55 protein-coding genes (2 of these 55 only partly in view) are annotated in these 57,671 nt (G+C 62.3%); 32 read left to right on the top strand and 23 right to left on the bottom strand.

All coding sequences use genetic code 11. The features are described 5' to 3' along the window. Positions 1-3, top strand: the 3' end of a protein-coding gene (locus QM596_RS17260; RefSeq protein WP_073512010.1) for a DUF4333 domain-containing protein. Its footprint begins 315 nt before the window's first position; the window shows 3 of its 318 coding nt (coding positions 316-318); the start codon falls outside the window, past its left edge; the stop codon is at positions 1-3. Between the two features lie 54 nt (positions 4-57). Here QM596_RS17260 and QM596_RS17265 read toward each other — a convergent pair whose 3' ends face one another. The 4 genes from QM596_RS17265 to QM596_RS17280 form a co-directional block, all read right to left on the bottom strand. Continuing rightward, positions 58-1,206, bottom strand: coding sequence for an acetyl-CoA C-acetyltransferase (locus QM596_RS17265; protein ID WP_003945727.1), 1,149 nt, complete (start codon positions 1,204-1,206; stop codon positions 58-60). A gap of 11 nt (positions 1,207-1,217) precedes the next feature. Further along, positions 1,218-1,889 (bottom strand): TetR/AcrR family transcriptional regulator, encoded by a 672-nt coding sequence (locus QM596_RS17270; RefSeq protein WP_020968472.1) that lies wholly within the window; start codon positions 1,887-1,889, stop codon positions 1,218-1,220. Positions 1,890-1,965: 76 nt separating this feature from the next. After that, positions 1,966-2,778 carry an SDR family oxidoreductase gene (locus QM596_RS17275; RefSeq protein ID WP_003945582.1) on the bottom strand — a complete coding sequence of 271 codons (813 nt, stop codon included), beginning with the start codon at positions 2,776-2,778 and terminating at the stop codon, positions 1,966-1,968. After that, positions 2,778-4,007 carry an acyl-CoA dehydrogenase family protein gene (locus tag QM596_RS17280; protein ID WP_019746947.1) on the bottom strand — a complete coding sequence of 410 codons (1,230 nt, stop codon included), beginning with the start codon at positions 4,005-4,007 and terminating at the stop codon, positions 2,778-2,780. Before QM596_RS17280 ends, QM596_RS17275 begins: the two co-directional genes overlap by 1 nt. 55 nt (positions 4,008-4,062) lie before the next feature. Between QM596_RS17280 and QM596_RS17285 the strand changes: the two genes are divergently transcribed. The 8 genes from QM596_RS17285 (at position 4,063) to QM596_RS17320 (ending at position 12,456) form a co-directional block, all read left to right on the top strand. Then, the gene (locus QM596_RS17285) at positions 4,063-5,604 is read left to right on the top strand and encodes a FadD3 family acyl-CoA ligase (protein ID WP_019746946.1); all 1,542 of its coding nucleotides are present in this window, start codon (positions 4,063-4,065) and stop codon (positions 5,602-5,604) included. After that, entirely contained in the window at positions 5,601-6,473 is an 873-nt protein-coding gene (locus QM596_RS17290) for an enoyl-CoA hydratase (RefSeq protein ID WP_283309546.1), read from the top strand. Before QM596_RS17285 ends, QM596_RS17290 begins: the two co-directional genes overlap by 4 nt. Further along, a complete protein-coding gene (locus QM596_RS17295) occupies positions 6,473-7,633 on the top strand; it encodes an acyl-CoA dehydrogenase family protein (RefSeq protein WP_007734181.1) in 1,161 nt (386 codons plus the stop codon). Before QM596_RS17290 ends, QM596_RS17295 begins: the two co-directional genes overlap by 1 nt. After that, entirely contained in the window at positions 7,630-8,595 is a 966-nt protein-coding gene (locus QM596_RS17300; RefSeq protein WP_020906274.1) for an acyl-CoA dehydrogenase family protein, read from the top strand. The genes QM596_RS17295 and QM596_RS17300 overlap by 4 nt, the downstream gene beginning before the upstream one ends. Next, complete coding sequence (locus QM596_RS17305) at positions 8,592-9,644, top strand: acyl-CoA dehydrogenase family protein (protein ID WP_003945931.1); 1,053 nt, start codon at positions 8,592-8,594, stop codon at positions 9,642-9,644. The genes QM596_RS17300 and QM596_RS17305 overlap by 4 nt, the downstream gene beginning before the upstream one ends. A 146-nt stretch (positions 9,645-9,790) precedes the next feature. After that, positions 9,791-10,555, top strand: coding sequence for an SDR family NAD(P)-dependent oxidoreductase (locus tag QM596_RS17310; RefSeq protein WP_003945543.1), 765 nt, complete (start codon positions 9,791-9,793; stop codon positions 10,553-10,555). 122 nt (positions 10,556-10,677) lie between these two features. Continuing rightward, entirely contained in the window at positions 10,678-11,343 is a 666-nt protein-coding gene (locus QM596_RS17315) for a hypothetical protein (protein ID WP_283309547.1), read from the top strand. Positions 11,344-11,568: 225 nt separating this feature from the next. Continuing rightward, complete coding sequence (locus QM596_RS17320; RefSeq protein WP_003945464.1) at positions 11,569-12,456, top strand: alpha/beta fold hydrolase; 888 nt, start codon at positions 11,569-11,571, stop codon at positions 12,454-12,456. Position 12,457: 1 nt separating this feature from the next. On the opposite strand, the gene QM596_RS17325 is transcribed toward QM596_RS17320, so the two are convergent. Continuing rightward, positions 12,458-13,276 carry a Cof-type HAD-IIB family hydrolase gene (locus QM596_RS17325; protein ID WP_141487766.1) on the bottom strand — a complete coding sequence of 273 codons (819 nt, stop codon included), beginning with the start codon at positions 13,274-13,276 and terminating at the stop codon, positions 12,458-12,460. Positions 13,277-13,338: 62 nt separating this feature from the next. Then, positions 13,339-13,809: a MarR family winged helix-turn-helix transcriptional regulator gene (locus QM596_RS17330; protein ID WP_097387861.1), complete on the bottom strand. Its 471-nt coding sequence runs from the start codon at positions 13,807-13,809 to the stop codon at positions 13,339-13,341. Positions 13,810-13,920: 111 nt separating this feature from the next. Between QM596_RS17330 and QM596_RS17335 the strand changes: the two genes are divergently transcribed. The 3 genes from QM596_RS17335 to QM596_RS17345 are packed head-to-tail and all read left to right on the top strand — an operon-like array spanning position 13,921 to position 16,328. Further along, a complete protein-coding gene (locus tag QM596_RS17335) occupies positions 13,921-14,436 on the top strand; it encodes a VOC family protein (RefSeq protein WP_020906268.1) in 516 nt (171 codons plus the stop codon). A 37-nt stretch (positions 14,437-14,473) separates the two neighbouring features. Next, on the top strand, positions 14,474-15,262 hold the full coding sequence (locus tag QM596_RS17340) for a pirin family protein (protein WP_283309548.1): 789 nt from the start codon (positions 14,474-14,476) through the stop codon (positions 15,260-15,262). Between the two features lies 1 nt (position 15,263). Next, on the top strand, positions 15,264-16,328 hold the full coding sequence (locus QM596_RS17345) for a maleylacetate reductase (RefSeq protein ID WP_283309549.1): 1,065 nt from the start codon (positions 15,264-15,266) through the stop codon (positions 16,326-16,328). 7 nt (positions 16,329-16,335) lie between these two features. Here the strand turns inward: QM596_RS17345 and QM596_RS17350 are convergent, their stop codons facing one another. Beyond that, positions 16,336-16,857, bottom strand: a complete 522-nt coding sequence (locus QM596_RS17350; protein ID WP_019746936.1) for an Lrp/AsnC family transcriptional regulator — start codon at positions 16,855-16,857, stop codon at positions 16,336-16,338. Between the two features lie 109 nt (positions 16,858-16,966). Here QM596_RS17350 and ald point away from each other — a divergent pair, with 109 nt between their 5' ends. Next, positions 16,967-18,067: an alanine dehydrogenase gene (ald, locus tag QM596_RS17355; protein ID WP_283309550.1), complete on the top strand. Its 1,101-nt coding sequence runs from the start codon at positions 16,967-16,969 to the stop codon at positions 18,065-18,067. Between the two features lie 53 nt (positions 18,068-18,120). After that, complete coding sequence (locus QM596_RS17360) at positions 18,121-18,996, top strand: aldo/keto reductase (RefSeq protein WP_019746934.1); 876 nt, start codon at positions 18,121-18,123, stop codon at positions 18,994-18,996. Here the strand turns inward: QM596_RS17360 and QM596_RS17365 are convergent, their stop codons facing one another. From QM596_RS17365 to QM596_RS17375, 3 genes are all read right to left on the bottom strand, one after another. After that, positions 18,997-20,247 (bottom strand): NADH:flavin oxidoreductase/NADH oxidase family protein, encoded by a 1,251-nt coding sequence (locus QM596_RS17365; protein ID WP_046377948.1) that lies wholly within the window; start codon positions 20,245-20,247, stop codon positions 18,997-18,999. Between the two features lie 28 nt (positions 20,248-20,275). Beyond that, a complete protein-coding gene (locus QM596_RS17370; RefSeq protein WP_283309551.1) occupies positions 20,276-20,779 on the bottom strand; it encodes an SRPBCC family protein in 504 nt (167 codons plus the stop codon). Positions 20,780-20,851: 72 nt separating this feature from the next. After that, the gene (locus QM596_RS17375; protein WP_007734151.1) at positions 20,852-21,427 is read right to left on the bottom strand and encodes a TetR/AcrR family transcriptional regulator; all 576 of its coding nucleotides are present in this window, start codon (positions 21,425-21,427) and stop codon (positions 20,852-20,854) included. Positions 21,428-21,512: 85 nt separating this feature from the next. On the opposite strand from QM596_RS17375, the gene QM596_RS17380 reads away from it, so the two are divergent. Both QM596_RS17380 and QM596_RS17385 read left to right on the top strand, forming a co-directional pair. Then, positions 21,513-21,971: a PaaI family thioesterase gene (locus QM596_RS17380; protein ID WP_003945940.1), complete on the top strand. Its 459-nt coding sequence runs from the start codon at positions 21,513-21,515 to the stop codon at positions 21,969-21,971. Between the two features lie 258 nt (positions 21,972-22,229). Then, the gene (locus tag QM596_RS17385; RefSeq protein ID WP_283309552.1) at positions 22,230-23,531 is read left to right on the top strand and encodes a TrpB-like pyridoxal phosphate-dependent enzyme; all 1,302 of its coding nucleotides are present in this window, start codon (positions 22,230-22,232) and stop codon (positions 23,529-23,531) included. A 64-nt stretch (positions 23,532-23,595) separates the two neighbouring features. On the opposite strand, the gene QM596_RS17390 is transcribed toward QM596_RS17385, so the two are convergent. After that, complete coding sequence (locus QM596_RS17390; RefSeq protein ID WP_283309553.1) at positions 23,596-24,717, bottom strand: CU044_5270 family protein; 1,122 nt, start codon at positions 24,715-24,717, stop codon at positions 23,596-23,598. Continuing rightward, complete coding sequence (locus QM596_RS17395) at positions 24,717-25,316, bottom strand: RNA polymerase sigma factor (protein ID WP_019746930.1); 600 nt, start codon at positions 25,314-25,316, stop codon at positions 24,717-24,719. Before QM596_RS17395 ends, QM596_RS17390 begins: the two co-directional genes overlap by 1 nt. 246 nt (positions 25,317-25,562) lie before the next feature. Between QM596_RS17395 and QM596_RS17400 the strand changes: the two genes are divergently transcribed. Together QM596_RS17400 and QM596_RS17405 are read left to right on the top strand one after the other, a co-directional pair. Continuing rightward, positions 25,563-26,987: an outer membrane protein assembly factor BamB family protein gene (locus QM596_RS17400; RefSeq protein ID WP_283309554.1), complete on the top strand. Its 1,425-nt coding sequence runs from the start codon at positions 25,563-25,565 to the stop codon at positions 26,985-26,987. 256 nt (positions 26,988-27,243) lie between these two features. Then, positions 27,244-27,561: a hypothetical protein gene (locus tag QM596_RS17405; protein ID WP_127159966.1), complete on the top strand. Its 318-nt coding sequence runs from the start codon at positions 27,244-27,246 to the stop codon at positions 27,559-27,561. A 66-nt stretch (positions 27,562-27,627) separates the two neighbouring features. Here QM596_RS17405 and QM596_RS17410 read toward each other — a convergent pair whose 3' ends face one another. Then, complete coding sequence (locus QM596_RS17410; RefSeq protein ID WP_257237343.1) at positions 27,628-28,947, bottom strand: PucR family transcriptional regulator; 1,320 nt, start codon at positions 28,945-28,947, stop codon at positions 27,628-27,630. Positions 28,948-29,262: 315 nt separating this feature from the next. On the opposite strand from QM596_RS17410, the gene QM596_RS17415 reads away from it, so the two are divergent. Together QM596_RS17415 and QM596_RS17420 are read left to right on the top strand one after the other, a co-directional pair. Further along, positions 29,263-30,603 carry an MFS transporter gene (locus QM596_RS17415; RefSeq protein WP_133727699.1) on the top strand — a complete coding sequence of 447 codons (1,341 nt, stop codon included), beginning with the start codon at positions 29,263-29,265 and terminating at the stop codon, positions 30,601-30,603. A gap of 257 nt (positions 30,604-30,860) precedes the next feature. After that, positions 30,861-32,171, top strand: a complete 1,311-nt coding sequence (locus tag QM596_RS17420) for an NAD(P)/FAD-dependent oxidoreductase (RefSeq protein WP_283309555.1) — start codon at positions 30,861-30,863, stop codon at positions 32,169-32,171. Positions 32,172-32,334: 163 nt separating this feature from the next. Here QM596_RS17420 and QM596_RS17425 read toward each other — a convergent pair whose 3' ends face one another. Together QM596_RS17425 and QM596_RS17430 are read right to left on the bottom strand one after the other, a co-directional pair. Then, positions 32,335-33,207 carry an alpha/beta hydrolase gene (locus QM596_RS17425; RefSeq protein WP_283309556.1) on the bottom strand — a complete coding sequence of 291 codons (873 nt, stop codon included), beginning with the start codon at positions 33,205-33,207 and terminating at the stop codon, positions 32,335-32,337. After that, positions 33,204-34,430 (bottom strand): metal-dependent hydrolase family protein, encoded by a 1,227-nt coding sequence (locus QM596_RS17430; protein WP_283309557.1) that lies wholly within the window; start codon positions 34,428-34,430, stop codon positions 33,204-33,206. The genes QM596_RS17425 and QM596_RS17430 overlap by 4 nt, the downstream gene beginning before the upstream one ends. Before the next feature lie 98 nt (positions 34,431-34,528). Between QM596_RS17430 and QM596_RS17435 the strand changes: the two genes are divergently transcribed. Then, positions 34,529-35,092, top strand: coding sequence for a TetR/AcrR family transcriptional regulator (locus tag QM596_RS17435; protein WP_133727702.1), 564 nt, complete (start codon positions 34,529-34,531; stop codon positions 35,090-35,092). A gap of 245 nt (positions 35,093-35,337) precedes the next feature. Next, complete coding sequence (locus QM596_RS17440) at positions 35,338-35,706, top strand: cupin domain-containing protein (protein WP_007734139.1); 369 nt, start codon at positions 35,338-35,340, stop codon at positions 35,704-35,706. Positions 35,707-35,732: 26 nt separating this feature from the next. Here the strand turns inward: QM596_RS17440 and recD are convergent, their stop codons facing one another. The 3 genes from recD to recC are packed head-to-tail and all read right to left on the bottom strand — an operon-like array spanning position 35,733 to position 44,200. Then, entirely contained in the window at positions 35,733-37,601 is a 1,869-nt protein-coding gene (recD, locus tag QM596_RS17445; RefSeq protein ID WP_283309558.1) for an exodeoxyribonuclease V subunit alpha, read from the bottom strand. Continuing rightward, positions 37,598-40,915 carry a UvrD-helicase domain-containing protein gene (locus QM596_RS17450; protein ID WP_283309559.1) on the bottom strand — a complete coding sequence of 1,106 codons (3,318 nt, stop codon included), beginning with the start codon at positions 40,913-40,915 and terminating at the stop codon, positions 37,598-37,600. The genes recD and QM596_RS17450 overlap by 4 nt, the downstream gene beginning before the upstream one ends. A gap of 3 nt (positions 40,916-40,918) precedes the next feature. Further along, positions 40,919-44,200, bottom strand: a complete 3,282-nt coding sequence (gene recC / locus QM596_RS17455) for an exodeoxyribonuclease V subunit gamma (RefSeq protein ID WP_283309560.1) — start codon at positions 44,198-44,200, stop codon at positions 40,919-40,921. A gap of 97 nt (positions 44,201-44,297) precedes the next feature. On the opposite strand from recC, the gene QM596_RS17460 reads away from it, so the two are divergent. The 4 genes from QM596_RS17460 (at position 44,298) to QM596_RS17475 (ending at position 47,913) form a co-directional block, all read left to right on the top strand. Next, entirely contained in the window at positions 44,298-45,131 is an 834-nt protein-coding gene (locus QM596_RS17460; protein WP_020906250.1) for an ABC transporter ATP-binding protein, read from the top strand. Then, on the top strand, positions 45,128-45,958 hold the full coding sequence (locus tag QM596_RS17465) for an ABC transporter permease (protein ID WP_029254471.1): 831 nt from the start codon (positions 45,128-45,130) through the stop codon (positions 45,956-45,958). Before QM596_RS17460 ends, QM596_RS17465 begins: the two co-directional genes overlap by 4 nt. Beyond that, positions 45,955-46,752, top strand: a complete 798-nt coding sequence (locus QM596_RS17470) for an ABC transporter permease (RefSeq protein ID WP_003945590.1) — start codon at positions 45,955-45,957, stop codon at positions 46,750-46,752. Before QM596_RS17465 ends, QM596_RS17470 begins: the two co-directional genes overlap by 4 nt. 78 nt (positions 46,753-46,830) lie before the next feature. Beyond that, the gene (locus tag QM596_RS17475; protein WP_020968444.1) at positions 46,831-47,913 is read left to right on the top strand and encodes an ABC transporter substrate-binding protein; all 1,083 of its coding nucleotides are present in this window, start codon (positions 46,831-46,833) and stop codon (positions 47,911-47,913) included. 12 nt (positions 47,914-47,925) lie between these two features. Here QM596_RS17475 and QM596_RS17480 read toward each other — a convergent pair whose 3' ends face one another. After that, positions 47,926-48,525, bottom strand: a complete 600-nt coding sequence (locus QM596_RS17480) for a TetR/AcrR family transcriptional regulator (protein ID WP_029254470.1) — start codon at positions 48,523-48,525, stop codon at positions 47,926-47,928. Between the two features lie 118 nt (positions 48,526-48,643). Between QM596_RS17480 and QM596_RS17485 the strand changes: the two genes are divergently transcribed. After that, a complete protein-coding gene (locus QM596_RS17485) occupies positions 48,644-49,591 on the top strand; it encodes an alpha/beta hydrolase family protein (RefSeq protein WP_029254469.1) in 948 nt (315 codons plus the stop codon). A gap of 17 nt (positions 49,592-49,608) precedes the next feature. On the opposite strand, the gene QM596_RS17490 is transcribed toward QM596_RS17485, so the two are convergent. After that, a complete protein-coding gene (locus QM596_RS17490) occupies positions 49,609-49,965 on the bottom strand; it encodes a hypothetical protein (RefSeq protein ID WP_029537545.1) in 357 nt (118 codons plus the stop codon). A gap of 125 nt (positions 49,966-50,090) precedes the next feature. Between QM596_RS17490 and QM596_RS17495 the strand changes: the two genes are divergently transcribed. Next, a complete protein-coding gene (locus QM596_RS17495; protein ID WP_003945598.1) occupies positions 50,091-50,525 on the top strand; it encodes a cupin domain-containing protein in 435 nt (144 codons plus the stop codon). Here QM596_RS17495 and QM596_RS17500 read toward each other — a convergent pair. Next, on the bottom strand, positions 50,514-51,719 hold the full coding sequence (locus tag QM596_RS17500) for a cytochrome P450 (protein ID WP_283309561.1): 1,206 nt from the start codon (positions 51,717-51,719) through the stop codon (positions 50,514-50,516). The genes QM596_RS17495 and QM596_RS17500 overlap by 12 nt on opposite strands. A 139-nt stretch (positions 51,720-51,858) precedes the next feature. Between QM596_RS17500 and QM596_RS17505 the strand changes: the two genes are divergently transcribed. The 3 genes from QM596_RS17505 to QM596_RS17515 all read left to right on the top strand — a co-directional run bounded on the left by QM596_RS17505 (position 51,859) and on the right by QM596_RS17515 (position 55,594). Next, complete coding sequence (locus QM596_RS17505; RefSeq protein ID WP_283309562.1) at positions 51,859-52,719, top strand: SDR family oxidoreductase; 861 nt, start codon at positions 51,859-51,861, stop codon at positions 52,717-52,719. Next, positions 52,716-53,444, top strand: coding sequence for an acetoacetate decarboxylase family protein (locus QM596_RS17510; protein ID WP_007734116.1), 729 nt, complete (start codon positions 52,716-52,718; stop codon positions 53,442-53,444). Before QM596_RS17505 ends, QM596_RS17510 begins: the two co-directional genes overlap by 4 nt. Positions 53,445-53,539: 95 nt before the next feature. Further along, positions 53,540-55,594, top strand: coding sequence for a neutral/alkaline ceramidase (locus QM596_RS17515; RefSeq protein ID WP_283309563.1), 2,055 nt, complete (start codon positions 53,540-53,542; stop codon positions 55,592-55,594). An 81-nt stretch (positions 55,595-55,675) separates the two neighbouring features. On the opposite strand, the gene QM596_RS17520 is transcribed toward QM596_RS17515, so the two are convergent. After that, positions 55,676-56,872: an MFS transporter gene (locus tag QM596_RS17520; protein WP_283309564.1), complete on the bottom strand. Its 1,197-nt coding sequence runs from the start codon at positions 56,870-56,872 to the stop codon at positions 55,676-55,678. Positions 56,873-57,015: 143 nt separating this feature from the next. On the opposite strand from QM596_RS17520, the gene QM596_RS17525 reads away from it, so the two are divergent. Then, the gene (locus QM596_RS17525) at positions 57,016-57,462 is read left to right on the top strand and encodes a MarR family winged helix-turn-helix transcriptional regulator (RefSeq protein WP_003945852.1); all 447 of its coding nucleotides are present in this window, start codon (positions 57,016-57,018) and stop codon (positions 57,460-57,462) included. On the opposite strand, the gene thrS is transcribed toward QM596_RS17525, so the two are convergent. Beyond that, positions 57,459-57,671, bottom strand: the end of a protein-coding gene (thrS, locus tag QM596_RS17530; RefSeq protein ID WP_060938435.1) for a threonine--tRNA ligase. Its footprint extends 1,008 nt past the window's final position; only the last 213 of its 1,221 coding nucleotides appear in the window; the start codon falls outside the window, past its right edge; it ends in the stop codon at positions 57,459-57,461. The genes QM596_RS17525 and thrS overlap by 4 nt on opposite strands.

A 57,671-nucleotide genomic window follows, 5' to 3' on the forward strand; every position in this document is an offset into this window, starting at 1 on the left:
TAACTGCTGTGCGCCTTTATTAACCGCCGGCGGTTAATAAAGGCGCACAGCAGGGCATCAGAGCCGCTCGATAATCGTCGCGTTTGCGGTGCCGCCACCTTCACAGATGGTCAGCAGGCCGTAACGACCGCCCGTGCGCTCGAGTTCGTTGAGCAGGGTTGCCATCAGCTTGGTGCCAGTCGCGCCGAGCGGGTGACCGAGTGCGATCGCGCCGCCGTTGACGTTGACCTTGGCCGGATCTGCGCCGATTTCCTTGATCCAGGCCAGGACGACCGGTGCAAAAGCTTCGTTGATCTCGACGATGTCGATGTCCTCGATGCTCAGACCGGCCTTCGCGAGAGCATGCTTCGTGGCCGGAATCGGCGCACTGAGCATGAAGATCGGGTCGTCGCCGCGAGCGCTGAGGTGATGAATCCGGGCGCGGGGCTTGAGGTTGTACTTCTCCACCGCTTCCGCCGACGCCAGCAGCAGCGCACTCGCACCGTCGGAGATCTGGCTGGCCACCGCTGCGGTCATGCGGCCGTCTTCGACGAGAACCTTGAGCGTCGCCATCTTTTCGAGGCTGGTCTCGCGGGGTCCTTCGTCGACGGTCGCGTCGCCCATGGCAACGATCTCGTTGTCGAAGCGACCCGCGGCGATTGCAGCCTTGGCGCGCTCATGGCTCTGCAGGGCCCACTTCTCGAGCTCTTCGCGGCTGATGTCCCACTTCTCGGCGATCATTTCGGCGCCCTTGAACTGCGAGACTTCCTGGTCACCGTAGCGCTCGGTCCAACCGACCGAACCCGAAGTCGGCGTGTCGAATCCGTACTGCTGACCGACGATCATCGCTGCCGAGATCGGAATCTGGCTCATGTTCTGAACGCCGCCGGCAACGATCAGATCCGCGGTGCCCGACAGGATGGCCTGAGCGCCGAAGTGCACTGCCTGCTGGCTCGAACCGCACTGACGGTCAACGGTCACCCCGGGAACGTGCTCCGGGAATCCCGCTGCGAGCCAGGACATACGGGCGATGTTGCCGGCCTGGCCGCCGATGGCGTCGACGCAACCGAAGATCACGTCGTCGACGTCACTGGGGTCGATACCGGTGCGCTCGACCAGTGCCTTGACGACGTGCGCACCGAGATCGATGGGGTGCACGCCGGACAGCGCGCCACCCCTCTTGCCGATCGGTGTGCGAATGGCGTCGACGATGTAAACCTCGGACATAGCGTTAGCTCCTAGTTTCGTTGTGCAGCAATAGTTCTTGAAGTTGATTCAGCAATAGCTTCTGAAGTTGTGGCCGGATCGGAGAGCCCGTCGAGCACGATCGCGAGATATTGAGCCGCGACGGCGTGAGCCGACAGGGATCCACCCGGGCGGTACCAGCGAACCGCGACCCACACGGTGTCTCGCATGAATCGGAAGACCAACTCGACGTCGATGTCGGAACGGAAGGTCCCGTCCGCGACGCCGGCTTCGAGGACGCCGACCCACAGGTCCCGGAATTCGGTGTTGCGCTCGGCCAGGTAAGCGAAGCGCTCGTTCCCGACGAGGTGCTTGACCTCGTCCTGGTAGATCGCCACAGCCGAATGTGAGGCGTCGATGGCCTCGTAGGAGGTCACCACCAGCGCTTCGAGCGTCGCGCGACTGTCCAACCCCGCCGCGACGATCTCGCGGTATTTTCCGAAGAGTTCGTCGAGGAACTGGTGCAGGATCTCGTCGACCATCGACTCTTTGGAATCGAAATGGTGATACAAGCTGCCGGACAGTATCCCGGCGGCGTCGGCGATGTCGCGGACGGTCGTCGCGCGCACTCCGCGATCGGCGAACAGCCCCGCCGCGATCTCGAGCAGCTCGTCGCGGCGCCCGGACTTGCCGTTTGATTCGTCGGAATTTCGAGGTGGCGTCATGTATTCAATCCTATCCAGGGCCTTCCCCTGTGCGCGGTCAGCGAGTCCGGGGACTCCTTAACCGCGCACGGGGACGCTAGGCCCTCTGCGAAGAAACGGAGACGATCTCGCCGGTCATGTAGGTGGAGTAATCGCTGGCGAGCATCGCGATGACCGTTGCGATCTCCCAGACCTCCGCGGCGCGGCCGTAGGCCTCACCGGAAGCCAACTGGTCGAGCAGTTCCTCACTGGTGACCTTCGCCAAAAACGCGTGACGCGCGATGGAGGGCGAGACCGCGTTGATACGGACCCCGTACTCCGCGGCTTCGATAGCGCTGCACCGAGTCAGTGCCATGACGCCCGCCTTGGCTGCGGCGTAGTGAGCCTGGGAATGCTGCGCCCGCCAACCGAGAACGGACGCGTTGTTCACCAGAACACCGCCGTGGGGAACGCTCTTGAAGTACCGCAGCGCGGCACGCGTCGAACGGAAGGTGCTGTTGAGGGTGATGTCGAGAACGCGATCCCACTGATCGTCCGTCATGTCGACGACGGGTGTCTCGCCGCCCAGGCCCGCGTTGTTGACGACGATGTCGATGCGTCCCAACTTCTCGGCCGCGCCGACGAACAACGCGTCGACCTGCTCGGTGCTGGAGACGTCGCAGATGATGGACTCGACCTGCTGGCCGGGAAACTCGGCCTTCAGCTTCTCCACCGTCTCGCCGAGCCGACGCTCGTGGAAGTCGGAGACGAGAACGTCGCCGCCCTCGAGAAGCACCCGGCGCGCGGTAGAGAAGCCGATGCCGGTTCCGGCTGCGGCGGTGATGATCGCCTTCTTGCCCGCGAGCAGTCCGTGGCCCGGGGTTTCCTCGGGCGCAACGGAAAGCGGGGACGCGGCTTTGGTGTCAGACATTAACGAGCCTCTCGGGGAAGACCGAGCACGCGCTCGGAAATGATGTTGCGCTGAATTTCGTTGGAGCCGCCGTAAATCGTGTCGGCGCGGGTGAAGAGGAAGAGGCGCTGCCACTCGTCGAGTTCGAGATGCTCGGGATCGGTGATGTCCGAGGCATTGCCTTCGGAATCCGCCCACGGTGCAACCAACGACGACGCACCCTGCACGTCCATCGCCAGCTGTCCCAGGTCACGATGCCAGTTGGCCCACAACAGTTTTGCGACGGACGCTTCGCCGCCACCGGTTCCGGCGTCGACCGCGTCGAGAGTACGCATCGCGTGGGCGCGCATCACACGCAGTCCGACCCAGGCACGAGCGATCTTCTCGCGAATGTGCGGATCCTGGTCACTGCCATTGGCCTTCGCCAGGTCGACGACGCCCTGGAGCTCGCGAGCGAATCCGATCTGCTGTCCGAGCGTCGATACCCCGCGCTCGAAGGTGAGCAGCCCCATCGCGATCTTCCAGCCCTCGCCAGGTTCCCCCACCACCAGATCGGCGTCGGTGACGGCGTCGTCGAAGAAGACCTCGTTGAACTCCGACGTACCGGTGAGCTGCTGGATGGGCCGAACTGTCACACCAGGCTGATCCAACGGGACCAGCAGGAAGCTCAAGCCCTGATGACGCTTGGAGCCCACCTCGGTGCGGCAGACCACGAAGCACCACTGCGCGACGTGAGCCAGTGAGGTCCACACCTTCTGGCCGTTGATGATCCACTTGCCGTCTTCGAGGCGTGCGGTGGTGGAGACGTTCGCGAGGTCTGAACCGGCGCCAGGCTCGGAGTAGCCCTGCGACCACAGTTCGCTGACCGTGTTGATTCCAGGAAGGAATCGGCGCTTCTGCTCGTCGGTTCCGTACGCGATCAGCGTCGGGCCGAGCAACTCTTCACCGATGTGGCTGACGCGAGCGGGCGCACCGGCCTTCGCGTACTCCTGATGGAAGATGACCTGCTGAGAGATGCTTGCTCCCCGCCCGCCGAACTCCTTCGGCCACCCGAGGCACGTCCATCCTGCGGCTGCGAGGTGCTTGTCCCACTCGAGTCGTTGCTCGAAGAACTCGTGCTCACTGCCGGGGCCGCCCTTACCCTTGAGCTGGGCAAATTTGCCCGTCAAGTTCTCGGCCAACCACTGCGCGACCGTGGCCGCAAACTCGTCGTCCGTCATCTGCCCGTCCGGGCTCTCGCTCTGGTCCACATATGTAAGATAACCTACCAAGCACTTGCTAGGTAGCGTGTCAGGTAGGAGTCCAGTGACCGAACAACCGAGAACCATCCCATCAGCCCTCATCCGGGCCGCCGAGGAGTTCGGTGAGCGCGCGGCTATCGCCGATGGCGACACCCGACTGACCTTCGCACAGCTACATCAACGTGTCCGCGATTTCGCCGGCGCGCTGATCAACCGTGGGGTGAAGGCAGGCGATCGCGTCGTCATCTGGTCGCCCAACACGTACCACTGGGTGATCGCCCTGCTCGGCGCTCAATATGCCGGCGCGGCCATCATCCCGATCAACACTCGATACACCGGCACCGAAGCTCTCGACATCATCGAGCGCGTCGACGCCGCGGCCTTGGTGGTCGTCGGCACGTTCCTCAAGGCCGATCGCTATCAGCAGTTGCTCGACGCCAACCCGGACCTGTCGATCCCGACCGTCATCCAGGTACCGATCGACGGGGACGACGACCGTGACGGCGTCATCGAGTTCGAGGACTTCCTCGCGCTCGCCACCGACGCCGCCCGCACCGAAGCCGATGCGCGTGCTGCGAAGGTGCAGCCAGACGACGTCAGCGACATCCTCTTCACCTCCGGCACCACAGGACGCAGCAAGGGTGCGATCACCGCGCATCGTCAGTCCATTGCTGTCGCCAAGTCGTGGGGTGAATGCGCCGAGGTCACCGCCGACGACAACTTCCTCATCATCAGCCCGTTCTTCCACACCTTCGGGTACAAGGCCGGAATCCTGGTCTGCCTGCTGAACGGCGCGACGATCGTGCCGGTGTCCGTCTTCAACATCGACGACACTCTTGCCCTGGTCAACAGCGAAAAGATCAGCATCCTGCCTGGCGCCCCGACGATCTACCAGACCATTCTCGATCACCCCCGCCGCAGCGAATACGACCTGTCCTCGCTCCGCATCGCGATCACTGGCGCAGCACCCGTTCCGGTTGCTCTCGTCGAGCGCATGCAGGCAGAGCTTTTCGACGCCGTCCTCACGGCATACGGTCTGACCGAGGCAGTGGTCGCGACCATGTGCCGCACCGACGACGACCCGGTCACCGTCTCCACCAGTTCCGGCCGCGCGACAGCCGATTTCGAGGTCAAGATCGGCGACCAGGGTGAGATCCTGCTTCGTGGACCGAACGTCATGCTCGGATACCTCGACGACCCCGAATCCACCGCCAAGGCAATCGACGCCGACGGCTGGTTGCACACCGGAGACGTCGGAACCCTCGACGAGCGTGGCTATCTCGACATCACCGACCGCCTGAAAGACATGTACGTCAGCGGCGGATTCAACGTCTACCCCGCCGAGATCGAGGGCATGTTGGCTCGCCTGCCCGGCGTCCACGAGTCTGCTGCCATCGGCATCCCCGATCACCGAATGGGAGAGGTGGGCCGCGTCTACATCGCCCAACTCGACGGTGCCGGCCTCACCGAAGAGTCGGTGATCGCCTTCCTCAAGGAGAAGATCGCAGGCTTCAAGGTGCCCCGCGAGGTGCGCTTCGTAGATCACCTGCCCCGTAACCCCTCGGGCAAGGTCCTCAAAACGGTTCTGCGCGAGGAACAATCATGACCGTTCCCTTCGAAGCCGACGTCGTGATCTACGAGGTTCGTGACTCGGTCGCCGTCGTGACCTTGAATCGACCCGACTACCGCAACGCCCAGAACTCGGTGGTCACGTACGCCCTCGACGCGGCATTCCAGCGCGCCGTCGAGGACGACGACGTGAAAGTGATCGTCCTGGCAGGCAACGGACCTCACTTCAGCGCCGGACACGACCTGGGAACTCCGGGACGCGACCATCACGTCGAGTACGAGAACAAGGCCACCATGTGGTGGGATCACGTCGACAAGCCAGGCGGTGACCAGCGTTTCGCCCGCGAGATGGAGGTCTACCTGGGCATGTGCCGCCGTTGGCGGGAGATCCCCAAGCCCACCATCGCGATGGTGCAAGGCGCCTGCATTGCCGGCGGGCTCATGCTCGCCTGGGTCTGCGACATGATCGTCGCGGCCGACGACGCCTTCTTCTCCGATCCCGTTGTCCGCATGGGCATCCCCGGCGTCGAATACTTCGCGCACCCGTGGATGGTCGGTTCACGTTTCGCGAAGGAAATGCTCTTCACCGGCGATCGGTTCACCGCGCAACGCGCCTACGAAATCGGCATGGTCAATCGCGTCGTCGCCCGCAAGGATCTCGAGAAGGAGACGTTCGAGCTCGCCGGACGTATCGCCGAGATGCCGCGCTTCGGACTGGCTTTGACCAAAAAGGCCGTCAACCAGTGCGAGGATCAGATGGGGATGCGCAACGGCATCGACTCCGTCTTCGGTCTGCATCACTTCGCTCACGCTCACAACGCCGAGGTCGGCAAAGACTCGCTTGGTGGTCTCGACGCCAAAGCCATGGCTGCCAGTGCTCGCGCACCGCAGGAAGGAACAAACTAGTGGATCTCGTATTCGACGACGCCACAACCGCATTCCGTGACGAGGTCCGCTCGTTCCTGGAGGCGAATGTGCCCGCCACTCCCCTGAAGTCGATGGATACCGCCGAAGGCTTCGAAGAGCATCGTCAGTGGGAGCACACTCTCGCCGACGCCGGCTACGCCGTCGTCTCCTGGCCCAAGGAACTCGGCGGACGTGATGCGTCCCTGCTCGAATGGGTCATCTTCGAGGAGGAGTACTACCGCTCGGGCGCACCCGGGCGCGTAAGCCAGAACGGCATCTTCTTGTTGGCTCCCACACTGTTCGAGCATGCAAATGCCGAGCAGTTGGCTCGCATCATGCCGCGCATGGCTCGTGCCGACGACATCTGGGCCCAGGCCTGGTCCGAGCCCGAATCCGGTTCCGACCTCGCGAGCCTGCGTTCGAGTGCGAAGAAGGTCGACGGGGGCTGGCTGCTCAACGGTCAGAAGACGTGGAGCTCACGCGCAAGCTACGCCGACTGGGGCTTCGGCTTGTTCCGCTCCGATCCGGATGCGCAGCGCCACAAGGGCATCACGTATTTCATGTTCGACCTGCGCTCGAAGGGCGTCACCGTTCGCCCGATCGATCAACTCGACGGCGAGCCCGGCTTCGCCGAGATCTTCCTCGAAGACGTCTTCGTGCCGGACGACCCGGCCAACCCCGGTGAGTCGGGTGTGATCGGCAACGTCAACGAAGGTTGGCGCGTCGCGATGAGCACCGCGAGCAACGAGCGTGGCCTCTCGCTGCGCAGCCCCGGCCGCTTCCTCGCCACCGTCGACCGACTGCTCGAGCTGTACAAGTCCAGCGGACGAACCGACGACAGCGCTCTGCGTAACCAGGTTGCCGACGCCTGGATCGGCGCTCGCGCCTACCAGCTCAACACATTCGGTACCGTCACCCGTCTCGCCGACGGTGGACAACTCGGCGCCGAGTCCTCGATCAACAAGGTCTTCTGGTCTGAGTGGGATATCGCCACCCACGAGACTGCTCTCGAACTGCAGGGCCCTGAAGCCGAGCTGGCCGACAACTGGATGGACGGATACCTGTTCTCCCTGTCCGGCCCGATCTACGCAGGCACCAACGAGATTCAGAAAAACGTCATCGCTGAGCGTCTGCTCGGCCTACCGAAGGCGGACCGATGAGATTCGCGCTCGACTCCTCCCACCAGGACTTCGCTGCAAGCATCGATGCACTGCTGACCAAGTCCGACATGCCCTCCGTCATCCGTTCGTGGAACGACGGTGACACCGAGCCGGGCAAGAAGCTCTGGCAGCGCCTTGCCGAGACCGGCGTCAACGGCCTCGTCATCTCCGAAGAACACGACGGACTCGGCGCCGACGCCGTGGACCTGGTCGTTGCACTCGAACAGCTCGGTCGGCACGCAGTACCCGGACCGGTCGTCGAGACCATCGCAGTAGCACCGACGCTCCTGGCTTCCGTTGCACCGGAACGTCTCTCTGCTCTCGCCGAGGGTTCGCTGGCAACCGTCGCCGCTCCCCCGCGCACACCGTTCGCGCTCGACGCCAATGCGGTCGATCTGGTTCTACTCGCGCAGGACGGCACCGTCTCACTCGGCGTCCCTGGCGAAGCCAAGGCATCGGTGGATCTCTCCCGCAAGCTCTACGAAGTTTCCGCCGGCGAATCGCTGGGCTCCGCCGACTTCTCCGCAGCCTTCGACATGGGCGCTCTTGCCACTGCCGCGCAGTTGCAAGGTCTCGGCCAGACACTGCTCGAGGTCACCACCGAATACGCGAAGCAGCGCAAGCAGTTCGGCAAGGTCATCGGACAGTTCCAGGCAATGAAGCACCACCTGGCAGAAGTTGCGGTTTCGCTCGAAATGGCTCGCCCCCTGCTCCACGGTGCCGCTCTGTCGGTTCGCGATCAGTCGGCCGACGCCTCGCGTGACATTTCTGCCGCCAAGGTCGCGTGCGGGGATGCTGCTTACAAGGCCGCCCGCGTCGGACTCCAGGTTCACGGCGCCATCGGCTACACGATGGAACACGATCTCTCACTGTGGCTCACCAAGGTACGAGCATTGCTCACCGCCTGGGGCACACCGTCCGAGCATCGTGCGCGCGTCGTCGAAGCGCTGGTTGCATCATGAGCATCGACACCGAAGACCAGGCAGCACTACGTGCGTCGGTACGCGATCTCCTGAGCAAGCATTCCGACTCCGCTGCCGTCCGCGCTGCCATCACCACCGAGATCGGCTACGACGCCGCGTTGTGGAGCAAGCTGTGCGAGCAGATCGGCGTCGCCGCGCTGGCGATTCCGGAGGAGTTCGACGGCGTCGGAGCAGGTTTGGGCGAAGTACATGTGGTCCAGGAGGAACTGGGCCGCACGCTGACCCCCTCACCGATGCTGGGTTCGGCGATTCTTGCCGCACAGGCACTGCTGCTTTCCGGTGACAACGACGCATGCTCGCGACTGCTGCCCGGTGTCGCGTCCGGAGAGAGCACGCTCGCCCTGTGCTGGGCAGGGGCTGCGGGTTGGAGCACCTTCGGCGTCGAGGCAACCGAGGATGCGTTGACCGGCACGGCGTCGTACGTCCTCGACGGACACGTCGCTGACACCCTGCTCGTTCTCACGGCCGACGGCTTCTACGAAGTGGATCCCGCGGCCGAGGGCGTCTCCCGCCGACGCGTCCCCACCATGGATCCGACGCGAACGCTGGCGGAGGTCACGTTCTCCGGTGTTCGTGGTCGGCCACTGGAGTGGTCCGAAGATCTGGTCGATCGCATTCGAACCGTCGTTCTGATCGCGTTGTCAGCTGAACAGGTCGGAGCGGCCGCAGCGATCGTCGAACAGACCGTGGAATACACCAAGTCGCGCAAGCAGTTCGGTCGCGCGATCGGTTCTTTCCAAGCCCTCAAGCACCGGATGGCCGACATGTACACGTTGGTCGAGACGGCGCGGTCGATGACGTACGCCGCCGTGGCGACGCAGTCGGCCGACGACGCGGCGGTTGCAAAGGTCTACTGCTCGGAAGCCTTGCAGCAGATCACCTCCGAAGCAGTTCAGTTGCACGGCGGAATCGCAATCACCTGGGAGCACGACGCTCAGCTGTACTTCAAGCGTGCACACGGCAGCGCTCAGCTCTTCGGACAGCCGAGCACCTACCTGCCGAGCCTCGCTCAGGCCGCGGGTCTCTAAGACACATCGGTGCTTGTTCGCTCGCAATCCCGGGCGAACAAGCACCGATGCTGCCCAGTCAGTGGAATGAACCGCAGATTTATGCGGCTGGATCACGCAGAATCGGTCACCAGACAGCTGTCCATCTCACAGACCGGAGTTTTCTCGTGAATCGATTCGACGACAAGCGCGTCCTCATCAGCGGCGCAGGGTCCGGAATCGGCCAGGCCACCGTTGCCCGCATCCTGGCAGAAGGAGGCACCGTCGTCGCCGCCGACATTTCCGAGACCGGCCTCGAACAGACGCTGAACGCCGCGAAGGACGCCGGCCACTCCGATCGCCTCACCACGGTGAAGGTCGACATCTCCAGCGAAGAGTCTGTTCGCGAACAGGTCGGCGCTGCGATCAAGGCTCTGGGCGGGCTCGACGTGCTGGTCAATGCGGCGGGCATTCTGCGCTCCGCGCACACCCACGAGATGACACTCGATTTCTGGAACACCGTAATCGGGGTCAACCTCACCGGAACATTCCTCATGACGAGGGAATCCCTCCCGGCACTGCTCGAAAGCGGAGCAGGTGTCGTGGTCAACTTCAGTTCCACTTCGGCGACCTTCGCCCACCCGTACATGACGGCATATGCGGCGTCGAAGGGTGGAATCCAATCCTTTACGCACGCACTTGCACTCGAGTACAGCAAGCAGGGTCTTCGCGCCGTGGCCGTCGCACCCGGCAGCATCGCGTCGGGCATGACGTCCGATCCCGGCTTCCCGGCCGACATCGACTTCACGCTGCTCGGCAAGCTTGCCCCGGCAATCGGTGAGGGTTTCGCGCCCCCGTCCGCGGTCGCCGGTGTGATCGCGATGCTCGCTTCCGAGGACGGCTCGTTTGTCACCGGAACGGAAATCCGCATCGACGGCGGCACGCATATGTGATCCCCTGCTGTGCGCCTTTATTAACCCCCGGCGGTTAATAAAGGCGCACAGCAGCGAGGCGGCATACTTGTCTGGCCGCCCGGAACCCGTCCGACGGTACGACGTGCGGTGGGGAGCCAGCGGTGAGCGAATCAACAGGCAGTACAAACCTCGAGCCCGTGCTGATCAGTCCTGTCGTCGGCGGAATGATTCGCACCTGGTCCGAGGACGAGACCCGCTTGTGGAGCGTCGACGATCCCGCCGCTCTCGGCACACTGCTTGGACGCGGCCTCGTAGCTCGTACTGCTCTGCCGGACAACAAGTTCCGAGAAGTTGCGTTTCTGGATACCCAGACCCAGGCCCTCACTGTGCAGCCGCGCTTCGCTTCCCCGGACAGCACTGCCCTCGCCGCACCGTTCAAGCTCACCGACGCGTCCTCCCCGACCGGCGACGCTTGGGAAGATCTCGAATCGGTACTCGCGTCGATCGCGATCTCCGCTGCTGGACGCGGCGAATTCTGGCTCGCGGAACTCGGCGGGTGGGATTCTCCGCACGAGCCGAACTGCCTCTTCACGACCGTCGACGAATCGGGCCTGGCCAACGCAGTCATGGAGGCAACCCCTGCACCGGTGGGCACAGGCGTCTGGCCGGAGGTTCCGAGCGACCAATCCGGCGTTTCGGTGTCGGCACCAGCCTCACAGGACACCATCGAGGCTGCCGGAATCTTCGCGGTTTCAGCGATCGAGACGTGGGGCGTCACACCGTGGGACATCAACCTCACCTTCGGCAAACTGGTCGATTTCGCCTGATCAACGGCGCCGACACGCGGCGGTGAGTTGTACGTCTCCTCTCAGCCGACGGCTCACGGTTCGTCACAACACGCCCGATGGCCACGACATCGACCCCCTCGATGGGCATACTGAGGGAACTGGGGTTACTCCCGGTCACAAATACCCGTGGATCCGCGTCGGGGCGGGTGCGGTCCGACAACACGCGAGCAGCCACAGACACTGGCGGCTCCGAAAGGTTCAATCATGGCAACCGACCAATTACAGACGGTTGTATTGCACGGCGACCAGCTCAAATACGTCGACCAAGGCAGTGGCCCCGTCGTGGTGCTCATTCACGGCCTGCTGGGCGCGCACTCCAACTGGGAACCGCAGATCGAGACGCTCTCGCGTCATTACCGCGTGATCGCCCCTGATCTCTTCGGACACGGTGCGTCGGACAAGCCTGCCGGCGACTATTCACTCAGTGCTCACGCCGCCACTGTGCGTGACCTCCTCGAAGCCCTCGACATTCCGTCGGCCACCCTGGTCGGCCACTCCCTCGGTGGTGGGATCGCGATGCAGACGCTGTATCTGTTCCCCGACCGGGTGGAGCGGCTGTGCCTGGTAGCCAGCGGTGGACTCGGCCCCGAGGTGAGCCCACTCCTACGCGCGGCGACACTGCCCGGCAGCGAACTGGTACTTCCCGTCCTCGCGTCGAGGACGCTGACCGACGTGACCGACAAAGCGCTCGGACTTTTCAACAAGATCGGCCTGTTCAAGCTCGGTGCCAGCGCGAGCGAGGCTCGTAAGAGCTTCGCTTCGGTATCGGACGCGTCGACACGTCAGGCATTTCTGGCGACGGCACGATCGGTCATCAATTACAACGGTCAAACCGTCAATGCCACTCCGCATTTCGCCAACTTCAAGAATCTGCAGGCACTACTGGTGTGGGGTGAGGAGGACACCATCATCCCCAACGCCCACACCGAGAACGCTCGCGCCGAACTACCGCTGGGGCGGGTGGAGATCTTCAAGCGCGCCGGACATTTCCCGCACCTTGACTACCCGGATCGCTTCGACCGCGTCTTCTCCGAATTCATGACGGACTGCGGAGTCGGTATCGGCACCGGACCCAAGGCCGTCAGCAGCTGAACTAGCGCCCCGCAACCAACTCTTCGAGGTAGCTCGCCACGCCGTCCTCGTCGTTCGTGGGCAAAATTCGGTCGGCGAGCTCGATGACCTCGGTTCTCGCGTTGGCCGGCGCCAGAGCCGTTCCAGCCCAGGTCAGCATGGCAACATCGTTGAAGGCGTCACCGGCTGCGGCCACTTCCGACGCGTCGATGCCGTCGATCGCGCACAACTGCGCGAGAGCGCTGGCCTTCGAGACGCCCGCTGCAGCCATTTCCATGTACGGGGCGCCGGAGTGGGTCAACTCCACGCCCTCGATGCCCGCAGCGACGGCTGTTCGGTACAGGTCGGCGCTGGAAACCTCCGCATGCCGGGCCACGATCTTGACCATCGGCTCGACATCGAGCGGCAAGGTGTCGGCCAGCACCATCTCGTGCAGGTGCCGGTGATGGTCCGCGAACTCGCACATAGCGGCGTACTCCGGCTCAGCGAAGAATTGGGTGGGTCCGACATTCGCGAACACGACGCCCGGAACCAGCGACCGAACTTGCTCCATAGCCGTTGCAGCCAAGGATATTTCGATCGAGACGGTGTCGACGATCTCCGGCGTCCCGTCGGCGAGGTCGAGAATCACAGCTCCGTTGGCACACACAGCTTTACCGCGAAATCCGCACGAGTTCGCCAATGTGTGTACCGAATGCCGGGCGCGGGCCGTCGCCCACACAACTTCGATTCCGGCGAGCCGCGCGTTCTCCATGGCCTGCGCGGTGCGCGCCGAAATCGTTCGGTCGGAGCGCAGCAGGGTGCCGTCGAGGTCGGTTGCGAAGATACGAATGCGGGTCACCAGACAATGATGGCAGTCCGTTCGCAGCCCTCACCAACTACGTGACGTGGACCGTTGCTCTGTCAATTACCTGACTGGGTCTCGAGAAGGTGCCGACGCATCTCGCCGAAGACCACACCGAGCCGCTCGACATCTCGCGGGCTCAGCAGATCGAACATGCCCTCCCGCACTGCGGCTACGTGCGCCGGGCTTGCCGACGCCAGTTTGTCGGCACCCGAGTCGGTCAGCTCCGCATTGGCGCCCCTCTTGTCGTCGACACACTCAACCCGGCGCACCCACCCTGCGCCGACCAATCGATTAACGGCCCTGGTCACACCACTTCGGGTAGCCATCACAGCGTCGGCGAGCTCACTCATGCGCAGTTGCCGGCCGGGCGCTTCGGCGAGAGCGACCAGCAGTTCGAAATCGGTGAAGGAAATGTCGGAGTCTCGCACCAACTGCTGATCGAGAACACGCTGGAGCAGTCGGGTCGAGTCCAGGTAAGCCCGCCAGGCCGTTTGCTCCGAGTCGCTCAACCACCGCGTCGATTCCATGACAGCAGCATATCCGAAGTAGTTGACAACGAAATCAAATGATCTATTTTCAATGTAGTTGATCAGTCAACTACCTGTTCGAAGAGAAGGTTCAACCGAGAGGCGGGCGCCATGAGCGACAACAACGCAGTGCAGTTCGACAACGCAGTGCAGTTCGAGGAACGCCGGGCCGAGATCAGGGATCGACATCTGCTCCCCGCCGACAAACGACCCGCATCGACCGCACGCGGCCTGCACCATACGGCCCTGATCAGCAGTGACGTCGAACGAACCGTGAAGTTCTACCAGGATCTCCTCGGATTCCCACTCACCGAGTTGATCGAGAACCGTGACTATCCCGGGTCGTCGCACTTCTTCTTCGACATCGGCAATGGCAACCTTCTGGCCTTCTTCGACTTCCCGGGTCTCGACGTGGGCCCATATCAAGAGGTGCTCGGCGGTCTCCACCACATCGCGATCAGCGTCGAACCTGCCAAGTGGGCGAAGCTGCGCACCCAACTGACCGAGGCCGGCGTCGAACTGATCGAGCACAGCGAGGTTTCGTTGTACTTCCGCGATCCCGACGGCGCTCGACTCGAGCTGATCGCCGACCCGCTCGGCGAGATGTACGGCAATCACGTCCTCTGAAAACTTGCTCTCCCCCACACCATTCGGAAGGCACACCATGACCTCCACTCTGTCGCAGCCGAACCTCGATATCCGTCGATCCGGGGATCGCTTCAAGTCCAATGCCGGCTGGCTGGACTCGAAGCACTCGTTCTCGTTCAGCAATCACTACGACCCGAAGAACACTCACCACGGTCTTCTCCTGGTCAACAACGACGACATCGTCACGCCCGGAATGGGATTCGACACCCACCCGCACCAGGACATGGAGATCGTCACCTGGGTACTGAGAGGTTCTCTCGTACATCAGGATTCGATGGGGCATTCGGGCGTCATCTACCCCGGTCTTGCCCAGCGGATGAGCGCTGGAACGGGAATCCTGCATTCGGAGAAGAACGATTCGTGGCGACTCGGTGATGTGGCGGGTGCGCATTCCCACAAGCACAGCGATCCGGTTCACTTCATCCAGATGTGGGTCGTCCCCGACGAAGCCGGGATCACACCCGGTTACGAGCAGTTGGAGATCGACGCCGAATTGCTTGCCGGTGGGTTGGTTCCGGTCGCCTCGGGTATGGACGCGTACGCCGATCACTCGGCAATCCGGATCAAGAACAAGTACGCCGCGATGCACGTTGCGCGTCTGCAACCCGGACAACCTGTGACCCTGCCGGACGCACCGTTCCTGCATGTTTTTGTCGCCGACGGTCAGGCCGCCATGGAAGGCGTCGGAGTGCTCGAACAAGGTGACGCGGTGCGAGTATCCGGCGGTGGAGGTCAGCAGCTCAGCTCCGATACCGGGGCAGAGGTCATCGTCTGGGAATTGCACGCCACCGTTTCGCAGGGATGACATGAAGCCCTTCTCGTACGACGCTTCACCGGCTCGAATTGTCTTCGGCCAAGGGACGATCGATACGATCGCCGAAGAAGTGCGGCGGCGCGGCCGTAGCCGAGTGATGGTGCTGGCAAGTCGTCGACTCGACGCGGTTGCCGCCGCCGTGACCGAATCTCTCGGCGACATGGCGGTGGTCCGCTTCGACGGCGCTGTGATGCATACTCCGATCGAAGTCACGACAGCCGCGCTGAGACTTGCCGAGAACCATCACGTCGACACGGTCGTCGCGATCGGCGGCGGTTCGGCAACCGGGTTGTCCAAGGCACTGGCACTACGAGCGGGGTTCGATCAGATCGTCGTTCCGACAACGTACGCGGGATCAGAAGTCACTCCGGTGTTGGGTGAAACAGAGAACGGACGCAAGACAACTCGCTCCTCTCCCCACATCAGACCGGAAACCGTCATCTACGACGTCGACCTCACTCTCGATCTGCCGCTGGATACCACCGTCACCAGCGCCGTCAATGCGATGGCGCATGCGGTTGAAGCGTTGTACTCCACCGAGTCCAACCCGATCACGGACTCGATGGCGATCGAGGCGATCTCCGGGATCGCCCGTGCGCTGCCGATCATTGTCGATGATCCGAAAAATCTGGAAGGTAGGGCCGAACTACTGCAAGCAGCCTGGTTGGCCGGAACCTGCTTGGGCACGGTCGGTATGGGGCTTCATCACAAGTTGTGCCACACCCTCGGTGGCAGCTTCGGTTTGCCGCATGCTCCCACCCACACCGTTGTCCTCCCCCACGCGATGGCATTCAACGCGCCTGCTGTCCCGGATGTGATGTCGCGAATAGCGACTGCTCTGGGCGCATCCGATGCCGCTACCGGCGTTTTCGACCTCGTCACCGCGTGCGGCGGACCGACCACTCTGCGAGAACTGGGAATGAGTCACGATCAAATCGAAAATGCAGTCGAACTCGCCACCTCCGCCGCGTATCCGAACCCGCGTGAGATCACCCCGCCGGGCCTGAGCGAACTCCTCGAGAACGCCTGGTCCGGGCGTCGACCCGCCATCAGGTGAGAACTAATCAGGCAGTACCGCCTCGAGGCCTGACGTGTTCGAAGATCAGAATCGTCTCGGTCGCAGCAACCGCTGGATGTGCCGAGAGATTGTTGACGACGAAGTCACGCAACTGCGCCGAATCCGTCGTTGCGACGTGCAGCATGTAGTCGTCGACACCGGCAACGAAGTACACGTTGAGCACCGAGTCCAGCTTGGCGAAATCGTCGCCGAGCCGGTTGAGGTGCGACCGTGCGTTGGCCTGCAGTCGAACTGCGATCATCGCCTGCAGATCCATTCCGAGAGCGGCGGGGTCGATGTCCGCGTGAAATCCCCTGATCACGCCGTTGTCCACCAAGGCGCGCACACGGCCGAGGCATGTCGACGGCGCAATTCCCGCGATCGCGGCCAGCGCATTGTTCGGAATCCTCGCGTCTTTCGCCAGCTCTTCGAGCAGAACCCGGTCGACCTCGTCCAACTTCACGGCAGCCCGAACATGCTTCGGCGAGGCGGCCGTCTGAATACCGATTTTTGAACTTTCGCGCACCATGAATACAGCCTAGAGAATTATCTTCACTTCTCTTCACTATCTGGCGACGAAACTTCATGCTTGGCACCTGCCATTCGAAGAAACAACAGACTCAGTTCGGAGCCGCGTCATGAAGGTCGGAATCCCCCGCGAAATCAAAAACCACGAGTACCGCGTGGCTATCAGCCCAGCAGGCGTCCACGAACTGGTCGGCCGAGGGCACGAGGTCGTCATCGAAACGGGCGCAGGCGTCGGCTCCTCGTTCAGTGACGAGGATTTCAAGGCCGCGGGCGCGCAGATCCTCGGGTCCGCCGATCAGGTCTGGACAGACGCAGATCTGCTCCTGAAGGTCAAAGAACCTATTGCAGAAGAGTATTCGCGACTCCGTAAGGATCAGGTGCTCTTCACCTACCTGCACCTGGCGGCGTCGAAGGAATGCACCGACGCACTCCTGGCTTCGAAGACCACTTCCATCGCCTACGAAACCGTTGTCGGTTCCGACGGTTCACTGCCCCTTCTCGCACCGATGAGCGAAGTAGCCGGACGCCTTGCGCCGCAGGCCGGCGCCTACCACTTGATGCGTCACGGCGGCGGACGCGGAGTGCTGATGGGCGGCGTCCCCGGAGTGCGCCCCGCCAAGGTCGTGGTGATCGGTGCGGGCGTCTCCGGCAAGAACGCCATCGCCGTGGCCTACGGCATGCAGGCCGACGTCACCGTTCTCGATCTGTCGATCGCTCGCCTGCGGGAAATCGACGAGCTGTACCACGGCCAGGTCAAGACCATCACGTCCAACAGCCTCGAACTGGAACAGGCAGTACTCGACGCCGACCTCGTCATCGGCGCAGTGCTGGTCCCCGGGGCGAAGGCGCCGACTCTCGTCTCCAACAGCCTGGTGGCGCGCATGAAGCCGGGTTCTGTCCTGGTCGACATCGCCATCGACCAGGGCGGCTGCTTCGAGGATTCACACGCGACCACGCACGCCGATCCGACGTACCAGGTTCACGGTTCGGTCTTCTACTGCGTTGCGAACATGCCCGGAGCCGTCCCCCGTACGTCGACGTACGCGCTCACCAACGCGACGCTTCCGTACGTCGTCGCATTGGCAGACAAGGGGTGGAGGGACGCGGTCGCGACAGTTCCCGGCCTGGGGTCAGGACTGAGCACACACGACGGCCTGCTCCTGTCCGACAGTGTTGCAGCGGCGCATGGGTACTCGGCTACGACTCTCTGACCCAGGCAGCTCTGACCCCGGCAAGGAAAGCTCGAGATCGCTAGCCTTGATCCATGAGCAATCCTGACATCACGCTGAATTCCGGAACCACGATCCCGCAACTCGGCCTCGGAGTCTGGCAGGCCACCAACGACGAAACCGAGCATGCAGTGCGGTTCGCTCTCGACGACGCCGGCTACCGGCACATCGACACCGCTGCCGCATATGGGAACGAAGAGGGCGTCGGACGAGGTATCGCCAACTCGTCCGTCGCGCGAGAGGACATATTCCTCACCACGAAGCTGTGGAATGCAGATCAGGGCTACGAGCCGGCGTTGAAGGCTTTCGACAGCAGCATCGACAAGCTGGGCGTCGATTACGTCGATCTGTATCTGATCCACTGGCCACTGCAGGACAACGACCGACTCCTCCGCACTTGGGACGCGCTCGAAAAGATCGCGGAATCGGGCCGCGCCAAGGCAATCGGGGTGTGCAACTTCGAGCCGCATCATCTGCAGCTTCTCGTCGATCGCGGCGGATTGTTGCCGGCAGTCGATCAAGTGGAACTGCATCCGCACCTCACGCAGCACGCGATCCGCGACAAGGCCGCCGAGCACGGGATCAAGGTCGAGTCGTGGAGCCCACTCGGCGGTACCAGCAACGCGGGTTGGGGTAAGGCATCGAAGCCCAACACGCTGCTCACCGATCCGATCATCACTCGAATCGGTGACCGCCACAGCAAGACTGCCGCGCAGGTCCTGATCCGTTGGCACCTGCAGAACGGCCTGATCGTCATCCCGAAATCAGTGCATGACGCCCGGATCGCTCAGAACATCGACGTATTCGACTTCGAACTCACTGATCTCGATCTGAGCGAAATCGACACTCTCGACGACGGTACCCGCGTCGGCGCGCATCCCGATGAACTCAACATCGGTGCACCGAACTGATCAAGCCGCTCGTTTGGTGGGGCGAAGCGCATCGATTCCGTTTCGCCTCACCATGGTCCCGAGGGTTTTCCACCACGGCCGAGCCGGATCCGGCTCGCTGCCGTCACCCATTCGATGCAACTGATCGGTGTGCCACTGCAGGTCGAGTGCACCGTCGAGCATCGAGATGTCGGCAACCTTCCCCAACAACTTCCGCGCTCCGAACTCCACAGTCGGGACGATCAATCGTTCCCGATTCGATTCCAGGAGAACGGTTGCCGCGTCGGGAATCGTGATCGTCGGCCGGCCGAGGCCGATCACGTCGCACGCGCCGGAAGCGAGTGCCTCGACCATCGCCGATCGCGAGCGGAAGCCGCCGGTGACCGCCAAGGGAATGTCGCCGGCAATCGCTCGAACCGTCTCGGCATACTCGAGGAAATATGCCTCTCGATCGCGAGTGCTCTGCTTCTGCGCTTTACCCATCATGGCCGGCGATTCATAACTGCCACCGCTGATCTCGATGAGGTCGACCGACTCTTCGGTCAGCGCGCGTACTACTTCTCGCGACTCGTCTTCCGAGAATCCGCCGCGCTGGAAATCAGCCGAGTTGAGTTTGACCGACACCGCAAATCCCGGAGCAACGGTCGAGCGTATGCGCCGAACGATTTCAATCAGAAAGCGTCGTCGACGCTCGGGATCTCCACCCCACTCGTCCGTCCGCTGATTGGACAACGGCGAAAGGAACTGCGCAACAAGATAACCGTGGGCGGCATGTATCTGCACGCCTCCGAAGCCGGAGGACTCGGCGACGCGAGCGGTTTCCGCGAACTTGTCGATGATCTCTTCGATCTCAGCAGTCGAGAGTTCTCGCGGCGTCGCCATTCCCGGAATCTTCAGAGCAATCGCGCTCGGTGCGACCGGTCGACCTCTGCTGGCGATCGGGTTGGATTGCCGCCCTGGGTGGTTCAGCTGCATCCAGATCTCGGCGCCGCCGTTCTTGGCAGTCTTGGCCCAGGCAGTCAGCGCTTCGGCATCACGATCGTCGTCGACGACGACGTTGCCCGGTTCGGCGATCTGCGATCGATCGACCATGACATTGCCGGTGACGAGCAATCCGAACCCGCCACTGCCCCAACGGCCGTACAGCGTTTCCAAGCGGGTGGACGGTCCATGAGTCCGGTCCCCCAGAGCCTCACTGAGCGCAGCTTTCATCGTGCGATTCCGCAGTATCTGCCCACAGGGCAAAGTCAACGATTCTCCGAGTGTGGTCATGGATACCTCTCGCATGAAGGGAAGAAAGTCAATGGCGTGGCGCAGAACCGAAGTGCCGCTTGGTATCGCGCACGAAGCTCGAGAAGATCAGTGAGTTGACCGGTAGCCCGCCGCGCACCGCGAGCGACAGCTTCGGACGCGGCGAGAATGCAAAATTCCACTGCAGTCTCGAACCCACTGCGAGCTCGTCGACGCGGTAGTCCTCCGCGAAGGATTGGAACAGCGGAACATTGGACTGTTCGACGTAAAACGAGTGCCGACGCGTTTCGCCGTCCCAGGTGATGAACTTTTCGCGCATCTGCATCGCGCCACCGCCCACCTCCGCGATTCGGCGCGTGCCGACGCCGTAGGGGCGCGGCGAGGTGTAGTGCACTTTTGTGAGCAGTCGGCACCACGACAAAGGCTCGTCGGCGGTCAGACCGGCCCAGACGACATCAGGTTCGGCGGCGAGGTCGATCGAGTACGTGAAGATATGCGGTGCCGTGTCGAAGAAATCGACACCGACCGGTTCGAGGTCGAACCAATGTGTCATCGCCTACTCCTGCCTAATTAGCCGTTACATGAAGTTACGGATACTTGATGGCCGAAGTCAACCCCCGAAGGCTCAGCGGGACCAAGCCTCAGAACGAGAGAGCCCCTGCAGTGAAGCGATGACCTGTTCGAGCGGCTCGATACTTCGAGTCGTCTGGCACACCGCCACTGCACCTTCGACCGACGTGATCGTCAGGTTTGCCATCGACTTTGCTTGCACTGCAGGATAACCCGCAGTTTCGAGTTGCGATTCGATCAACTTCTGCCATCCCAGCATGACCTCAGCCGATACTTCCGCGACTTCTGGCTCACTGGCGCGTGCCAACCCGCCGGCAATCACCGGGCAGCCGATCGCGAAGTCCGAGCGCGTGAGATTGAGTCGCCAGATGTCTCCGACCGCTTCGATCACGTCGGCAGTGGAACCGGTGGCCGCAGCCGAGCTGATTCGCCTGGTGATGATCGCACCAGCCGCGCGCACAGCTTCGACCATCAGCTCGGTCTTGCCGCCGGGGAAGTGATGGTAAATCGACCCACGGGGCGCGCCGCTGTGCTTGATGACGTCGCTGAAGGATGTCGCATCGACACCGTTGCGGCTGATCAGTTCGACCGCACTACGAATCATGCGATCACGTGAGCTCAGCTCTGCCATGTCACAGATCCTTCGGCCGTCGGTACACCTGTCGACTCATACGCTACGTTATGTATGACGACCTACATAGTGATGGGATGAAACAATGAGTGACGAGACAACCGCAACCGTCGATCCGGCGCAGATGACAGGCCTCGAACTTCTCCGCTGGATGGGAACGCAGGTCAACGACCGACCCAGCATCGGACGCCTCCTCGGCATGGAGATGCGCGAGGTCAACGAGGGATCCGTCAGCTTCGCACTGACCCCGCGTGCCGATTTCAGCAACCCGCTCGGCACCGTGCACGGCGGCATCTGCGCAACGCTGCTCGACTCGGTCATGGGCTGCGCGGTGCACACGATGCTTCCGGCCGGCGTCGGCTACACGACCCTCGAACTCAAGCTCAACTACATCCGCACGGTGCCTCTCGACGGTGACGAACTGACAGCCCACGGCAGTGTCATTCACGTGGGCGGGCGTACCGCGACCGCAGAGGGCAAGGTCTTGGACAAGAACGGCAAGTTGGTGGCGCACGGAACTACGACGTGCATGATTTTTCGCTGAGCCGACGGAGGATGGCGAAAATGTAGCCGCGCCCGACGTGAGCAGGGTGCGAGTACCGATGTACGATCGGCTCGTGACCCTGCTCACTGCGCACCTCTGGTGGCCCGACCGCTGACGGTCAGCCGCAACTGCGTGCTGCCCGGACCGACATCGGGTGGTCCAGCAGGCTCCTCTCCAGGATCCCCGATCCGGCAAATGCCGTACGCGTCGTCGCTACGACCGCCAAGATCAGGTACCGAATCCACGAAGGAGAGTTAGTTGACCACCACCCCACTCAACCGTTCGCTCGAGCCTTTGGGCGTCTCCATCCCGTCGAAAGTGCCGACGCACTGGTACAACCTGGCGGCTGACCTCCCCGAGCCTGTTCCCCCGCACCTGCATCCGGGCACTCGTGAGCCGCTCGGCCCCGAGGACTTGGCGCCGCTGTTCCCGATGAACCTCATCGCGCAGGAAGTCGCAACCGAGCGCTACATCGAGATCCCGGAGACGGTTCGCGAGATCTACGGCATGTGGAGGCCCTCTCCCCTGTTCCGTGCGCACCGACTCGAGCGCGCTCTGGGCACACCTGCTCGCATCTACTACAAGCACGAAGGCGTGAGCCCGGTCGGTTCACACAAGCCGAATACTGCTGTCGCGCAGGCGTACTACAACGCGATCGAAGGAACCACCAAGCTCACCACCGAAACCGGCGCAGGCCAGTGGGGTGCGTCGCTGTCGTTCGCGGGCGCACTGCTCGGACTCGACGTCGAGGTGTGGCAGGTTCGCTCCTCCTTCGATTCGAAGCCGTACCGACGCATCCAGATGGAGGCATACGGCGGAATCTGTCACCCGTCGCCTTCCGACCTGACGGAAGCCGGACGCGCACTGTTGAAGTCGCATCCCGACACCACCGGCTCGCTCGGCATGGCGATCAGTGAGGCCGTCGAGGTCGCTGCGCAGGATCCGAACACGCACTACTCACTCGGTAGCGTGCTGAACCACGTCATGCTTCACCAGACCGTGATCGGTCAGGAAGCAATGGTCCAGCTCGAAGAAGCCGGCGACGCCGTCCCCGACACCGTGTTCGGTTGCGCCGGTGGCGGTTCCAACCTCGCCGGACTCACCTTCCCGTTCCTGGGACGAAACCTTCGCGAAGGCACCAAGACTCGTCTGGTCGCCTGCGAGCCTTCGGCATGCCCGTCCCTCACCCAGGGCGAGTACCGTTACGACTTCGGTGACGTCGCCGGGCTGACTCCGCTGCTCAAGATGCACACTCTGGGTAAGGACTTCGTTCCCCCGGCGATCCATGCCGGTGGCCTTCGCTACCACGGTATGTCGCCGATGGTCTCGCATGCGGTCAACCTCGGACTCATGGATGCGATTGCGGTCGATCAGGACGACGCGCTCCAGGCCGGTCTGATTTTCGCCCGCGCCGAAGGGATCATCCCGGCTCCGGAATCAACCCACGCGGTTGCCGGCGCCATCGCTCACGCTCGCGCCGTCACCGAACCCGAGGTGATTGTGATCGGACTGTCGGGCAACGGTCAGTTGGATCTCCCGGCGTACTCGCCTTACGTCTGACGCCGTCGGTGTGGTGGTCTCGTGTGTGCGAGGCCACCACACTTCGTCACACCGAGCACGTTCCCTATTCGGATCCCAATTCGTCGACGGGTCGGACAGTGATCGAACTTGTCCCCAACACGGTGCCGGGGGCTATCCAAGGATCTTCCGGAGCTGCGCCCGCGACCCGTCGTTCACCGATGAACTCACCGGTTCCCGGATCGATGATCAAGTCGCGACGCTCGTGAACACCACTGAGCCCGAGTGCGATTCCGGATCGACCGTCGAGCGTGGTCTGTTCCACGGTCTCCACACCATCGATTCCGGCGATCGCGCGATACCACTGCGCTTTGACGTCAGGCGGCATCATGCCGGCTCTCAGTATTTCAATCGCGATGTGGAACATCGCTTCCGGCGTCGAACCGCGCGGCGCCGTGTAGTCGCGGAGCCATCGAAGCAACCCCTCGGGGTCAGCGGGCAGCGACCGATAGAAGTTGGGATCGTCCCAGTCGTCCGGAACGCAGTTGATGTTGTCGCGATTGTCGTCGAAGAATCTGCCGCAGCGGGCACGCCATTCCCCGTTTCGGGTTTCGTCGATGTACAGAGCTGATTCACTCTCCGACGTCGTGCCGCCGAGCCACCGCGACTGGCCAGTTGACCGCCGCTCGAGCCATTCTTGTGTTTCGTCTGCCGGAATCCATAGCTGCGAACGGGTTTCGAGCAGGTAGGTGTAGCCGTTGCGTTGAGCGTCGGGCCCTGCTTCGTAGGGAGATCCGTACTCCATCCCCTGTTGGACCCACGCGTGCTCCTCGACGAGTCGAAACGGTCCCTGTTGAACGGAGATCATCTCGATCGATTCGAGAGAGCGCGCGGCTTGCTGTAGGACGTGTTCGGCGGAGGCGAGTTCGATGGAAGGCACCGGCAGCGACACACCATCCGTAGTGCCTGTCTGCTCTGAAGGTGCGAACTGCGCCAGCACCGCAGCCAAGCAGACGGCCATGAGCACCGCGGCACCGGCGTAGACCGAAGCGGGCACGCGCCGCAGAGCAAACCTGCGACTGGGTACCGGCGGAGAACTTTCGGCCGCTTCCGCGTCGGCGAGGACCCGATTCCGGATCGCTGCCAAGGCGTCGACGTCCGGCTTGTCGAGCGCATCGCGGAGTTCGAGCAACGTGTCGTCCAGGGGATCGGTCCGACGATTCGGCATCAGTTCTCTCCCGAGGCTTGTTGGAGGTTTTCGGAGTCGAGCAGCAAAGTCCGCAGGCGAGTGCGTGTGCGGTGCAGCCTGGACCGGACGGTGCTGGCCGGCACGGACAGGATCTCCGCGATCTCAGCCGGCTCGAGATGGGCCCAGGACGAGAGGAGCAGCACGTCGCGTTCGTCCTCCGTCAGCTCGGCGAGTGCCGACGCGATCACCTCGAGGCGGCGGGACGCGTCCACCCGAGCCGTGACAAGGTCTTCCGGCGCAGTCTCGGACACGGCACGTTCGCCATGTACCCGCGCGAGTGCGCGTTCGGCGCGATCCTGGGAGCGAAAGTGTGCCCTGAGCAGGGTGTGGGTGATGCCGAACAACCAAGCGCGAACGGGAGCCCGGCTAGGGTCGTAGGTGGATCGACGATCGATCGCGACGGCAAAAGCCTCGGCGACGAGGTCGTCGGCATGATGTTCGCCGGCTCGGGCACACACGTAGCGACGAAGATCGGCGGCATGGGCGTCGAAGAGTTGAGCGAAGACCTCCGCCACGCGCGGGCTGTGCAGGTCCGGGTCCGGTGTGCCGCGATCACCGGGTGGGCTCGAAGATGTCACGGTGATACTTGGTCGGTGCGGCCCATAGCGTCCCCGGAGTGCCTGAGCGGCCGGCGATAACGAGGGACGATCCGCAATTTCCCCCCGAGTTTTTCACTACGCAGCGACGGTTCTCAGTCTCTTGGTCGGAGACAAACGCTACCCGGCCCTGACGCGGTAGGCCGTGGGCTCGATCTCGCGATCGACATCGTGCCGGCCGTCCGCGAAACGAACCGATCAGTTTGCTCGATCGGTTACGGTCTTTCGATGCAGCTTCGGTTGAAGGAACACTGGAAACTGGTCGCCCTCGGACTGGCGTTGATCGTGGCGATCGCGTTCATCGTCGTATCGGCACTCTCCGACTCCAGTGAGGCGGCCTCGCCGAAGCAGAAGATAGGCGGTCCGATCGTCGAGCAGGGCGTTGTCGACGTGGACCTCTCCGATCCTCCGCAACAAGCCTGGGAACTCGATGTTCGAACGCTCACGGACAACTCCGGCGACGTACTGCTGTCGATGCCTTCCGGCCTCGATCGCTACTACGGCTACGGCAACACGTACCAAGTCGGTGACGTGCTGGTGGCTGCGACTGCTTATCCCCTTCCCAAGACCGACGAGTCTTCGTCGAGTCAGGGAGTCGGTGCCGTCACACTGGTCGGTGTGAATCCCGACGACGGAAGTCCGCTGTGGAAAACGCGAATCGGCGGAGTCATCGGCCAGTGCAGTCAGCAGAACGAATCCACAATCATCGCGTGCTGGGGCGATCGACGGATGATCTTTGTAGATACCGCGACCGGAACTCTTATGTCCGACCTCGGAACCGACTTCGATCTCAATGGCGCCGTCATCACCGGAGACACCGTGTACACGTCCGGCGAAAGGATGGACGGAACGATTCGAACACGAATTCTCGCCAGCGGCAACACAACCAACTTAACGGCCAACTTCGTTCGCACCTTCGAACCAAGTGAGAAGTTCGGGGCCGTCTACACGGTCTCTCACACCGACACTGTCATTGCGATGGAACAGGGCGATGGCGGGCACCCACAGTACCGCTATCGAATCTACGATCTGGATTCCGGCGCAGAACGATTCAGATTCGAGGGTGATTCGCTTGCCCCGGCCGGGAACGGATTGTTCCTGACTAGTGTCGGCGGCAGATCAGGCTATGTGGGAACCCAAAACCTCTTGGCTTCAAATGGATCCACGATTCGTGCGATACCGATTCCCTCGTACTCATCGTCGTCCTACCCAAGTAAGTCCTCGACGGGCCTGCCGATGTTTCTCGGCGACGGCGCCTACGACCCGAATTCCGGTGACGAACTTTGGCGCAGTTCACAAATCGTCAACACCGCGATGGCCGGGACGGGAAGCGCCATCGCCGCAGTGGTAGGAAAAACAATCCTGGTCACGTCTCCCGAGACTCGCACAATCTCGGGTCTCGACATCGAGAGTGGCCGACAGTTGTGGCAAACGCCCTGGCAAGACGCGTACTGGGTTCGCAGCGGGGTAACCGATGGCGACCACTTCGTCTTCAGCGACTACACCGGCATGCACGCGATCCGGGCTCGCGACGGAAAGATGATGTGGTCGGTTCCCCTTCCCCCAGAAGTTGATCCACGCGGAGTCGTCGTCTCGAATGCCGGCAAAAACGTGTCGTTCTCCTGGCAGAACCATTTCACCGTTTGGCGTTAGGCCGGCAACATCACCGATACCGTGTCGTACTGACCAGCCAGTTCAGCAGCAAGCAAATGGCTAGACGTGCAGCATCAATGGCCACAATCCAGTCTGGCGCGTTTGTTCAATTTCGGGGGAACGATCTCGAACAACTGCATATATCTCCGCGACTCCAATTTCGGAAAGATCAGACCAGACCTGCAGTGAAGGGGTGCGTAAAAATCGCACTGACTCAGGTATCTGATCCAATCCAACCGTAAAGGGAGCCAACGAGATGGACGCGAAATCCCCTATTTGCAGTCGGCAACAAATAGTCCAGTTCGCGCGCAAACATCTGCGTACCGGGGGACCGAACTCAGACCAAATTCGTCGTCATTTCGGTTTGCAAAAACGCGCGTTCTTCACGCAGCTCGACACCCATCTGGACGATTCTGCACTTTCAATGCCCGAAAAAGTTGCACTCCGCCGCATCTGCCGACAGGAGGATAGAAGGTGCCCGATCAAACGTATGAACGTCTCAGCAGGTCAGGCCAACCCACCCCGGCCGATGTACGACGCGCTTCCTTTCCCACCCCAGAACCATCATGCTTGACGATCGAAAGCCCCGAACTACGTTGAGCCGCTGGATTCTTCCGCAGTCCCCTCTTCTCGGTTGGGATCATCGGAGATCTAACAACCGCGCGACTTTCAGACTTAAATGCAATGCCAACCGGTCGTCGCCGTTTGCCAAGTCTGCGCGTGTTATCTCCTGAATTCGCCGCAAACGATAGTACAAGCTCCCTCGATGCACACAGAGCGCCTCGGACGTTCGCTTTACGTCACCGGCATTGTCCAAAAAGCTCTCCAGCGTCGCGAGAAGAGCCTCACTTTTTGAGTCCTCATGGCTGAGCAAGGACTGCAAACCTGAGTGAATACTGTTCTCGAGTCGATCCTCCGACAGTTCGGCCAGAAGTCCGTAGACGCCGAGATCCCGATAACGCACAACATTTCCGAGCACCTTGACGACCTGGGCCACATCTGCGGAACGTCTGGACTCTTCGTAGGATTCGCGCACGTCTGCAACCGAGGTTCGCGGTTCACCGATACCAACCCAACATTCGATGTTCTGGCGTCCACTTTCAGACAAGACTCGCTCCCGGGCTGCCACGATCAGCGAGTCCAGATGGGTTTGAGTCGAACGTTCGGCCACCGATACGATCAACAGACTGTGGTCGGGGCGGTCGAGTTGGATTGCACTGTTCCGCGGGAGCCTCCGCCGAAGCTGATCGACGCCGACGGCAACACTCAGACGATCTCTTTCGGTCAATGTCGACCGGTCCACGGGACGGAGCAAGATTGTGACCGCGACTGCTGGACCCGCAGCCATCAAGCCTTCATCAGCCAATCTGCTTGCCGCGTCCTCGCGCAGCGACCGTTCGCCAGACAGTACGTCTCGAGTAAGTTCCCGCTCCCGACTTCGGGACAACTCGTCCAGCAACTGTTCGCGATGAAGGATCATCGCCGCCGCATCAGCCGTGCGCCTCAAGACCTCGGCTTGATCCTCGTCAACGTCGCCCTCTGAAGTCAACAGCCAGACGAAGCCCAGCAGCGCATTGCGATACCGGATCGGCATCCCGACCCGGCCAAGGGTCAGCCCTAGTTGTTCGTTGACGGGAACAGTGAAGAGATCGAGGGCTTCACGGCCTCCACTCGCGTAGATGAAGTCCACAATCTCGCGTGAAACATTCCGCTGTAGAACGGAATTCATTCTGACTGAATCGACGGCACTGTCATGCGAGTTGTACGCGAGTAGACGGATCTGTGCATCGTCGATCGCAACAGAACGGTCCAGTCGTCGCCCGGTAGTATCCACCAAATGCTGTAGTTCTCCGGCCATGGTCGAACTGTACGAGCCACGCTCGCCGTTTTGCAACATATGACTAAATTCGTCCGCGACAATTTGAACGAATGACAGTGATGCAACTAACTTTCGCGCCATAGGCTCGCTACATGCCGAAGCACATGAGACCCGGAACGTGTTCACTCGGCCAGCGACCAGGCATACCCAGCACCGACAGGTTGCACGACAGCGACGAGATTCGTTGCAGCCGTGAGATTTGCGTTGAGGGCCGAAGCCAGCCGACGCGCTCTCGCGCGAGAAAGCGTCGTCCCTGATCCGGAATCGATCGCAACCTCCGTTCGCCAGATCAACGTGGGTCCGGTCGGCCTCTTCAATTTCGCATGCCCCGAACGGCATCGGCCACCGTGACGTCGCAAAACCGTTGCCATTCAGCATATCCCGAGAGGAATCATCATGACCGGCACAGCAAATGCTCCTGTAGAGCATCAAATCGAGACTTCACCTGGACGTCGATCGGCGCGCCGTAGGGCCCTGATTGCCGGCGCGACAGGCAACATCGTCGAATGGTTCGATTTCACGATCTACGGTTTCACTGCCGCAGTTCTCGCGACAGTGTTCTTCCCTCCGGAGTTCGGCAGTGGCGCACTGCTTGCCACCTTCGCTCTTTACGGAGTCGCATTCTTGGCCAGACCTGCCGGCGGCATATTCTTCGGAAGACTGGGTGACCGCCTCGGCCGACGGAGGTCACTGTCCCTGGCAATTACCCTCATGGGTTGCTCGACAGCGGCTATCGGCCTCCTACCGACATATGCTTCGATCGGTGTTGCAGCACCGCTGTTGCTGCTGCTCTGTCGCTTGGTTCAAGGATTCTCAGCCGGTGGCGAATACACCGGAGCGGCAACCTTCGTCGTCGAGCATGCGCCGTCTCACCGCCGAGGCTTGTACGCAGGGATTATCAGCTCTTCGTCGTTCGTCGGCAGCATCTTGGCCACGGTCACAGTCTTGTCATTCAGCTTGGTCGGCACTGAGTCCTTTGCCGACGGGGGATGGCGTTGGCCGTTCATCATCGGAGGCGTTGTCGCCATGGTGGGACTGTTCATGAGGCTTGCGGTCGAGGAAACTCCGGCTTTCAAGGAAATGAAAGAAAACGATTCCCTTCCAACCCGCCCTCTCACAGATCTGTTCCGCAATCACTGGCGGACTCTGCTCACGTCATTCGTGTATTTCGCCTCGCTCGGTGTCGTTACTCATATGCTGCTCGGCTACATGCCGACATTTCTGATTCTTTCAGCCGATGTTTCGAGCACGGTGGCACTGCTGATGACAACCGGCGCTTTGGTTCTCGCAGTCCCGCTGTTCATCTTCTTCGGCGCCACGGTCGACCGAATCGGCCGGAGACCTCTCGTCAGAATCGGCATGGTGATGTCAGTTTTCGTTTCGGTGCCCAGCTACATGCTCATCGGCACCGGAAACATTTTCGCGATTGCCATTGCACTGGCTGCACTGGTCATCGCGCTTTCCCTACTCGCGTCCGCTTTGCTCGTAATCCTCGAAATGATGCCGACGCATGCTCGATTCACCGGCACGGCAATCCCCTACAACATCGCATATGCGCTCTTTGCAGGAACTGCGCCGCTGGTGTGCGCAGCACTGGTCAACGCCACTGGAAGCGATCTGTCGCCTGCCTTCTACGCGACCGCCATCGCTTTGATCGCACTTCCCATTCTGTGGCGAGGGATTCCGGAATCGAAAGACTGGTCTGCCACGCGGGGCAGCTCGACGAAACATTTCTGACAACGGACGCGCCACGGCTGTGATTTTTTGAGCAGCTGTCGATAGCGTTCCGATGGCCGCCACGAGAGAGTTGAGGACGACGGACACCTCTGGACTTTCAGGTACCAAATCCATTAAGGCAGAGCCGAATCCGAGAAGTCGAGATGCGGGTCTCCAGAGGAAGTCGACGGCGTCGGAATTACCAGAACCCAAGCTCGCCGGATCGAATAGCTGCGCTTTCGATCCGGCGAAGCCATCAGTAGAAAGAGGGGCCGAAAGTGCCTACCGACAAGACCGATGCAGTTGTGGTCGGAGCTGGAGTGATCGGCAGCTCCATCGCCTACGAACTGGCCGCTCGCGGCTACGAAGTCCTGGTCATCGACAAGTCTGGTGGTCCGGGCTACGGCTCGACCAGTGCATCCAGTGCGGTCATCCGGTTCAACTACTCCACATTCGACGGTATGGCTGCGGCTTGGGAGTCGCTGCATTGCTGGCAAAACTGGAACGAGCATCTCAACGCGACAGTCGACGGCGCGCTTGCGAAGTTTCGGCAATGCGGGATGGCACTGCTCGATGTCGACGTCGCACCCCACGCGCGCACGATTGGACTGTTCGAGAAGATCGGAATCGACTACCAACTGTGGGACGCAACGACACTCGTCGAAAAGATTCCCGGTATCGACGCAGGTAAATACTATCCACCGAAGCCAGTCGACTCGGAGTCCTTCTTCGCAGATGCGGAAACCACGCTCGGCGCGCTGTACACACCGCAGGCGGGGTTCGTCGACGACCCGCAACTGGCAGCCGCGAATCTTGCTGCGGCAGCACGTTCGCACGGTGCGGTTTTCGCATACAACACGCGTGTGGTGGCAGTCGAGCAGTTGCCTGACGGCATCTGGAAGCTAGGGCTCGACGACGGGGAAAGTGTGAAATCCAAGATTGTCGTCAACGCCGCCGGCCCCTGGTCAGGAGCGTTCAACAAGCTGTCGAATGTCGGGTCCGACTTCAAGGTTTCGGTTCGGCCCTTGCGTCAGGAAGTCCATCACATCACCGCACCCACTAAGTACAACGAAAACGAGATCCTCGGCCCGATGATCGCCGATTTGGATCTCGGAACCTACATGCGAGCCGAACCTGGAAACGGTTTCCTCGTCGGCGGAACCGAACCGGATTGCGATCCGCTCGAGTGGATCGACGATCCTGATACCGCAAACCCGAATCGCACTGTTGCCCGGTTCGAAGCGCAGGTTTTCCGCGCCGCCAGGCGTTTCCCCACCCTGGAGGTCCCTTCACAACCGAAAGGTATTGCCGGCGTGTACGACGCAGCATCTGACTGGACCCCGATCTACGACAAGACAGACAGGCAAGGTTTCTACGTCGCCATGGGCACCAGCGGGAACCAATTCAAAAATGCGCCCATCGCTGGGCGCCTCATGTCGAGGATCATCGACAAGGTGGAAGCTGGACACGATCACGACGCTGATCCCCTGACCTATGTCGGGATGCACACCGGGCTCGAAATCGACCTCGGCGCATTCTCCCGCCTTCGGGCACCCAATGCCGAGTCGACCGGGACCGTCATGGGTTAGAAGTGTTGTCCGGCTTGGAGAATCGACAGCCGCGACAACTGAATAGACACGGCTGTGGGTGTCCACCACGTGGTGGACACCCACAGCCGACTTCTCCTTCAACGGCGTCTACGGAAAATCGCCCTAGAACGTGTCAGCGGCACATCGTCTCCGGGACGGAGAGCTAACGTGCATGGCAGGTCTTCAAGTAGCTCAGGAACGATGCCTGCAGCCCGGTGACGTGCGTCTCGTGCAGCAACGCGGTCGAAACATCCTGCGACCGTCCCTTGCCATGCAACTGCTCCATGACGGCGAGAACATTGCGTGACAGTCCGCGATAGATCGGAATGGGTCCAGTCAGTTCGGCTTCGTTCAGCGTGACGTGCAGCTGCGGAACAACTGAGCCCACGCCACGCTCGGGCAGTGCCTCGACCAGTGTGTGGATCTGGCTGTCGGCGTTCACAACTCCGGGACTACCCGCACCGAAGGTCGCGAATGGGGGCGCGTCGCGCAGCCATGCGTAGAGGGCGAAAAGGCCTCCGTACGAGTACCCGAAGAGTCCGTGCCCGGACTCGCTGACACGTAGCTCCGACGAGTACAGGCGAGGGTGGAGTTCGTTGGTCAGGAAGTCGAGGAAGACGTCCCCGTGGGTGTCTGCCAGCTCCTCGAGGTAGGCGTCCACGTACTCCTGGGTCATTGCACCAGAGTCGCGAGCAGCGGCAAGAGTAGCCATCATTTCTTCGCCTACCGGTTCCCCAGGCGGCACGAGATCGCGGTTGCGGAGCCGTGCCCAGTTGGCGGCTTCCTCACCGGCATATCCGACACTGACCTGGATGTACGGGGCGACCGTCAGGTACGGGTCTGCCTGCGTGACGATGAGCGGGGCGGTAAGACCTACAGCCCAGTTGCCGTCCATCACGTAGATCAGCGGTAAGGGATCCATGGAGTCCGCGTAGCCGGGGGGTGTGGTCACCCAGACGCCGTAGCTGTGCCCCGACTTCGCCGTTATTTCGAAGTACTCCGTGTCTGCAAAACATCCGTGCAGCATTGCGCTCATCGAACGTCTCCCTTGACGATATTGCCGGACTTCACGACGAGAGCAGCCATGTCCGGATCGGCGAACACCTTTGCGTCTCGGAGTGGGTCTTGCTGCCAGGCAACCATGTCCGCCTGCATACCGACGCGGATAGTCCCGACGGTTTCCCCGATACCGAGAATGTCGGCATTGACGCTGGTGGCCGAAACGAGTGCATGCATCGGCGACTCCAACTCCGCGCGCAAGCGCAACTCCTCACCTCGGCGCTTTTGGTGCGGCCCGATGAGGTCCGAGCCCAGGCCGATCCTCAGGCCTGCTGCGCGAGAGGCCTCGAGCGCTCTGGCCATGCGTTGACGCACTCCGGCTGCACGCTCTCGTATTGCCGGGTCCAGGTCCATGCTTTCGGTGTCCGTCAACTGCTCCACCACGGCGAAGGTAGGGACCAGAGCCACGTCATGCTCGCGCATCAACTGGGCAGTCTCCGCGTCGATGTCGGTGCCGTGTTCCACGCACCGCACTCCCGCCCGCACTGCGTTGCGAATGCCCGCATTGTTGTGCGCGTGGACCGTGACGTAGGTGCCGCGCGACGCTGCTTCTTCCACTGCCACGGAGATTTCCTCGACGGTGAACTGTGTGTCGGTGAGGCGGTCATGGTCTCCGACGACACCGCCGGTGACGCACAGTTTCAGAAATGTGGCCCCTCGGCGGAACGACTCGCGCACGTTGCGTCGTAGCTCGTCGGCATTACCCGACATCAAGGACAAGGCGCAGAGCCCTGGAATGTGGTGCATGTTCCACAGCTCGGTCGGCTCCCATGCGGCCCCGTAGTAGCCGTGTCCACCGGTCTGGCACTGCACAGGACCACACGAGAGGACACGCGGACCACGCACCTTGCCGCTCGCAATAACGTCGACGACTCCGCCGTCGATGCCACCGACGTCTCGCACCGTGGTGAAGCCCGCGTCGAGGGCATCGCCCGCGGTGGCGAAGATGCCCGCAGCCAGTTCCGCTGCCGAGAGCTCAAACCCGAATTGCCTTCGGATCGGACTCGAAATACCCAGGTGGACATGAGCATCGATCAGCCCCGGAGTCAGAAGCATGCCGTCCAAGTCAACTGTCGTCGAACCCGACGGCGCCTGTCCGATCGCTGTGACAATGCCGCCACTCACGCACACGTCGACTTCGACCGGGTCGGTACCCGATCCATCCGCGACCATGCCGCCGGCAAACCATACGTCAGTCAAAGGGACCTCCCGAGCATTAGAAACCACTCTCCTAAACACTGGTGAATTCGATATGCGGTACCGTACTCAACAGTGGTGAACCCGTCAATGGAGGTAGCGTGAGATCGCCGGTTGGGGAGGGTCGAGAGCGACTGTTACAAGCACTGTTCGACGAGTTCGGTGAAACCGGCCCAAGTCCGAAGCTGTCGATGCGCCAAGTAGCGGAGCGACTCGGAGTGCACCACACGCTTCTGACCTATCACTTCGGATCACGACCAGGTCTCCTCAGCGCCGTACTGTCGGAAGCGCGCCGCCGTGACAACCTCGTCATAGCCGCGATGGGCAAGGATCTCGGGTTCCCGGCCCTGTGCAGGGCGATCTGGAGTTTCTACTCGAACGCCGAGCATGAAGATCGAAGCCGCACCTTTTTTCACCTGGCCGGACTTGCGGTTTACGAGCACAAAGCATTTCAAGATTTCGCCGCCGACCTCGACGACTTGGCTCACCTCCTCGAAGCGGCAGCACTTCGCGAAGGATTCACAGTGGTGGATGCAAAGCAGCAGAGCATCATCGCAACCGCATGTCTGCGAGGACTGTTGCTGCAGAGGTTGCTCACCCCCGACGCCGAGGTCGACGCGGCAGCCGAGCGCTTCATCACCTCGTTGACAGCGTCCACCACGTAAGGCCTCACAACCGATCACCCTCGTTCGAAATCACCGACGCGGGGCCGTTTGCCATTGGCTCGGTCACGTTTCGGCGCGAGCCGGGTCTCTGAACCCCGGTTGAATGGTGGCCGATCGCACTTTCGACATCTGTACGAGCGAAGTGCCGAAAGATGCGACAAGTGAACCTATCCCGACCCAGCAGACACACGACATCATCGACAAGTCCGATGATTCACATGAGTTTCGAAAGTCAGGATTGAATTGTGACCATTACCTTCCGTGCCGCAGAGTTGAACAGCGCAAGTGGGATCTTCCAGCAAGCACTGCTCGGCCAACCCAGTGCAGAGCCACTCGGCGGAGACATCATCACTCGTGCAGATGTCGAGTTCACCAGTGACGACGGCCGCATTCAATCCGGAGTCTGGGAGAGCGAACCGGGAAAGTCGCGGTGGGAGTTCCTCACCCGCGGCGAGATCATCACCATCGTCTCCGGCGCCATGACCGTCGAGGAGGACGACGGCGATCCCGTACATCTCGTTGCCGGTACGAGTGCAATCTTCCCAATCGGATGGAAGGGTACGTGGACGGTCACCGAGACCGTACGCAAGGTGTTCGTCGTATACAACGAATGACCAAGAGAATCCGCAACATCCGACTTTCACGGCCCGTCGTACGGACGGATCTCCCGACGCAGCCCACTTGCCCTGAGCACCTGTCGCTGAACTCCCGCCCTCACGGAATCCTCCGTGCCGATTACCCTCACATGGTTTCTGGCGCGAGTGATCGCCGTGTACAACAACTCCCGGGTGAGCAGTGACGAAGCCTCGGCCGGCAGCATCACCGATACCGTGTCGTACTGGCTGCCCTGGCTCCGGTGAATCGTCATCGCGTAAACGGTCTGCACCGACGAGAGTTGGCTCGGGTGAATCAGAAACGCATCACTCCCCCGCTGGAATGCAGCAATAGGAACGCCATCCTCACGCTGCACGATCACCCCGGCATCCCCGTTGTAGATCTTGGCCTCGTAGTCGTTGGCCGTCACCAACAGGGGTTGGCCCGGATACCACCTCGTCGGGTCCAGGAATTGCCCTGATGCCGTGCCGACCCACTCCATCGCCTGCTGCGCCCACCGCCCGACACCGTACGGTCCGTCACGGTGCGCGCACAAAAGACGGTGCGATTCCAGTCCTTTCAGGGCGCCGATCGCATCACCCTCCTCGGCCGACCTCGTCACCACCTCTGAACTCACAACGATATCGGCGCGCAATGCGTCAACATCCTCGGGAGAGTGGAAGGAGACGGCGGGATCGCCACTACGCAGGATACGCAGAACCTCAGCGGAATCTCCCGCTCGCACTGCCCTGGCCAACGACGCGATGGTTCCGTCGAAGCGGCGCCCGCGTGAGAGTTGAATGATCCCGCCCCGCAGACGATCCTGCTCGTCCACACTCAGGGACTCTTCGGAACCGGTGGCCGTGAGATCGTCACCCACCAACTGTGTCAGCGCCGGATTTCCACTGACTTCTACCGGGCGGGCGACAAGGTCAGCAAGAACAGCGCCGGCGTCGACGGAGGTCAACTGATCGGGATCGCCGACGAGCAGTAGCCGGGCATCGGAGCGAACGGCCTCGAGCAGGCGCGCCATCAAGGTGAGGGAGACCATCGACGTCTCGTCGACGACGACAACATCGTAGGGAAGTCTGTTGGTCGCATTGTATTTGAAGCGGCTCGAACTCCCCCGCTGCCAACCGAGTAGCCGGTGCAGGGTCATGGCCGCGAGTTCTTCGGGAAGGCCAAGGCTCGCCGTCTGCTCACGTACGGACTCTTGCAGCCGCGCTGCGGCCTTACCCGTCGGTGCGGCCAGCCCGATGCGAGCATTCGAACCCAGTTCCTCCGACAGGAGAGCGAGAATACGTGCGACCGTATGGGTTTTGCCGGTTCCGGGCCCACCGGCGATGACCGTCGTCCACTGTGTCGCGGCGAGAGCAGCGGCTATCCGTTGACGATCAGGGCTGGCGGTCGGCCCGTTCTCGTCGACGAACAGCGAATCCAGGCGCGTTCGGACCGCTTTCAGGTCGGCGGGCGGCCACGTGGACGCACGCTCGTCGAGCACTCGCCGAATCGTCTGCTCCTGCAGAAAGTACCGATCGAGGTAGAGAAGCTCACCGTCGTCCGTGTCGACCAACCGGAGGGGCCTGAGCGGTCCGGCGTTGCCGCCGATCACCAGAGGGCTCAGGCGAAGGGCGGCAACGATCTCCGACGGTTCGGGCCACGGCAACGACGTGAGTTCGTCTTCCGTCGCATTGTCGACGCTCACGTCGCGCATCCGTCGTAGATCGAGGCACACCGAACCTGATCGCACGGCCCGAACTGCCAACGCCGCGGCCAGCATCACTTCTTCGGAAGTTTCACCGCCCAGGCTGCACACTCTCGTCGCGACATGAACGTCGGCGGCAACCAGAACCCCGGCTTCATTGAAGATTCGCACGATCCCTTTGGCGCGCTGCGCCAATTGCGCCTCGGTCATCGAATCTTCTCCCCTACTGTGTGGGACGCATCAAGACCGGCCAGCAGATCCGATAGTTCAACCGTCAGCTGAGCAGGCGGTTTCCATTCGAATACACCACATTCCGGCGGACTGTCCGGGCCGAGCATCCCCCGCACGAATTGATACTGCGCGCCTCCGAGATGGTGATGCGGATCGTAGTCGGGCAGTCGCCACCGCAGATATCGATGCAGCGCAACCGAATACAGCAGTGCCTGCAAGGGATAGTGCGAGCGCATCATCTCCGTCGCCATGAGTTCGCGCGTGTAGTTGGCAGCCGTCAGATCGCCGCGGCCCAGCCGATTTGTCTTGTAGTCGACGATCACGAACGACGGGCCCGGGATCCGCAAGACGGCGTCGATACTGCCCGTCAGGAACCCGCGCATCGGTGACGTCTCGACACGGTCAAGATGGTCGGCGTACGACGCCAGAATGTCGTCCGGGGGAAGGTGGCGCCTCAACAGTTCCGACACTCCGCGAAGTGTGACACTCATCGACACCGGATCGTCGCCACCGGCCAGTGGGAGTTCGAAATCGAGTTCGGGAAGACGATCTTTCGGCGCGATCGTGGCCAAGGTTCCGAATCCCAGTGGAGTCTGCATCACCAGCAACAACGCATCCGCGAGTGCTTCGGAGTCGACCTCGGCCGCCCGAACCGAGGCCGCCTCGGCGCAGCGTATACGGAGTTCCGCTCTCAGGTCTGAAGCAGCCGTGTCCACCACCTCGAGCACTTCATGCACCAGCGTGCCGAATGCGGCGCCCGCCGGAAGACCGTTCATCGGTGAAGGCAACGCCTCCAGCGGCGAGGGGGTGACGGTCCCGACGTCTACGGAATCCTCCGGCTCGTCGTCCTTTTCGGGATCCTCTACCTCACTGTCGGTGCTCGTGACCGCGTGGTGCGCTCCGGCGGTCAGTGCCGAGTACGACGTACGACGCCAGAGAGTGTCCAGGTCTCGATCGAAACGCGCCGCGGCCAGTTCGGTCACGTTCGCGGCTGCACCGGACCACTGGACGGGCGACGGTGGATGTGGACCAACAGGTTCCACCGAGATCACATCGGAAGCTGCTGCCGGCCACGTCGCGAGTCGTGCTGCGGTTGTACCGTCGTCGAGCACCTTCACTACCCGAGCAGGTTCGGCGATGCCGGGTGTACGTCCGAGCATCAACCGGTGCAGTGGCGAGCGTGAGGTCCCGTAGCTTGGCGCCCACCAGAGCACTAGTTGGCACTGCGCCCGGGTCAGCGCCACGTACAGCAGTCGCAGTTCTTCGCCTGCTTCTTCAGCCTCCGCAACAATCTTTCTGGCGTTGTACCCCGGGCCTTCCTGCCCACCGACGTCGAGGATGCGGCGCCCATCCGGATCGTGCAACAACTGCGTCGGAGAGTTGAAGCCGCCTACGCTCTCCCAACTGAACGGGACGTAGACGATCGGGAATTCGAGCCCTTTGGTGGCGTGCACGGTTGCGATTTGTACAGCGGCAGCATCACTGTCGAGGCGGCGGCTTCTGTCAGTGGCGCTCCCGGACGTCGGGTCCTTGATCCGATCGGAGAGCCAGCGAACCAGTGCGCTCAACCCGAACGCTTCCTCGGTGGTGACGCGGCCGAGAAGTTGTGCGACGTGCCGCAGATCGGTGAAATCTCGTTCGCCGGACGGGGCCGCGAGTACACGCTTCTCCAGATTCGTTTCGGCGGAGATTCTTTCGAACACGGCCGCGAACCCGACGCGTGCGAACAACCCGGAGTATGAGCGCAGTTGACCCGCGAGTTCCGCGACGACGTTGTCGCCGTCGAGGTCCAATTCTTCGGCGGTGCGCCCGAAAATCGGAGAGAGGGCGGTCAACCGGACGCGATCAGACCGGTGTGGCTGCTCGATCGCCTGCAGCAGCCACAGCCACTGTGTTGCGCTGGGTGTCGCGAAAACACTGGAACCGCCGGTCAACACGGACGGTACACCGACGGCATCGAGGGCGTCGCGAATCATCGCCACCTGCTTGTGGGTGCGCACCAATACCGCGACGTCTCCCGGCTCGACCGGGCGCGGATCACCGTCGACCGCCAAGCGGGCATCGCTGCCCAGCAGTCCGACCACGTCTGCTGCGACGTCGTCCGCGACGCGACTGCGAAGTCTGCCTACGGCCGGAAATCCCGAACGATTGAGCGGTCCGGCTCCGGTACGCGGCAGATGGCGTACACGCATCGGCACCGGGCCGGACAACCGAGACTTCTTGTGCGAAGCCTCCACCGGATGCGCGACGATGCCCTCGTTACCGAGTGCGGCGCCGCCGTAGAGGTGTTCGAGTGCCGCCAACAACCCTGGATCGCTGCGCCAATTGGTGGTCAATTCCTGGTGTGCATCCGCCTGATCGACCGCATCGAGATAGCTCAGGACTTCTGCGCCGCGGAACGCGTAGATAGCTTGCTTGGGATCACCGACCAGGACCAGGGTGGTGTGTCCGTGGAAGGCCAACCGCAGAATGTCCCACTGCAACGGATCGGTGTCCTGGAACTCGTCGATCAGCACGACCTTGAACTTTTCGCGCACCCGACGGCACGCGACGGGGCCGTATTCCGGATCCGTCAACACGCCGTGCAGCAGCGTCAGGAGATCGTTGAAGTCGCGAATTCCTTTGGTTCGCTTACGTCGTTCAACCTCGAGGCGAGCAGCCGCCGCGAACAGGACTCGCTGACCGGGAGCGGTCTCCTCCTCGCCGTCGGGTTCGAGAATTGCCTGGCCATCGCCGACTGCGATTCGGGCAATGGCCAGCGCGTCCTTCGTGGAAAACGGTGGAGACGAGTCCGTCCGGCTGTAGCGGCTGAGGTACAAATCCGAGACGACCTCACTGATCAGGTCGTCGACCGACTCCACAAAAGTTGTGTCGGGTTCGCGTTCCCCGGCGATGCCGAGTCCGTCGAGCATCCTCTGACAGAAACTGTGGGTGGTCGTGATGGTGCCGGCGTCGAACTCCGCGAGAGCGCGCAGGAGTCGACGACGCCGCACGCCGATCTCCTCGTCGTCAGCTGTCGCGAGGTACGACACCAGATCATCATCCGACCGCCTCGCCGCCTCCGGGTCGACCAGAGCGGCGGACACTCCGGCGAACCTCTCCCTGGCACGCTCACGAAGTTCCTGAGTGGCGGCCCGGCTGAATGTCACCAGCAGAACTTGCGAAATGTCAGCGAGACCTTCGGCAACACAACGGGTCGCGAGTCCGACGATCGCGTAGGTCTTGCCAGTTCCGGCGCTCGCTTCCAACACCGTGGTGCCGGTCGGTAGTGGCCCCAAAAGGTCGAAGTCCACGGGTTACTCCGCTCTTTCGTTGGTCAGCAACGGATCCCACAGTCGTCGGGCGAGAACTCCGAATCGAGTCGGTTCCTCGGCCCAGACGAATTCGTCGTCCGACGGCGGATCCGCAGCCAACTCCGCCAGTGTTCGAGCTTCTCCGAAAACGTAAGCGTTGCTTGGATCGATCATCTCGCCGTACTGCCCGGTCCACTGGGTGTCCGCACCGTTTGTCGCATCGTCGACCGACTCGCCACCAAAGCGTCGGCGCGCATATTCGGCTGAAGTAGCGGCCCACATCGGCAGCGGACGCTGCAGCCCCCGCTCGCGTAGGTTCACCAGTTGCTGCAGGATCTCGACCGCATTGCCTGGCGCGTCGAGCACCGATCGTGCCGCTGCTATCTTTCCCCGACCCCGTCCGATGGAGACTGCATCGAGCGCACCGGGTCGTCCGTGTGCTTTCAAGGCGAGCAGGTTTATCCAGGCCGTCATCCGATGTTTAGGCGCCAGTGAGGAATACGACGCCCGCACCACTGAATTGCCGTGCACACCGGTTACCGTTCCGGTGAGACGACGCCCGTCACCGAGGTCGATGTCGACGTCGACAGCCTCGGAGTTGCCCTCGAGGTGTGGCAATGCAAGACCGGCAAGTTGGTCTACCACCCACTCGACGTTGCCCAGAACCGAGGCGCCCAGGTTGTAGGGCGGCAAAGTACCGCGGCGCCACTCGGCTGCACGGAAATCCGCAGAGCTGCGTCCAGCCAAGCGCGAGAGAAGCATCCGGTCACCCAGAGCCCAGGTGGACAGTGGATCGAGCTCGGTTGCCAGCGAATCCGCGATGTCGTCGTCGAGTTCCGGTACCCGGACGCCGAGGCGTTGGCGCAGAAAACCACGGGCGGGGTGTACGAGGAAGTTCACCAGGTCGGCAAGGTTCACTTCCTTCGGATGCACCTCGAGTAGCTTGGCCGACAAGACTGTCGGCAATTCGATCGGTGTTCCGGCAGCAGCCCTGGCACCGGCCAGCGCTGCCGTGTCGAAGCTGAACGGCTGATCCGGCGAGAAGTTTCGATTGTCGAACGACTGCAACGGGTGTCGAGTCAGCACCCCGTTGATCGCTTCCGGGCCCACAGTCGCACTGAGTACGTCGAGGAGGCCACTGAGGGGGATCGCCGGCGGTCTGACGACACCGGTGACCGGATCGGCACCGGTATACAACAGAATCAGATGCTCACCCGCAGACATCACGGCATCGAGAAGCAGTTGCCGGTCTTCACTGCGCAGATCACGCTCCCCCACAACGGGATCACGGGACAAGATGTCGTCGCCGTCGACTCCACCGGTTCGAGGGAACACCTCGTCGTCGAGTCCGATCAGCACGACCACGCGATGCGGTACCGAACGCATCGGAACCATCGTGCACACCGTCAGTTCGCCGGTTCGGAAGTTGGCACGCGTAGGTCTGCCCGCGAGGCTGCGCGAGAGCATCGCGCGAACATCGGCCAGACGTAACACCGTCTCTCCGCCGAATTCGACAGCAGCTACCAGTTCGCGGTGGGCCCCCGCGCTCTGCCAGGAATCGGCGGGCGCAGTGTCGGTCAGCAGATCCAGGGCCCGCATCAGCACACGAAGCCATTCGGCCGGCGAATGTGGGCCGGCAAGATCGCGAAGCGCGACTGCCAGGCGATCGACGAACTCTGCGAAACGTCCAGTCAGGTCGATGTCTGTGCCGTCCACGTCATCGAGCGGCAGCGCGAGATCCAACCAGGCATTTTCCGATTCGTCCGCGCTGACCCCCAACAAGATTCGGTCCATGGCGGTGTTGAAGGTGTTCTGCGGAAATGCGTCGAGACCGAACGTGGCACGCTGCCGACTACCGATTCCCCAGCGAGCACCCGCTTCCGTCGTCCATTCCCGCAGTCTTTCCAACTCGTCGTCGCCCCACGAAAAACGTGTGCGGACAGGATCAGCCGCTGCCAGGTCGAGAACCTCACTGGCTGTAGCCCGGCCGTCGGCCAAGTCGAGGAGAGAGCCGAGAACGGCCAGGACAGGATTGGTCTGACGTAATCCGCGGTCTGCCAGCCTTACTCGAAGGAGATGCCCCGGGTGGCCATGGACGCCTTGCCCGAATGCAGCACGAACCAAGGGTGCGTACGTTTCGACGTCCGGGCACATCACGAGTACGTCGCGCGGCTGCAATGTCGGGTCGTCCTCGAACAATCGGAGCAGACATTCGCGGAGCACCTCGACCTGCCGTGCCGGCCCGTGGCAAGCGTGGACCTGAACTGTCCCATCCGGTTCCGCTGCAACGCTGGGAGCACGATCTGCGATGACATCGGCCTTGACCGTCGCCAGGAGGGATTTCGGGCCGGCTGGTTCGGGAAGATGCACCGACTCGAACTCGGCGGCACCGAGGCTGATCTGAAGTTCACGAACGTCGCGAGCAAGACTCGACAGCAACGGATTGGCGGATATCAGCGCCGACCCGTCTTCCGAACGTCGGATCGTGCTCTCACTTCGAGGCGGTATGCGCGAGCTCATCTTGGTCCACAGCGCGGGGCTGGGATGCGGGAGCCAGATGTGCACGTCCCGATTCGCACTGAGTGCGCTCAAGATCATTCGCTGATCGACCGGCAGCCGGGTCGGCCCGAAGACCGACAGACGTTCCGGTAGGTCGACCAAGGCCGGGTCCTCGACCAGCGCGCGGCTCACTTGCCCCAGTCGCTCTGCGGGCCCCGGAACGTCGATCTTGTCCGCGACGATGCACCACAGACGTGCCTGCCATTCGAAATCCTCCGACAGCGCCAATCCGTGTCCGTCGGTCAACCGCCCGGCGGCCCAGTCGATCAGCATCTGTGGTCGTTGCGCGGCATAACTGCGGAAGAGTTCGGTGACATGTGTGGCGGAGGCAAACCGTCGACCTTCACGATGGCCTTCGAGATGTTTCGCCAGGACTCCGCACCAGGGCTCGCCGAGGGACTCGTCGATCACGTCGAGAACCGTCCATACCAATCGCGTCGGCGACCATGGGTCGTCGTCAGCCGTGATTCCACTGACCGCGGCCACGGACTCCGCGACCAGGCGCGCGGGTGAAGGAAACGCGATGTTCGCAGAAATTCCGTCCACGGCTGACGGTCCGGACGTGCCTAGCTGGGAGGACAGCCGCTGATTGAGCCAACGCTCGACGCCCTTGGCCGGCACCGCAACAGTTTCCCGGGCGAATGGATCCGACAGCGGTGTACGGAGGAGCGTGGCCATCGCCGAGACCAAGGTGTCCGAACGCTCGGCCCGGTACAACTTCAGCAATCTTCGCTCCCCTCACTCCGTCCAGACGTCCATCTCACCACGGCGCTGTGACAGGAGACGCCGAACCAGCCTCACGCAGCGGTGACGCGCAGGCAACATGACCGCAACCGGACGTTCGTACTGTGCGGGAATGACCAGTCCCGTCACCACACCTCGCCCCGCTGGAACCGGTCTCGACATCTCCGGCCTCGGCAAGACCTTCGAGATGGGTCGTCGGTCGGTGACCGCGCTGACCGACGTGTCCCTTCAAACCAGCGAAGGCTCCTTTCTGTCTCTGCTCGGGCCGTCCGGATGCGGGAAGTCCACCGTTCTCCGCATCCTTGCGGGCCTCGACACTCCGACGTCGGGAACAGCACTTGTCAACGGACAGTCGCCCGCCGAGTTACGCAAGCGCCGCGAACTCGGAATCGCCTTCCAGGATTCGGCTTTGCTGCCGTGGCGGACGGTGACCTCCAACATCAAACTGCCGCTTCAGGTTGCCGGCATCGATCCCGACCCCGACCAGATCGCCGACCTGATCGCTCTCGTCGGCCTCGAAGGATTCGAGAAGGCCAAGCCCGCTCAATTGTCCGGCGGTATGCGTCAGCGTGTGTCGATCGCACGATCGCTCGTGGTCAAGCCGAGTGTCCTGCTACTCGACGAACCCTTCGGCGCACTGGACGACATGACCCGCCAACGGCTCAACATCGAATTGCTCAGGATCTGGACCGAGAAACCGGCGACCACGTTGATGGTGACTCACGGAATCGCCGAAGCCGTGTTCCTCTCCGACGTCGTTGCCGTCATGACGCCGAGGCCCGGACGCGTCCTCGAAGTCGTGCCGATCGACCTGCCGCGCCCGCGTACTCCCGAGATGATGCGTACACCCGAGTTCCACGAGATCCACGACTACCTCTCCGGACTGCTCTTCGGAAAAGCAGGCGTCGCATGACAATTACCGATATCGAGAACGTCGCGACCGCGGCGGCGCAGCAATCTGTACCGCGCCGGATCCGATTGAAGCGTCCAACGTGGTTCGGCGGTGCAGTCGGCATCTGCGGACTGATCGTTCTCTGGTGGATTCTGGCGGCGGCCGGTGTTGCGGGAGGCACGATTCCGACGCCGTGGGTGGTTGTCTCGACGATGTTCGACGACGGTTGGTCGCTGTACGGACCCAATTTCACCGTCACGGCTTCCGGTGCGCTGCAGGGCTTTCTCTGGGGAAATCTGCTGGCGATCACGCTTGCCGTGCTTGTCGTCCTCATTCCGCCCATCGAGGGATTGGCCACACAATTGGCGATTCTGAGCTACTGCACACCGCTGTTGGCGCTTGGCCCAATCATCCTGGTCGTCTTCGGCGGCCGGACCCCCACGATCTTTCTCGCCGCGATGTACTGCTTCTTCACCACGATGGTCGGCACACTCGCTGGCCTGAGATCGGCCGACAAGACGAGTCTCGATCTCGTTGCCGCCTACGGTGGTGGGCGTTGGCAGAAGTTCACCAAAGTTCAACTGGTGAGCGCACTTCCGAGTACCTTTGCCGCCCTCAAGATTGCTGCACCCTCGGCTGTACTCGGTGCCATCCTCGGAGAGTATCTCGGCGGGGTGGACAGCGGGATCGGCGTCGCACTCACGGCCGCTCAGACGTCGTACAACGTCCCGCGAACGTGGGGAATGGCCATCGCCGCCGCCTTGCTCGCCGGCCTGGGATACGCCGTCGTCGCAGCGATCGCCCGGCTCGTCACCCCGTGGACGAGCGCTCCGGGAGCACAGAAATGACCGCGGTACGAGGAACATTGAGATTCCTCGCTCCGATTGCCATCGCCTCGGCACTGCTGCTTGTCATCTGGGTGGTCTTCCTCAACGCCTTCCCCCAGGTCGGCCCGCGTGTGGGAAAGACGCCGGCCGACGTCTGGGAGTACCTGTTCTCCGGTCCTAAGTCCGCCGACGCTCGTTCGGGCATCATCGACAACCTGTTCATCACTCTGCGCGACGCCGGTGTCGGCTTTGCCGTCGGAATGACTGCCGCGCTCGTGGTGGCGTCGATCTTCGTCGTTTCCCGCACTGTCGAACAGACTTTCATGCCCGTTGCAATGCTTCTACGATCTGTTCCTCTCGTTGCGATGACCCCGATCATCGTCCTGATATTCGGCCGCGGAATCGTGGGTGTGACGGTCATGGTTGCGATAGTGGTGTTCTTCCCAGCCCTCGTCATGATCATGGTCGGTCTACGTGCCGCTCCGGCTCAGGCACAAGACCTCATAGCTGCGTACGGCGGGAGTCGTTGGACCGCATTGCGAATGGTGTCCGTACCGTCCGCACTTCCGGCGGTGTTCGCCGCCGCTAGGGTGTCAGTGCCCGGCGCTTTGATCGGAGCACTGATCGGCGAATGGCTCGGTAGCGGTCAAGGCTTGGGTTCGAGCATGATCAAAGCCATTCCGCGCTACCAGTACAACGAATTGTGGGCATCTATCGTGGTGATCACCGTGGTGTCGATCGTCCTCTACGCCGTGGTCGGGATCTTCGAAAGCATCGCTCTGTCTCGCTTCGGTCCTTCGGCGGGCAAGTCGTGACATCTGTTAACACGACCTCAACAAACTCTCTCTCCCAAGCAAACTGAACGAAACCGACTGGCCCTAGTGTTCCGATTCATGACGCCATTCAAGCCCGTCCGCCAGCTGGACCGCAGGGCCTTCTTCCGCTACTCCGCGCTGACCGGCATCGCAGTCGCCGGTAGTGCGTCATTGCTCGCGTGTAGCAGTGACTCCAGCAGTTCGAGTGGCGGAACCACGGACGACGGTTCCGAATTCGGAACAGTTGCAGTGCAGTTGTCCTGGATCAAGAACATCGAGTTCGCCGGCGAGTACTTCGCTCTCGACAAGGGGTACTACAAGGATGCCGGGTTCGGGAATGTAGACCTGGTGGCAGGTGGCGCAGCCGGTACCGGCGTCGAAGCCGGCTTGGACACCGGCAAGGTGTGGATCGGAATGTCCGCACCGCAGCTCACAGCACCCGCCGTACTCGACGGACTGGAGGCAAAGATCGTCGGGGCGACGTTCCAGAAGAATCCGTTTGCGATTGTCAGTTCCGCTGCGGCACCGATCAACTCACCGCAGGACATGATCGGCAAGAAGATCGGCGTCCAGGATTCCAATCAGCTCGTCTTCGGAGCTCTCCTGGCAGCAAACGGCCTGACCGAAAGCCAGATGACGATCGTGCCCGCGCAGTTCGATCCGAGCCCCCTGGCAAACGGCGAGGTGGACGGCTGGGTCTCCTACGTGACCAACGAGCCGATCACACTGGCCGCCAAAGGTTTCCCCAACGCCCACTTCCTCTTCGCGGACTACAACTTGCCGTTGGTCGCCGAATCGTTCACGGTTCTCCAGTCCACCATCGACAACGAGAGGGACAAGCTCAAGGCATTCCTGAAGGCCGAGATCCAGGGATGGAAGGATGCGGTCGCTGATCCGGCAGAGTCGGCGCGGCTTGCCGTCGAGGTCTACGGCAAGGACCAGAACCTGGAACTCGAAGAGCAGATCAAGGAAGCCACCGCACAGAACGATCTTGTGGTGTCGGCAGATACCAAAGCAAACGGGTTGTTCACGATGACACCCCAACTGATCGAACAGAACATCGCGGCACTGTCGAAAGCGGGGCTGGAGATTACGGCGGACCAACTGTTCGACATGTCGATCCTCGAAGAGGTGTACGCCGAGAATCCGGAGTTGATCTGACTGAGCCGAGCGTCAACGAACCTCTCGCGCGAGTACGCCCGAGATGAATAGTTGTACAAGGACCTCGGCCTTGTACCGGGCATCGGACCCAGCACCGATACAAAGGTTCCCGATGCCTTTGAGCACGTTGTACGCATCGACCCGCGAAGCAGTGCCAACAGACTCGAGCGCTGCCTCCAGGAGGGAGCCACATACCGGGACGAGGCGGTCGACGAAGTAGGCGTGCAGAGCGTCGGACCCGGCGCTGTCTCCTTGCAGTGCGCCGGCGAGCCCGTGCTTGGTGACCAGGAACTCCACGAACAAAGCCACCCATGCCCGCAAAGCCGCCTCCGGCGTTGCACTCTCCGCGAGCATCTGTGGGCCCGCGTCCGCACACGCCTCGACTTGGTGTCGGTATACGGCGACCACCAACTCGGGGCGCGTCGGGAAGTGGCGGTAGATCGTCCCCATGCCGACGCCGGCCTTCGCCGCAATCTCCCGCACCGGAGCGTCGACTCCGGACTCTACGAACACTGCTGCCGCCGCGTCGAGCAGCGCCTGCTCGCTTCGACGTGGGCGACCGACTTGCTTGGGAGAGGCGACGCGCGACTGCTCGTCCTGGGCATCAGCCATGTGCACTCCTCGCTGACTCACGACATATGTTTGCATTACGGAACAACGTTCCGTAATGTTGCGGAGCGACGCTCCGATAACCAGTATCGCAGGGTGCAGCCTCAGCAAGGAACTTGCCATGACCTCATCAATGATCGACACGCTGAACGGCATCATCGGCGCCGGCACCCCGGTCGTCTCCGTTGCCCCCGTCGAGTTGTTCGCCCTCGATCGACCAGTCCCGCTGGAAGTACGTGTGTCTGCTCCGGCGGCAGGCACGAACCTCCCCGTTGTGGTGTTCTCCCACGGCAACGGGTGGAACCTCGATGGATACTCGCCACTCACGGCATTCTGGGCATCCCACGGATTCGTGGTGATCCAGCCGACACACCTGGACTCGCGCCGGAACGGTTTCGGGTTCGATCACCCGGTGTTCCCGACGATCTGGACCGAGAGGATCGCGGATCTCACACGCATCCTCGATCAGCTCGACACCATCGAATTTGCCGTGCCCGGACTTGCCGGCCGCATCGACCGCAGTCGAGTTGCCGCCACGGGCCACTCCTGGGGTGGGCAAACCGCTCAGTCACTCCTCGGAGCACGGATCTTCGACGAAGCCGGCCAGGTCGTCGGCCAGGACATGTCCGACAGTCGCGTCACCGCGGGAATCCTTTTCGCAGCAACCGGTCTCGGCGGCGAGAACCTACATCCGTTCGCGCAGGCGAACTTCCCGTTCATGCGCCCCTCGTTCCAGGAACTGACAACGCCGACACTCGTCGTCGCGGGCGACCACGACCAGTCCAAGATGTCCAGCCGCGGACCTGACTGGTTCACCGACGCCTACACGCACAGCCCAGGAGCCACCGACCTCCTGACCTTCTACGGTGCCGAGCACGCACTCGGCGGAATCGTCGGATACGAAGTCGCCGAGACCACTGACGAAAACCCAGAGCGGGTCGCCGCCATCCAACGGATGAGTACTGCCTACCTTCGGACCGCGTTGCGCATCGATGAGACCAGCTGGCCAGCGGCCCAGGCCGCATTCAGCGACAACGCCGACCCGATCGGCCGAGTCGACACCAAGTAATGCGGCAGTGATCCAACTTATTGGCCGAAGTTGAACCTGAGATTCGCATTGATCAATGTATTGAGCCGCTTTCGCATCCTGACAACGTCCGACTCGGACGGTATCGGATCTTCGAGGAAGAGCGTCCAACGCAGCATCGTGCCGTTTCCGACCGCCTCGATGTCGAATCGGATGACGGCGTCGGGACGGTCCGGCCAGATCGACGACCAGATCACCAGCTCCGGTTCTTCAGCCCTGACGATCTCCGGTGCGATCTCGCTCTCGAGCAGTTCCAACCAGTGCCGGGCGGGCTGGCGGTACGGATCGATCAATGCCTCGAACATGAAGCGCGCAGGCGGCGGCTGGCTCCGGCGCCTCGTCGCGACTTGCTGCATGGCACGAGCGTAACCGCCTCTCAAGGGCATACCTCTGCCTTCGCAGTGCTGGATCCACGAAAACTGGGATAAACCGGGCATCGACGGAGGACACTCAGGAGCACATCCGTCTGGGAGGGCCGCTCATGCGTAAACGCCATCAGGTTCTGCTTGCAGTGTCCGCAGCGATCGGGCTGTCTCTGACGCCGATCAATGCGTCGGCAACACCGAGCACGGGAGTACACGGTGAAATCCTCGGGCAGGTGACTTTCGACGGCAAGGACTACATCCTGCGCCAGATCACCATCGACCCCGGCGGTTCCACCGGTTGGCACTTCCACGACGGGACGCTCTACGCGCTGATCGCGCAGGGCACGTTGAGCCACTACCGATCCGATTGCTCCGTCGACGGGATCTACAGCGCCGGAAATACTTTGATCGAACCGAGCGGTTCAGATCATGTGCACATCGGAAATAACTCTCAGACAACACCATTGGTGCTCGAGGTCGTCTACGTCAATCCGGCGGGCAGCCCCCTCTCCGAAGATGCTGCGCCGCCCAACTGCCAGCTACCCGGCTGACGACGCCGAAGCGGTAAACCTCACCGGCATCGATTCGAGACCGGACACGAAGTTGGCGGCACGCCGCTGCAACGGCGCGTCGGTGGCGAGTTCCATTCCCGGCAGCCTGGCGAAGAGTTGCTCGAACATGATCCGTCCCTCGAGCCTGGCCAGCTGATTACCCAGACAGAAATGCGTTCCGAAGCCGAAGGCCACGTGTGGATTCGGTGTGCGGCCGATATCGAACCGTTCGGCGTTCAGGAACACGGACTCGTCGAAATTTGCCGATTCGAAGAGCAGTAGCATCTTCTCGCCCGCCTTCAGCTGCGCACCGAAGAAATCGGTATCACGGGTCAGAGTGCGAGCCATGTTCTTGATCGGCGAGGACCACCGCAACAGCTCCTCCATCGCCAACGGAATGGCATCGGGATCGTCGACCAGCGCTCGATGCTGGTCCGGATGGCGCAGCAGTTGCTCCATGCCGCCGCTCAGGACGTGCCGTGTGGTCTCGTCACCGCCGATGAGGATCAGTAGGGACTCGTTGACGATTTCCTGATCGGAGAGGGCCTCGCCGTCAACCGCGCTGTGAATCAATGTGCTCACCAAATCGTCGGCCGGCTCGCTCCTCCGCTCGGCAATGGTTCGCATCATGTACGCGGTGAAGTCGACATACGCAGCCATCATGGCCTGCAGTTGCTCCTGGGAAGCGTTGCTTCCCAATGCCTTCACCAGATCATCCGACCACCGCAGAAACAACGCGCGTTCCTCGGGACGGACACCCAACATGTCGCCGATGACGGCCATGGGAAGTGGTGCGGCCAGGTCTGCGACGAAGTCGGCTTCTCCTTTCTCACAGACGGCGTCGATCAGTTGATCGCAGATCTCCCGGATACGGCCGGCCTTGGCTTCGACCTTCTTGCGTGTGAAACCCGCGTTGACCAAGCGTCGACGCGTGAGGTGCTGCGGGTCGTCCATGTCGATCATCTGCGGCAACGGACCCGTTTCGGGGCGGATGCCGCCGGCGTTGGAGAACAGTTCGGGATCCCGCTCGGCTGCGATGACGGCGTCGTAGCTCGCGGCCGCGGTGATTCCGTTGGCGTCGTCTCGGTACACGGGCTCGTGATCACGCATCCAGGCGTATGCGTCGCGCACATTCCCGAGGTCTCCGCTGTAGAAGCGTCCGTCGATCAAATCGAAGGTCGGTCTGGTAGCCATCACTCCACCTCTCGCACAACCCTTGCCTCAATAAGTAGAACCTGTTCCTATATAGCGTGGGGCGTTTTCACCGAAGCCGGACCGGAAAACCTCCAGAAGCAGCACGCGAGCCCGCCGGAGCAACGACCAGGAGACACGCATGGACGACGACACCGCCTCAGCGGGCATACCCACTTTCACCGGCACATCGATACTGGTGACCGGCGGCGGTAGTGGCATCGGCCTGGGCATCGCTCGTTCGCTCGTTGCGTCTGGCGCTCACGTCACGATCTGCGGACGCAACAAGGAGAAACTCGAAGCTGCCGCCGAATCGACCCGGCAGTCGAGTCCGGAAGGATCGGTCAGCGTCTCCCCTACCGACGTCACGATCGAGGCAGACGTCGTCGCCGCTGTTGCCGCGGCGGTCTCCGTCACCGGAAAGCTCGACGGAGTCGTGGCCTGCGCCGGCGGGAACGAAACCATCGCACCGGTCACGCAACTCGACGTCGACGCGTGGCGCCGCACCGTCGACCTCAACGTCACGGGGACCATGCTGACGATCAAGCACGGCGCTCGGGCGCTGGTGGCAGGCGGCGGTGGATCCATCGTCGCGATCTCGTCGATCGCCAGCAGCAACACACATCGCTGGTTCGGCGCGTACGGTGTCTCGAAGTCCGGCGTCGACCACCTGGTGCAGTTGGCAGCAGACGAACTGGGCGCCAGCAACATTCGTGTCAACGCGATCCGCCCGGGGCTGACCCGAACGGATCTGGTCGCGCTCATCACCGACGGTGGCCCCATCCTGGACGACTACCTGGCCAACACGCCGCTCGAACGCGTCGGCGAGGTCGAGGACGTCGCCGGACTCGCTTCCTTCCTCCTCGGACCGCAGTCCACCTGGATCACCGGGCAGATCATCAACGTCGACGGAGGCCAAATGCTGCGCCGCGGACCGGATTTCCGCTCGATGCTCGAACCCGTCTACGGATCCGACGGGCTCCGCGGGGTGGTCGCGCCATGAGCTACACGATTCTGGGCAAGAAGGTCGAGATGCCCGTCGAAGTTCGCACCGCGTCAGCCTTCATGGCGTTGTACTCGGTACCCAGCGCAACGGCGCAGTCGATCATCGATTACACCGGCTTGACCGTCCTCCAATACCGTCCCGGCCGGGCGCTGTGCGGCCTGGTTTTTGTCGACTACATCGATGGGGATCTGGGGCCGTACAACGAATTCGGGGTGACGTACATGGTGCGTAGCCACACTGCGCCTCCCGAAACCTCGGTGCTGGGAGATCTACGTTCGCTCGCTGCCGGAACTGCAGGGGCACTCATTCACGAGTTGCCGGTGGACGGAGAGTTCACCAAGGCCGCCGGCCGGGAAATCTGGGGATTCCCGAAGGTGCTCGCCGAGTTCGACACCGAGCACGTCGGCTCGGTCAAGCGCGGATCCGTCTCGCGCGACGGCAAACTCATCACACAGTTGAGTGTGAAGTCCGGCGTCAGCGTGCCTGGCGGCGGAGCCAACATGTCGTTGGCCGCGTACTCGCATCTCGACGGCGCAACCAGGTGCACGTCGTGGGACATGGCGCCGACCGGCGTCAAATCGCGCCCTGGTGGAGCAGAGGTTCAGCTGGGTAGTCACCCGATGGCGGCGGAGCTTCGGAAACTGGGACTCCCCCGCAGGGCCCTGATGACCACGACCATCAAAAACCTGGCGATGACGTTCGGGGAGGCGACAACGATCTGAGTGTCAGCCGACGGCACCCCTTTCGGTCACGTGTGACTCGGGCTACACTCCTGGACGGTTGACCAACTCGCGTCAGACCGCCCGAAAGGACACTCGTGCAGATCACCCGACGCACCGTACTGGCAGGCGCTGCCGCCGCACCTGCGCTCGCCGCTCTGTCGACGAACCAGGCCGTCGCAGCTTCGCCGGCACGCACTGTTTCACCCGCACGTACCGACAAGTCGTCGTCGTTGCAGGTGGGCGTCGGGATCTCCGATGTGACCGGACCGGTCGCCGAGGTCGGCATGATGGGCTACTCGAGCTTCGACCAACGCGCCGAAGGACTGCACCAGCGAATGCGCGCACGCGCCTTCATCTTCGAGTCCGGCGGGTCACGGGTCGCCTACGTGTGCGTCGACAACTGCATGATCTTCCAGTCCGTTCACGACGAGGTCCTACGCCGGCTGGCTGGGAAATTCGGCGACATCTACACCGAACGCAACGTCATGTTGACGGCCATCCATTCACACGCGGCATGTGGTGGGGCCTCGCACAACTACGCGTACAACCTCGCAGTTCTCGGCTTCGAACTGCAGGTGTTCGAAGCCGAGGTCAACGGCATGGTCGAGGCGATCAGCGCTGCCCACGAGAACCTGGCGCCGGGCTCCGTCCGTTTCGGGCGGTCCGATCTCACCGATGCCAGCGTCAACCGATCGCGAGTGGCGTTCGACCTCAACCCCGAAGAGGACAAGGCCTACTACCCCGGTGGCAACGATCACCACATGCGTGTCATGCGGATCAGTCGGGGCAGCAAGGACATCGGGGCGATCAACTGGTTCGCTACCCACTGCGCCTCGCTCACGAACGAGAACCATCTCATCTCCGGGGACAACAAGGGCGCCGCGGCGTACTTCTGGGAGCACGACGACCGGGGTGTGCGTTACCTCGACGGCGACACCAGCTTCATTGCCGCTTTTCCGCAGACCAACAGCGGCGACATGTCACCGAACCTCTTCCTCGAGCCCGGACGCGGACCGACCGAGGACGAATTCGAGAATGCACGCATCATCGGGCTGCGCCAGGTTGCGGCGGCTCAAACTGCCTTCGGCTCGGCCTCCGAAACCGTCACTGGTGGTGTCGACAGTCGGATCATGTACCTGGACATGGCAAATCAGGTGGTGAGCGGAAGATTCACTCCGGACGGGCGCGAGCACCGCACTGCACCGGCAGCGATCGGTGCGGCAATGAGCGCCGGAAGCGTCGAGGACGGGCCTGCAATTCCGATCTTCCCCGAGGGCACCCGAAACCCCATGATCGACGCCTTGGGCGGCATGGATGCTCCTGTGCCTCAATGGCTTCAGGATGCACAGGCCCCCAAGCTCGTAGTCGTTCCGGTCGGCCTGTTGCCACCGGGCGGATGGGTGCCGAACGTACTGAAGATCCAGATCCTGCGGATCGGCCAGTTCTACATCGTCGGTGGCCCTGCGGAATTCACCATCGTCTCCGGATTACGAGTGCGTCGAACCGTCGCCGAGGAGCTTGGGGTTCCCCTCGAGAGCGTCATCTTCCAGGGCTACGCGAACTCGTACTCGAGCTACTGCACCACGCCACAGGAATACGATTCGCAGCAGTACGAGGGCGGTTCGACGATGTTCGGCCGTTACACACTGCCGGCCTATCAACAGGGGTACGCCGCTCTCGCAGCCGCGATGCGCGACGGCACCGAACCTCCTCGCGGCCCCGCGCCGGCCGACCTGTCCGGGTTCCAACCCAGCTTCGGGCCTGGCGTCGACTTCGACGAGCCCTTGCCGGGAACACAATTCGGCGATGCGACCGTCCAGCCCGGCGACGGCTCACCGGGTGCGCAGGTTGCCGTCGAGTTCGTCACCGGCCACCCCAAGAACGACACTCACCGAAACGGGACCTTCTACGAGATCCAGCGAAATACCGGCGGATCCTGGACACGGGTCGCCGACGACAACGACTGGTCCACCAAACTGCACTGGCGCCGGGTCGGGAGCAACGGTTCCGTCGTTCGCATCACGTGGGATGTTCCGGCCGATACTCCGGCGGGTACGTATCGAGTCCAACACTTCGGTGCGTCGAAGGCTCGGGGTAGCGGCGCGATTTCGCCGTTCTCCGGGGTGACCGCCGAATTCCGCCTCACCTGACCCGCGTGAACGTATCGCTCCCCTTGTTGGACAAGGGGAGCGATACGTTCACGCGATGGGCTCAGAGCGCAGTGGTCAGGTTCAGGCGGCGGTCGAGTGCAGCGAGGTGCTCGACGTCGACTGCTCTGACGCTGCCGGGCGGTCGATCTTCGCCGCGACGATCAGGACCAGCAGACCGGCGACGGTGACCGCCGCCCCCATCCAGATCGGGGAGGTGAAGCCGAGTCCCGCGGCGATGGTGATTCCGCCCAGCCATGCACCGAGCGCGTTGCCGACGTTGAAGGCGGCAATATTTGCACCCGACGCCATGGTCGGTGCGGCCGACGCGTAGTTCATGATCCGCATCTGCAGACCTGGAACCGTCGCAAAACCGAAGGCGCCCATGAAGAACAGCGAGATCACGGTCATGACCTTGCTCTCGGCGGTGGCGGCGAACACGATCAGAACGACGGTCAGGATCGCGAGAATCCAGACCAGCGCCTTCGTCAGCGAGCGGTCGGCCGCCTTGGCGCCCAGGAAGTTACCGACGAACAGGCCCGAGCCGAAGAGGATGAGCAGCCACGGAACGCTGGACGTCGCGAAGCCGGTGACCTCGGTGAGGGTGAAGGCGATGTAGGTGAAGGCTCCGAACATTCCGCCGTAGCCGAGGATGGTGATGGCGATCGAGAGCCATACCTGCTTGTTGCGGAATGCCCCCAACTCTCCGCGCAATCCGCCACCGGTCGTGCTGGCGGGCGTCGTCGGGACGAGTGCTGCAATTCCGATCAGGGCGATGACGCCGATGACGGTGATGGCCCAGAAGGTCGAGCGCCATCCGAGTTGCTGGCCCAGCAGAGTGCCGAACGGAACGCCGAGAACGTTGGCGATGGTCAGGCCCGCGAACATCATCGCGATGGCGCCGGCGCGCTTGTTGGGCGCCACCATGTCGGCGGCAACCACCGAACCGATCCCGAAGAACGCACCGTGGCACAGTGCCGCGACGATGCGTCCGCCCATCATGACCTCGTAGGAGGGCGCGAGCGCGGACATCAGGTTGCCGATGATGAACAGCACCATGAGCGAGAGAAGGACCTTCTTGCGCTCGAAGCGGGTGACGGCAGCGGTCAGGAGGATCGCGCCGATCGCCACCGACAGTGCGTAGCCCGAGATCAGGTAGCCCGCGACGGACTCGGTGACCTCGAAATCAGCCGAGACCTCGGGCAGGAGGCCCATGATGACAAATTCGGTGAGGCCGATCCCGAACCCGCCCATAGCGAGGGCAATGAGACCCAATGGCATCTCGATGTTCCTTTCACAGATTTACGCGTAAGCCGTTAGCGGGCGTGTGCAGTAGTTGCAGGCGCGCTATAAATAGTTGCACGCGCGCGCTACATGCGCAAGCTGGTAACCTGGAGTCGCAGGAAACGGACAAGGAGAATCACATGGGGATCGCCGACGACGCCGTCGAAATCCGTTCGCAAGGGTGGCGCACGCTCGCAGCACTGCACGGCGCCCTCGACACCGAACTGGAACGCGCGCTCCAGCGTGAGCACAAACTGTCCGTCGTCGAATACACCGTGCTCGACGCTTTGAGCCGCCAGGACGGCTGGCACATGCGGATGGCCCAGTTGGCTCGCGCTGCCGCACTGAGCAGCAGCGCCACGACGCGCTTGGTCAATCGACTCGAAGATCGAGGACTACTGACGCGCATCCTGTGCGCCGACGACCGCCGAGGCATCTACACCGAACTGACGCCGGCCGGCCGCGAGCTTCTCGAAAGCGCACGGCCGACGCACGACGCCACCCTCGAGGCCGCACTCGACGAGGCATGCAAAACACCCGAACTCGCGCCACTGGTGCGCGCGCTCCACGAACTACCCGTCGGCTAGAAGTCTGCCGGAAGCAGGGCACGCTCCTCGATGCCCGAGACCACCTGAGCGACAAACACACTCGCATCGACGACCGCCCGCCCACCACGCGCAGGGACCAGAACGTCGACGGTGCCGCCGTGCACCTCGTTGTCCCCGATCACCGCGATGTACGGGTCACGGTGAGTGCGTGCCTCGCGGATGCGACGTCCCAACGATCCGTCAGGCGC

Origin of the sequence: Rhodococcus sp. IEGM 1406 (genome assembly GCF_030056745.1) — a bacterium.
Lineage (GTDB): Bacteria > Actinomycetota > Actinomycetes > Mycobacteriales > Mycobacteriaceae > Rhodococcus_F > Rhodococcus_F erythropolis.

Coding starts and splice junctions, on each gene's coding strand:
- QM596_RS17500 (WP_283309561.1), bottom strand. CDS start 51,719: ATGGCTACCAGACCGACCTTCGATTTGATCGACGGACGCTTCTACAGC.
- QM596_RS17505 (WP_283309562.1), top strand. CDS start 51,859: ATGGACGACGACACCGCCTCAGCGGGCATACCCACTTTCACCGGCACA.
- QM596_RS17300 (WP_020906274.1), top strand. CDS start 7,630: ATGAGATTCGCGCTCGACTCCTCCCACCAGGACTTCGCTGCAAGCATC.
- QM596_RS17345 (WP_283309549.1), top strand. CDS start 15,264: ATGAAGCCCTTCTCGTACGACGCTTCACCGGCTCGAATTGTCTTCGGC.
- QM596_RS17305 (WP_003945931.1), top strand. CDS start 8,592: ATGAGCATCGACACCGAAGACCAGGCAGCACTACGTGCGTCGGTACGC.
- QM596_RS17340 (WP_283309548.1), top strand. CDS start 14,474: ATGACCTCCACTCTGTCGCAGCCGAACCTCGATATCCGTCGATCCGGG.
- QM596_RS17410 (WP_257237343.1), bottom strand. CDS start 28,947: ATGGCGCGAAAGTTAGTTGCATCACTGTCATTCGTTCAAATTGTCGCG.
- QM596_RS17330 (WP_097387861.1), bottom strand. CDS start 13,809: ATGGAATCGACGCGGTGGTTGAGCGACTCGGAGCAAACGGCCTGGCGG.
- QM596_RS17365 (WP_046377948.1), bottom strand. CDS start 20,247: ATGACCACACTCGGAGAATCGTTGACTTTGCCCTGTGGGCAGATACTG.
- QM596_RS17405 (WP_127159966.1), top strand. CDS start 27,244: ATGGACGCGAAATCCCCTATTTGCAGTCGGCAACAAATAGTCCAGTTC.
- QM596_RS17380 (WP_003945940.1), top strand. CDS start 21,513: ATGAGTGACGAGACAACCGCAACCGTCGATCCGGCGCAGATGACAGGC.
- QM596_RS17390 (WP_283309553.1), bottom strand. CDS start 24,717: ATGCCGAATCGTCGGACCGATCCCCTGGACGACACGTTGCTCGAACTC.
- QM596_RS17470 (WP_003945590.1), top strand. CDS start 45,955: ATGACCGCGGTACGAGGAACATTGAGATTCCTCGCTCCGATTGCCATC.
- QM596_RS17525 (WP_003945852.1), top strand. CDS start 57,016: ATGGGGATCGCCGACGACGCCGTCGAAATCCGTTCGCAAGGGTGGCGC.
- QM596_RS17490 (WP_029537545.1), bottom strand. CDS start 49,965: ATGCAGCAAGTCGCGACGAGGCGCCGGAGCCAGCCGCCGCCTGCGCGC.
- QM596_RS17375 (WP_007734151.1), bottom strand. CDS start 21,427: ATGGCAGAGCTGAGCTCACGTGATCGCATGATTCGTAGTGCGGTCGAA.
- QM596_RS17350 (WP_019746936.1), bottom strand. CDS start 16,857: ATGGTGCGCGAAAGTTCAAAAATCGGTATTCAGACGGCCGCCTCGCCG.
- QM596_RS17480 (WP_029254470.1), bottom strand. CDS start 48,525: ATGGCTGATGCCCAGGACGAGCAGTCGCGCGTCGCCTCTCCCAAGCAA.
- QM596_RS17475 (WP_020968444.1), top strand. CDS start 46,831: ATGACGCCATTCAAGCCCGTCCGCCAGCTGGACCGCAGGGCCTTCTTC.
- QM596_RS17495 (WP_003945598.1), top strand. CDS start 50,091: ATGCGTAAACGCCATCAGGTTCTGCTTGCAGTGTCCGCAGCGATCGGG.
- QM596_RS17425 (WP_283309556.1), bottom strand. CDS start 33,207: ATGAGCGCAATGCTGCACGGATGTTTTGCAGACACGGAGTACTTCGAA.
- QM596_RS17360 (WP_019746934.1), top strand. CDS start 18,121: ATGAGCAATCCTGACATCACGCTGAATTCCGGAACCACGATCCCGCAA.
- ald (WP_283309550.1), top strand. CDS start 16,967: ATGAAGGTCGGAATCCCCCGCGAAATCAAAAACCACGAGTACCGCGTG.
- QM596_RS17275 (WP_003945582.1), bottom strand. CDS start 2,778: ATGTCTGACACCAAAGCCGCGTCCCCGCTTTCCGTTGCGCCCGAGGAA.
- recD (WP_283309558.1), bottom strand. CDS start 37,601: ATGACCGAGGCGCAATTGGCGCAGCGCGCCAAAGGGATCGTGCGAATC.
- QM596_RS17465 (WP_029254471.1), top strand. CDS start 45,128: ATGACAATTACCGATATCGAGAACGTCGCGACCGCGGCGGCGCAGCAA.
- QM596_RS17290 (WP_283309546.1), top strand. CDS start 5,601: ATGACCGTTCCCTTCGAAGCCGACGTCGTGATCTACGAGGTTCGTGAC.
- QM596_RS17265 (WP_003945727.1), bottom strand. CDS start 1,206: ATGTCCGAGGTTTACATCGTCGACGCCATTCGCACACCGATCGGCAAG.
- QM596_RS17270 (WP_020968472.1), bottom strand. CDS start 1,889: ATGACGCCACCTCGAAATTCCGACGAATCAAACGGCAAGTCCGGGCGC.
- QM596_RS17335 (WP_020906268.1), top strand. CDS start 13,921: ATGAGCGACAACAACGCAGTGCAGTTCGACAACGCAGTGCAGTTCGAG.
- QM596_RS17400 (WP_283309554.1), top strand. CDS start 25,563: ATGCAGCTTCGGTTGAAGGAACACTGGAAACTGGTCGCCCTCGGACTG.
- QM596_RS17415 (WP_133727699.1), top strand. CDS start 29,263: ATGACCGGCACAGCAAATGCTCCTGTAGAGCATCAAATCGAGACTTCA.
- QM596_RS17520 (WP_283309564.1), bottom strand. CDS start 56,872: ATGCCATTGGGTCTCATTGCCCTCGCTATGGGCGGGTTCGGGATCGGC.
- QM596_RS17510 (WP_007734116.1), top strand. CDS start 52,716: ATGAGCTACACGATTCTGGGCAAGAAGGTCGAGATGCCCGTCGAAGTT.
- QM596_RS17485 (WP_029254469.1), top strand. CDS start 48,644: ATGACCTCATCAATGATCGACACGCTGAACGGCATCATCGGCGCCGGC.
- QM596_RS17370 (WP_283309551.1), bottom strand. CDS start 20,779: ATGACACATTGGTTCGACCTCGAACCGGTCGGTGTCGATTTCTTCGAC.
- QM596_RS17460 (WP_020906250.1), top strand. CDS start 44,298: ATGACCGCAACCGGACGTTCGTACTGTGCGGGAATGACCAGTCCCGTC.
- QM596_RS17320 (WP_003945464.1), top strand. CDS start 11,569: ATGGCAACCGACCAATTACAGACGGTTGTATTGCACGGCGACCAGCTC.